Source organism: Symploca atlantica LB2515, assembly GCF_052546295.1.
In genome coordinates this window covers 4,010,410-4,068,080 of the sequence record NZ_JBQWMT010000001.1, presented here as the reverse complement: position 1 = coordinate 4,068,080, position 57,671 = coordinate 4,010,410, and the positions used below count along the sequence as shown (strand labels likewise).

Sequence of the window (57,671 nt, the reverse complement as noted above, 5' to 3'; positions counted from 1 at the left end):
TAAATATGCTAGAGATCAAAGTATTCCTGTTGGACCTGGTAGAGGTTCGGCGGCTGGTTCTCTGGTCGCTTACGCCTTGAAAATTACTAATATTGATCCAGTTCATCATGGGCTACTCTTTGAGCGATTCTTAAATCCAGAACGGAAATCGATGCCGGATATTGACACCGATTTCTGTATTGAAAGACGCGATGAAGTGATTGAGTATGTCACCGATAAATATGGCAAAGAACGGGTGGCACAGATTATTACTTTTAACCGTCTCACTTCTAAAGCTGTCTTAAAAGATGTTGCTAGGGTGTTAAATATTCCCTACGGTGAATCTGACAAAATGGCTAAGCTTATTCCTGTGGTACGGGGTAAGCCAACCAAACTCTCTGTGATGATTTCTGAGAAGACGCCATCCCCAGAATTTAAAGAAGCTTATGATAAAGACCCCAAAGTCCGCCATTGGTTAGATATGGCAATACGGATTGAGGGTACTAATAAAACTTTTGGAGTTCATGCTGCTGGTGTAGTAATTTCAGCAGAACCTTTGGACGAAATTGTGCCTTTGCAGGTAAATAATGATGGTTCTGTGATTACTCAGTATTTTATGGAAGATCTGGAGTCGCTGGGACTGTTGAAAATGGATTTTCTGGGGCTGAAAAATCTAACTACTATCCAAAAAACTGCGGAATTAATTAAGCAAAACCAAAACATTGAACTAGATTTAGATCAGCTCCCTATTGAGGAAAGAAAAGCTTTCCAGATTTTAGCAAAAGGAACAGTCAAGAAAATACCCGATGATATTAAAGGAACCTACGGACTGTTAGAACAAGGAGAGTTAGAAGGAGTTTTTCAGTTAGAATCTTCCGGGATGCGCCAGATTGTTAAGGAACTCAAGCCCTCTAGTATTGAAGATATTTCTTCAATTTTGGCGCTATATCGACCAGGCCCTTTAGATGCTGGTTTGATACCTAAGTTTATTGAACGTAAGCACGACCGTCAAAAAATACGGTACGAACACCAATTACTAGAACCAATTCTCCAAGAGACTTATGGCATCCTGGTATATCAAGAGCAAATCATGCGTATGGCGCAAGATTTAGCAGGTTATTCTTTAGGTCAAGCTGATTTATTAAGGCGGGCTATGGGTAAGAAAAAAGTTTCTGAGATGCAAAAACATCGAGAAACTTTTATCGATGGATCAGCAAAGAATGGTATACCCAAAAGATTAGCTGAAGAATTATTTGAGCAAATGGTACTATTTGCTGAATATTGCTTGAGTTATGACACAGAGATATTAACTGTTGAATACGGTTCTTTGCCTATTGGTAAAATTGTCGAGCAACAGATTAAATGTACTGTCTACAGCATCGATAGTAATGGATACGTTTATACACAACCAATTGCCCAATGGCATGAGCGTGGAGAACAAGAGGTATTTGAATATATCTTAGAAGATGGTTCAAGTATTCGAGCAACAAAAGACCATAAATTTATGACAATTGACGGTCAGATGCTCCCTGTAGATGAGATATTTGAGCGAGGTTTAGAACTAAAATATGTAGCAGAATGGCAATCTTTACCGGAATTTGAAAAGATTACTTAGAGTCATAGCGTTTCAGCTAAATTTAGCGACCGCGTTTTAGATATCAAAGGTTATCCTTAGATGTAATAAACTTGTGTCTACTAAAGAAACTTGAATTTTGCCTATAGGTTGAAATTTACTTAATTCTTTACGAAAGAAGAAAATGCTTGCCTGCAATAGTCTAGGTTCTATCGCAATTTTCGATTGAGTTGATTGCAATCATCTATTGATGGACTCCTGAAGCTAGTTGCATTACCTTTGCCTGAAAACGCTATAGTAGATAAGTTTGCGTCTGCCTGACTGTACTGCCCAAATACAGCTATTTTTGTAAGGATTTATACTGGAGTTTAGAGCTATTATTACCCACTAAGGGTAAACTCTTGACTTCCAGTTACGGGAGTCATCTCAACTTAAGGCTTAGCACATTTATGCAAGTGTAGTGCAATGCAACCTGATTTACAGGATCTCGAAATCACTAAGGGAGAAATAAAGCACTGTAGCGGCGTGAGTACTGATGCTGTTTATAAACCGCCGACTCTCCGCAAGTTTTCGGCTGAGATTACTAAAACATTTCTGATAATTCTGTTGATTGGTCTCAGTTGCTTTGTGTTTGTTCAAATATTTCCTCAACATTTGTTAGTATTCTTGGCTATTCATGCAGTTGCTGCTGTTAGCTTATTATTAGATGATTGTATTAAGATTTATTTAAGCAAAAAACGCCGCAATCTCATTAGATTATTCCAAGATGTCGAGCGTTACAATTCTGTAATCCGAGCAATCGACATTAACGATCAAATAGAAGCCGTAGGTAACCCTGAAGTAAGTTTGAACAACCGCACAAAGGTTATTCACGCTCTCCGGCTGACTAGAGAGGATATTATTCGTGCTTTAAAGACTGAGCGAATTCTCAGAGAGAATGAGAGTTTTATAAAGTTTAATTCTGACTTATTTGACAGTAATTTGATGGCTTTGACAGCATTGCAAGTAAATGACCAAGCAAGTGAACATGGACGGTTGCTTAATGAAGCTTTACAGATTGTTGTGGATGTGCAAGAGGAAATGAAGCGGTTACAAACTCAGCGTTTTTCGTAGCTATATAATTAATCAGTTACAACCCGGTTAAGACTTTATCTTCTTATAGATACAAAAGTTATTCTGATAACTTCTAAATAAGGCAAAGTGATCACTTAACAGCGTAACCAAGTTATTACTGTATCACTGACACTAGTGAAGCCAATAGTCCCCAAGAGCGATGTTCTCAAGAATCATCGCCAAAAACTCATTTGCATTGAATTATGGCTAATATTCTAAGAGCGATAAAGACAATTGTCGATAACCCTATATCTGATTTGGTTAGTTATTACAAAGGCAGTAATAGAATTAATCAGGTAGGAGATGTTTTAGAATGCTTTATTAAAGATGTTTTCGCTGATACAGTTACTGAAAGTGATCAGCAAAGAAAATTATTGAGATATTCCGAAGTTTTTTCCTATAGTGGCAATGCAAACAATCCCCCTGATTTAATGTTGAAAAATGGTGATGCTATAGAAGTTAAGAAAATAGAGTCATTTCGTGCTGGCATTGCTTTAAACAGTTCTTATCCCAAGTCTAAATTATTTTCCGATAGTCCCCTGATTACGAGCAGTTGTCGTAACTGTGAGAACTGGCAAGAGAAGGACATTGTTTATGCGATTGGAGTAGTACCGCTCAAAAGACTTAAACTGCTTTGGCTCATCTATGGTGATTGTTATGCTGCGGATAGAGAAATTTACGAAAGGATTAAAGACAACATAGGTAGCGGTATTAATGAAATACCAGGCGTAGAATTTTCTAAGACAAAAGAACTGGGTAGAGTAAATAAAGTAGACCCGTTAAGCCTAACTTATCTGAGAATTAGGGGAATGTGGGGAATAGCAAACCCTCTATCAGTTTTTGATTATTTAAATTTACAAGTTTGCGAAAATATTAATTTTCAATTAATAGTCATTATGAGTAAAAGCAAGTACTTGTCTTTTTCAGCACAAGAAAGGAATCAAGTTGAATCGATATCAGCTACTAATTTCAAAATCAACGAAGTTGAGATTAAACATCCTAACAATCCGGTGCAACTTCTTTCTGCTATAGTTATAAACTATAAGTTTTGAGGTAATTGATTTAGTAAACATGAATGTCCTATCTCTATTTTCTGGCTGTGGTGGTTTAGACTTGGGCTTTCGCCAAGCTGGCTTTAATATTGTCTGGGCAAATGAATACGATAAATCGATTTGGTCAACTTACGAATTCAACCATCCAGAGACAAAATTAGACAGAAGAGATTTAAGAACTATTCCATCTTCCGAAATGCCCGATTGTATTGGTATAATTGGGGGACCACCTTGCCAAAGTTGGAGTGAAGCAGGTGCGGGTCGAGGAATTAATGACAGCAGAGGTCAATTGTTCCATGAATATATCAGGATTCTTAAGGATAAACGACCTCGATTTTTTCTAGCAGAAAATGTCAGCGGTATCTTAGCAAAAAAACACAGACAAGCTTTTGCTAATATTCTCAAGCAATTTGAAGAAGCAGGATATAAAATTGCTTATCAATTACTAAATGCTCATCATTTCAGTGTTCCTCAAGACAGAAAAAGAGTAATTATTGTTGGTTATCAACAAGACTTGGGTGGTTGCTTCAATTTTCCTAAGCGCAGGCCTAAAACCCTCAATTTGCAAGATGCTATCTACGACTTAAGTTCGTTAGAACCTATGTCAGTAGAAAATTCTGTCAGTATAGAAGATAATATCTTGTCAGTTAAAAAAGAAAAGCAAGTATATAACCACGAATATTTAATGGGTGGTTTTTCCAGTATTTATCTGTCAAGAAATCGGGTAAGAAATTGGAGTGAGCCATCTTTTACAATTCAAGCTGGAGGTAGACACGCCCCACTGCACCCCCAAGCCAATAAAATGATTTTTGTCGAACCAGATAAATGGAAATTTGACCCTGATTCACCTCAGCCATACCGCAGATTGTCTGTGAGAGAGTGCGCCAGAATCCAGACTTTTCCCGATAATTTTATTTTCAAGTACCACAAGATAGCTAACGGCTACAAAATGGTTGGCAATGCTGTACCTGTGAAATTAGCAGAAATCTTAGCAAAAAAGATACTGGAAGACCTACAGCAGTATCAAAAATCTGGCTTTTGTAATAAGGTGTGTAAAAGCCCAGAAACTGAACAGCTAGCTCTCTCAATTTAGTTAAGACACGGTTTCCTTACTATTGACAAATAACTAAGGCAATACTAGATAAGATGCGAAAGCAACACTAGCCAAACTAAGTGAGATACGAAGACTCCTCCTAGTCCCCTAGTCCTAGTTTAGAACTCACATAAGACCGCAATAAATCATTACCGGGTGCAACCAGACCGACAGAGTTAAAATGACTACCAAACCCAAAATTATTGTCTTGGATGATGACCCCACAGGTTCTCAGACAGTTCACAGTTGCCTGCTGCTAATGCACTGGGATATTGAGACTTTAAAGTTAGGTCTCAAAGATGACTCACCAATTTTTTTCGTACTAACAAATACCAGAGCTCTCACACCAGAGCAAGCTGCAGCAGTTACCAGAGAAGCCTGCCACAATCTCAAAATCGCCATCGAAGCCGAGGGAATAGAAGATTTTCTGGTTGTTAGTCGTTCTGACTCTACTCTGCGGGGACATTACCCAGTAGAAACAGACGTAATTGCCGCAGAAGTTGGGCCTTTTGACGCCCATTTTCTAGTCCCCGCCTTTTTTGAAGGGGGAAGAGTAACCCGCGATAGCATACATTACCTGATGATTGACGGCACTCCGACACCAGTGCATGAAACCGAGTTTGCTCGTGACTCTGTTTTTGGCTATCATCACAGCTATTTACCAGATTATGTAGCAGAGAAAACTCAAGGTCGCATTCAGGCGAGTTCTGTAGAACGCTTTGTACTCTCTGACATCCGCCAAGGTAGTTTGGAACGTCTTCGGCAGCTTAGCGATAACCAGTGCGGCGTTGTCGATGGAGAAACCCAAGCAGACTTAGACAAATTCGCGGCAGATGTCCTGGCAACTGCGGCACAGGGCAAACGCTTTTTGTTTCGCTCTGCTGCCAGTATCTTAACCTCCTTTGCCAATCTTGGTCCCCAGCCAGTGGCAGCAGCAGAAATGGCTCAGTATGTACGGCAGGGAAAACCTGGGGTGGTAGTTGTCGGTTCCCATGTCAAAAAAACAACGCAACAGTTGGAGCAACTGCTGCAAGAGCCGGGAATTATTGGTATAGAAGTAGAAGTAGTTGATCTACTAGATGAGTCAGCAGCGCAACGAGGAGCCCTCTTGAGCAAAACTCTAGAACTCGTTCAGGAGGCTCACGCCGCTAATAAAACTCCAGTAATCTACACCAGCCGCCAGGAAATGGTATTTGATAACAGGCAAACGCGACTGGAGTTTGGCGCAGCAGTTTCAGCTTTACTAATGGATATGGTGCGGGGGTTGCCAGCTAATCTGGGGTTTTTGATTAGCAAGGGAGGGATTACCTCTAACGATGTTTTGAGTAGTGGTCTTGCCTTAAGATCAGCACGGCTACTAGGTCAAATTATCCCCGGATGCTCTGTGGTGCGGACTCCTGCTGACCATCCCCAGTTTCCCAATTTGCCCGTGGTACTCTTCCCCGGCAACGTAGGAGATGCCAAGGCGTTAGTAACTGTTTATCAGCGATTGAGCCAGATTCAAGCTAATTCGTAATCAGGAATTTAGGAGCTTACCAGATTCCATGACAAATTAGGAATTACTTATTACGAATTAGTTGAGGGAGTTCACCACGAGGAATGCTCTTAAGGTACGATTATGTCGTTTAGTTAGTCGGTTGGCCGACGATGAGCCTGTTTTTACATGAGTTCTGATTCTGACCAACAATCCGAAGTTTCCACTGTCTCCCCCAGTGAATTGGTAGTAGATTGCAATTTACAAGTACGCCTGAAAAGTGAAGGGGAACGGCTGCTGTTGATTTTGCCACCGGAATCGGAATTACCCGGTGCCGCCATTTGGTCTGACCTTTGGGAGCAGCTGAAGCAGCGCCTCAATGGTGGTGAGCGCTTTTGGCAACCAAAGGCGGCTGTGCATCTCCTGGCTCAAGACCAATTGTTGGACGTACAGAAGTTACAGGCAATAGCTGAGGCTTTGTCTGAGGTCGAGTTGCAGCTAGCACGAATCCATACTAGTCGCAGACAGACTGCTGTTGCGGCTGCTACTGGTGGTTACTCAGTAGAACAGCAATCTCCTGATTATCCTCTCCATCCCAAGCCTTCAGAACCTGCCGAGTCATTAGCAGAACCCCTTTACTTACAAATAACAGTTCGTAATGGTGTTGAAATCCGTCACCCCGGCACTATTGTTATACTAGGAGACTTAAATCCAGGAGGCAGTTTAATTGCCGCAGGAGATATCTTCGTCTGGGGTCGTCTACGAGGGGTTGCTCATGCTGGTGCTAATGGCAACCGAGAAGGTCGGATTATGGCGCTACAAATGGAACCAACACAGCTACGAATTGCTGATGCCGTAGCTAGGGCCCCAGGAAAGCCACTATCTGAGTACCATCCTGAAGTGGCTTATGTGACACCAGAAGGGATTCGCATTGCCAAAGCCACCGATTTTGCTAAGACCCACTTTTCCATGTTGAATCAATGAGTCGCATTATAGTTGTCACCTCCGGTAAAGGTGGGGTGGGTAAAACTACCGTTACCGCTAATTTAGGAATGGCCCTGGCTAAATTGGGTCGCAGAGTTGCCTTGGTAGATGCGGATTTTGGTCTAAGAAATTTAGACTTACTCTTGGGTCTAGAAAATCGGGTAGTCTACACAGCAATCGAGGTGATGGCTGGTCAGTGCCGTCTAGACCAAGCATTGGTAAAAGACAAGCGCCAAGAAGGATTAGTACTACTACCTGCTGCCCAAAGTCGCACTAAAGAAGCAGTTAGCCCCCTCCAGATGAAAAAGCTAGTCACCGTATTAGCTCAAAAATACCAATATATTTTGGTTGATAGCCCCGCCGGGATTGAAATGGGTTTCCGTAATGCAATTGTTGCTGCCTCGGAAGCCTTAATTGTAACGACACCAGAAATTGCTGCGGTGCGAGATGCTGACAGAGTTGTCGGGTTACTCGAAGCCCAAGGTATCAAGCGCCTCAGGTTAATTGTTAACCGCCTTAAACCAGCAATGGTGCAAGCAGACCAGATGATGTCTGTCCAAGATGTTCAAGAAATTCTTGCTATCCCTCTGATTGGCGTGATACCCGACGACGAGCGGATTCTTGTTTCTACTAACCGGGGTGAACCTCTGGTATTGGAAGAAAAACTCTCCATACCAGGAATCGCAGTCAATAATATCGCCAGACGTCTAGAAGGTGAGAAAGTACCCTTCCTAGATTTGATGGCAGAACACGATAATCTGCTAAACCGCATCCGTCGTTTGTTCAGAGGTTAAGTTTTACCCTCTCTATTTGGCCTCTTTAGGGGTGAGGCTTGTTATTTAAGAATTGCTAAATAATGCCAACCAAGACCCAACAATTGAAATTCGAGATTTCCTAACCTGATCGTGAAGATACCCCAACCCCCCAAGCCCTATGATTAGCGAACTTCTGGAACGACTTTTTCCCTGGACTAGTGCAACCAACACTCGTGAGCAAGTCAAAAACCGCCTGCAGCTAGTAATTGCCCACGACAGATCTGATTTAAGCCCGAAGATGGTTGAGTCAATGCGTCAAGAAATCCTGGAAGTCGTTTCTCGCTACGTGGAAATTGATGGCGAGGGGTTGGAGTTTTCCTTAGAGAGTAACCAAAGGGCAACAGCGTTGATTGCTAATTTACCAATCCGGCGCATCAAAGAAGAACCACCTTTGCCCTCCACAGAGTGAGTAAAGCCCTTAGCTGTTTAACAGGGGAAGTTTTTTCCTCAAACTTTGTGACAACTCAACACCTCTAAAACAGCAAGCTGAAAACTGTAAGCCTCCACTGTGATCCCTATGGGTGATAATCTAAAAGACGGTAATTTGAAGCTTTAATACAGAGTTTCCGTCCCACTGTATCTGTAAAGAGCACTGAATCACACTTATAAGCGCAAGCATGGTAGCCACCTCAGAAAAAACGAACATTGGCCTTATTACCCAAATCATCGGTCCTGTGATCGATGTTGAGTTTTCTCGCGGTAATATGCCGCAAATTTACAACGCCTTAAAAATTGAAGGCAAAAACCAAGCCGGTCAGGATGTCTCCGTCACCTGTGAAGTACAACAGTTGTTAGGCGACAATAAGGTACGGGCTGTATCGATGAGTGGTACAGACGGCTTGGTACGGGGCATGGAAGTTGTTAATACTGGTGCCCCCATTAGAGTTCCTGTTGGTAAGGTCACCTTGGGACGGATTTTCAATGTGTTGGGTGAACCGGTAGACAACCAAGGTCCAGTCAATGCCGAGGAAACCTTCCCCATTCACCGAGATGCTCCTAAAATGACAGAGCTGGAGACTAAACCCTCTGTCTTTGAAACCGGCATTAAAGTAATTGACTTGTTAACCCCCTATCGTCGGGGCGGCAAAATTGGTCTATTTGGCGGTGCAGGCGTCGGTAAGACCGTGATCATGATGGAACTGATCAACAACATTGCTACCAAGCATGGTGGCGTGTCTGTGTTCGGCGGTGTCGGCGAACGCACCCGTGAGGGCAATGACCTCTACAACGAAATGATAGAGTCGAGTGTCATTAACAAAGACAACCTCAACGAATCCAAGATCGCGCTAGTCTACGGTCAGATGAACGAGCCACCGGGAGCTAGAATGCGCGTTGGTCTTTCGGCACTGACCATGGCAGAATACTTTCGGGATGTCAGTAAGCAAGACGTTTTGCTGTTCATCGACAACATTTTCCGCTTTGTGCAGGCGGGTTCTGAAGTATCAGCACTTCTGGGCAGGATGCCTTCTGCTGTAGGATATCAGCCCACCCTAGGAACTGATATGGGGGCATTGCAAGAGCGCATTACCTCCACCACGGAAGGGTCAATTACCTCAATTCAAGCAGTCTACGTGCCAGCGGACGACTTGACTGACCCCGCACCAGCAACTACCTTCGCTCACTTGGATGGTACTACGGTGTTATCGCGTGCCCTGGCATCTAAAGGCATTTATCCGGCTGTAGACCCGCTCAATTCAGCCTCAACGATGTTGCAGCCAAATATCGTGGGTGAAGAGCACTACAACACAGCTCGTGCTGTACAGCAAACGCTACAGCGCTATAAGGAACTCCAAGACATCATCGCCATTCTTGGATTGGATGAATTGTCAGAAGAAGACCGAGTGATCGTAGCCCGTGCGCGGAAGATTGAGCGCTTTTTATCTCAGCCCTTCTTTGTGGCGGAAATTTTCACAGGTTCCCCCGGTCAATACGTCACCCTAGAGAATACCATCAAGGGCTTCCAGATGATTCTCAACGGGGAATTTGACGACTTGCCAGAGCAGGCTTTCTACCTAGTGGGCGATATTGACCAAGCGATCGCCAAAGCTCAGAAAATGAAGAGTTAAATCAGTTTTGCAGGTTGGAAGGTCGAAGGTCGAAAGAGAATACTAACCTGCTTCCCTTATAGCCCTCCAACCTGTAACCCTTAACCCACAACCTGCTAACCTGTAACCTATTCTTATGACCCTAACTGTTCGTGTAGTAGCTCCCGACAAAACTGTCTTGAATTCTGAGGCTGAAGAAGTAATTCTGCCAAGTACCACTGGTCAACTGGGCATTTTGAGCAATCATGCTCCTCTATTATCAGCTCTTGATATTGGGGTAATGCGAGTTCGTCCTGGTAAAGACTGGATTGCGATCGCTCTGATGGGTGGCTTTGCTGAAGTTGAAAACAACGAAGTGACAATTCTTGTTAACGGCGCTGAACGGGGAGATCAAATCGACAAGGAAAAAGCGCGGGAAGCCTTTGCCCAAGCCCAAGAGCGTTTTAATCAGCTCCAAGCTGGCGAAAATCGCCAAGAAACAATTCAGGCTACTCAAGCTCTCAAAAGAGCGCGTGCCCGCTTTCAAGCCGCTGGTGGTATGGTTTGAGCAAGGGAATGGGGGACTGCCTAAGGAGGAAAAATTTCTCGACTTAGCAGATATTTTTAACCACTTCTCTCATCTAATTAAAAAATAAAAAGGCAAAAGAAAGAACTAATTCTCTTCTTTTGCCTTTTGCTTATCTATAGTGAATCCCTTTTTCAAGGTAGTCTTCGAGATAGATGCCTCACTTTTTTGTCTGCTTAGGCACTGCCCGTAAAACCGACTTCCGGGAACTTTGTCTGGGCTTCAGACATCGGACGATTCCTGCCTTCCTCTTGCCAGTAGTTAATCACTTCTGTAGCTTTGTTGAGCAGTTCAATACGATCCATGTCGCTAATCCAGTGCTTAGCTTCTAACTCATCTTTGAGCTGTTCCCAGGCGTCGTTCCTGGGCCAAAAGAAGTAACACGTTAAGGGGCTAGTACCTTTGCCCACGACTTGATCTACTGCTAAGGCAACGTTTTCATCCAACCAGAGAACTTTGAGAATAAACTTCGACAAATACACCTCCAGGGAAATCCCAGGACTCCTGCAATTACTCTACAGCCCCCAATTTTACCCCACAGAAGCCGCGGCTGAACAGAACTAGTTTAACAATCTGTTGGTGTAGTCTAGTGCGTGACCTGTATGCGTTACGATTCAAGAGTCTTGTGATGTTAGCTTTTTTGTGACCAATCTCCAATCCCCAACACTCATTGCCCACAATCCTGCTTTAGTAGTATTCGATATTGACGGTGTCGTGCGTGATGTTGCTGGCTCTTACCGACGAGCGATTATCGATAGCGTGGAACATTTTACTGATGGTCTATATCGACCTTCCATGGTAGAAATTGACCAACTTAAGTCAGAAGGCATCTGGAACAATGATTGGGACGCATCACAGGAGCTAATTTACCGCTACTTTGAGACTCAGGGTAAGGTGCGAACACAAGTGCCCCTTGAATACGAGAGTCTGATCGCTTTTTTTAACTCTCGCTACCGAGGCTCAGATCCAGAAAATTGGACGGGATATATCTGTAACGAACCTCTACTCTTACAGCCTAGCTATCTAGAAACTCTGAGATCGGCAGGAATTCCCTGGGGCTTTTTCAGCGGTGCCACCAGAGACGAAGCTAAATATGCCTTAGAAAAACGCCTTGGTCTCCAAACACCAGTGATAATCGCCATGGAGGATGCCCCTGGTAAACCCGATCCTACTGGTTTATTGACAACAGTTGAGCAGCTAGAGCAAAGACATCAAGTTGGGGCAAAACTTCCCGTGATTTATGCCGGAGATACAGTAGCTGATATGTATACCGTCGAGAAAGCTAGGAACCTTCATCCTCAACGCCACTGGATTGGTGTAGGCATTTTGCCTCCTCATGTTCAACAGACACCAGAACGCAGTAAAGCTTACGCACAGACACTCAAAACCGCTGGTGCCACAGTAGTTTTGGCTAACATAGAGCAGTTGAATCTTCAACAGATTCAGCAACTGGTAAGTCAATGAACTCATCTAGATCACCAACCAAAGATTTAGTGCTGATTGGAGGGGGACACAGCCATGCGATCGCACTGAAGAAATTTGGTATGCAACCCCTGCCAGAGGTGAGGTTAACCCTAATTACCAATGTATCAGAAACTCCTTACTCAGGAATGCTGCCAGGGTATGTAGCCGGTTTGTATAACTTTGATCAATGTCATATTGACCTGCGTCCCCTGGCTAATTTTGCCCAAGCACGCATCTATGTTGACCGGGCAATCGGCCTTGACCTAGAAAATAATCGTGTCATCTGCGCTAATCGCCCACCAGTTCCCTTTGACCTACTCTCAATTGACATTGGCAGTACACCCGCAGCCTTAACCGTACCCGGTGCCGCAACCTACACAATCCCTGTTAAGCCAATATCTCAGTTTCTTACCTATTGGCGAGAAGTAACTCAAGAAGTTACTCAATTTCCCCATAAAAAAATCCGTCTGGCAGTTGTCGGCGGTGGAGCAGGCGGTGTAGAGTTAACTCTGGCGGTTCAAGCCCATCTGCACCGCATTTACCGCCAAGCCCAGCAACCAAGCCAAAACCTAGAAATACATCTCTTCCAGCGCGGTGCTTCTTTGTTGCCAGAACGCCATCCTTGGGTTGGTCAAAGTCTCCAGCAGATTCTCCAGCGTCGGGGAGTTAAATTGCATCTTCGGGAAAATGTTAGCGCTGTACAGGCACTTGCTGACGAACCAAAGGCCAATGCCTCTACACCGAAGATGGTTCAATGCCAGTCAGGCCTGATAGTTGAATGCGATCGCGTCTTTTGGGTAACTCAGGCATCCGCAGCACCCTGGCTAAGGCAATCAGGACTGGCAACTGATGCCAGAGGCTTTATTGAAGTGAGCGATACATTGCAATCTATCTCCCACCCTCAGCTATTCGCCGCTGGAGATGTTGCCACGATGGTCAACCACCCCCGCCCCAAGGCAGGAGTTTTTGCCGTGCGTCAGGGCCAGCCACTCTTCGACAATCTCCGACGCGCCCTACTAGGCAAATCTCTCAAGTCCTTTGTCCCTCAAAGAGAATTCCTCATCTTAATTGGCACTGGCAATCGCCAAGCACTAGCCTCTCGTAGTTGGTTCGGCTTGGGTCCTAATCCCTTACTCTGGCGCTGGAAAGATTACATAGACCGCAAGTTTATGGAGCAATTTAATAATCTAGCTTCGGAGATGGAGAGTCAGGGAGATAGGGGAGACAAGGTTTTATCCTCTCCGTCTTCTGACATCTCTGACACCGCAGAGACTCTCATGCGTTGTGGTGGTTGTGGCGCTAAAGTCGGTAGCTTTGTGCTGGAGAGGGTTTTACATCGAATTAGACAAGAAAATCCAGATGGGATAGAACGAGAAGACATTCTCATTGGACTAGATGCACCAGACGATGCGGCAGTTATCAGTGTGCCAGTAGGTCAAGTGATGGTACAGACCATAGATTATTTTCGGTCTCTGCTTGATGACCCATTTTTACTAGGGCAAATTACAGCCAATCATTGCCTCAGCGATATTTTTGCTATGGGAGCCCAGGCTCAGAGTGTACTAGCGATCGCTACTATTCCCTATGCTGCGCCAGCTAAACTGGAAGATACCCTTTATCAATTGCTTTCTGGAGCAACCAAAGTCCTCAATCAAGCTCAAGCTGTTCTAATTGGTGGACACACTACTGAGGGAGCAGAACTCGCTTTTGGTCTCTCCTGTAATGGTTTAGTGGTTCCCGAACAGCTTCTACGCAAAGGAGGAATCAAACCAGGTCACGTGCTGATTTTAACTAAAGCCTTGGGGACAGGGATACTCTTTGCGGCTGATATGCGCCTTAAGGCAAAAGGACGTTGGATTGAACCAGCAATTGAGTCAATGTTACTCTCCAACCAGGCAGCAGCAACCTGTCTACGGCAACACCAAGCCAGCGCCTGCACTGATGTTACGGGCTTTGGGCTACTCGGACACTTAAGGGAAATGGTTCTAGCCTCTCAAGTAGCAGTTGAACTCAATTTGGCAGCAATCCCAGTCTTAGAGGGAGTGATGGAAACTCTACAACAAGGCATTTTTAGCTCCCTCTATCCGGCAAACTTGCGTCTATCGGACTCGATTGTTAATAAGAGTCAGGTGAGTGTTCACCCTCTCTATCCCCTGCTATTCGATCCCCAAACTTCAGGCGGATTGCTAGCCTCCATCCCCGCTGACCAAGCTAATTCTTGTTTAATTGCCTTAAAGAACTTGGGATATACCCACAGCAGTATTATCGGTCAGGTTAACTCCCCGGTTAATCAGGTACAGCCCATTAAAATCAAGGAATAGAGGGAAATCTAAACCCCAACTCAGGTTCTACCCTATCCTATGTCCCAGCCTCTCGCGCCCGCCGAATTTCTCAACACACCAGGAGTAGTTCTAGATGTTCGTTCTCCTGCTGAGTATGCACAAGGTCACATTCCTGGGGCTATTAGTTTCCCCCTCTTCAATGATGATGAACGGGCAAAGGTGGGCATCTGCTACAAGCACCAGGGACATGAAACGGCTGTGGAACTGGGATTTGCGATCGCAGGGCCCAAATTTGCTGGCTTTATTGCTCAAGCTAAGGTGCTCGCTCCCCATCGTCAAGTCCGTCTCTATTGCTGGCGGGGTGGCATGCGTAGTGCTGCGGTAGCTTGGGTGCTAGAAACTGGTGGACTCGATGTTTCTTTACTAGTAGGAGGCTATAAAGCATTCCGTCGCTGGAGTCGTTCTCTGCTAGCTATCCCCCAAAAGATGATCATTCTGGGTGGTATGACTGGTACAGGTAAGACTAACCTGCTTACTGTCTTGGCTAACCAAGGTGAACAGGTTCTAGACTTAGAAGGCATCGCTAGCCATCGCGGCAGTAGTTACGGCGGTCTAGGATTACCACCTCAGCCAACCAATGAACAATTCTGGAACTTAATCACCCTACACTGGGCTAGTTTGAATCGCCACGTACCTGTGTGGATTGAAGCCGAAAGTAAGCGCATTGGCTGCTGTTGTATCCCAGAGGAAATTTTTCAGCAGATGGAATTGGCTCCCTTAATTCAGGTTAGTCGCCCTCGTCAAGAAAGACTAGCTTTATTGGTAGATATGTATGGAGATGCAGATATTAATCAGTTGGCAACAGCTACAGAACGTATTGGCAAGCGACTAGGCGGTTTGCGGACTAAACAGGCTATCAGCTTATTACGGGAGGGCAAACTGGCCCAGGCTTTCGATATTATTCTGGAGTACTACGACAAAACTTACTGCTATGACCTCCAGCAGAGGAATCTACCAATTCATAGTCTAGATATCTCTGGGCTTTCTTCTGAGGAAGGGGCAGTCAAACTACTTGAAACAGCAAGACAGGTTTTGAGTTCCACTGGTTTTCAATCAACTCCAGAGGTAACCACAGAGACATGAAGAAAGTCATCGTCGGCATCATGGGGCCAGGGAACAACGCCACACCTGCTGACCTAAAGCGTGCTTATCAACTGGGTCAGTACATTGCTCAAGCGGGATGGGTATTGTTGACAGGTGGTAGAAAAGCTGGGGTGATGGAGGCCGCTAACCAGGGGGCAAAAGCCGCAGGTGGTTTAACTATCGGTATCTTGCCAACCGAGGACTCCATGGGTATTTCTGAAGCTGTCGATATTGCGATTTGCACAGATTTGGGAAATGCACGCAACAATATCAACGTTCTCTCTAGTGATGTGGTAATTGCCTGTGGTATGGGAACTGGAACCGCCTCAGAAATTGCCCTCGCCTTGAAAGCGGGTAAGAAAGTAGTTCTGCTAAGTGATCATCAAGAAAGCCAATTGTTCTTTGCTAGCCTCTCACCAGACAACATTTTTCTGACAACTAATCCAGAAGCAGCAATCGAGTTTGTTCAAAAGGTCTTAACGAAACATTTTTGAAATTTTCTACTTAGAGATGACCTTGGAATTGCTCTATAGCTATTGCTAAATTTATTCAATAAATTAATACTTCTTTGCTAAAAAAGCTTACCCAGTCCTTTACTTCAGCAGATTGAAGTTGTGTCAGCAAGTATCAGTTATCCATAATCTATTAGGCGAAAAATAACTATATTTGACTATATTTGACTATTTAAGAAGTTAATTGACTGAAGAATAAGTAAGAAATAGAAGGATGAGCTACTGGCTTTTATGGCGATAAGTGAATATTTTAATGATAATTTTTTTCATTAAAATCCTATGCAAACTAGATTACTAATATATAACTCTCCTTAATAAAACCCCCCCCGTAAGCATTTCATCCGGGCTTCTATTTCATTAATATTTAAACAGAGATAGAGGACAAAACATTATGGGATACGAGCTTCCTGAATTACCCTACGACTACACGGCTTTAGAGCCTCACATCTCTAAAAGCACCCTAGAATTTCATCACGACAAGCACCACGCTAAGTACGTGAACAACTACAACCAAATGTCGCAAGACGCTGGCATGGGTGATAAGTCAATTGAGGAAGTTATCAAGGCAACCTACAATGACTCCTCAAAGTCCGGTCTTTTCAACAATGCAGCCCAGGCTTGGAATCATACTTTCTACTGGAATTGCCTGAAGCCTAATGGTGGTGGAGAACCTAAAGGCGCTGTAGCCGATAAAATCAAGGCTGACTTTGGCAGTTTTGATAACTTCAAAGAAGAGTTTAAAAAAGCGGCTACATCTCAGTTTGGTAGTGGTTGGGCTTGGCTAGTTCTAGACAACGGCAAGCTTGCAGTCGCTAAGACTCTGAACGCTGATAACCCAGTCGCTATGGGGAAAACTCCTTTGTTGACCTGCGATGTTTGGGAACATGCCTACTACCTGGATTACCAGAATAAGCGTCCTGACTACGTTGATACCTTCCTCAACAGCCTAGTTAATTGGGACTTCGTTGCTCAGCAAATGTCTGCTGCTCAAGGAGCTGCTGCTGTTTAATTAAGCCCAGATCATCAACTGGCGAATTAGTAATAAGAACAGCCACGGCTCGAGCCGTGGCCGTTTACTCTTTAAAGCTTAGGAATTTCCTGGAAAGCGGCTGGTGACTTGACCTAAGATTTGCTCTGGAGCCACTAAACCGAATGAACGGCTGTCGGTACTTTCAGCGGAATTATCACCCGTAAGGAAGCAACTTCCGTCTTCTTGTACCAAAGCTACCCGTTTTACCAATCGCAAGTCTGTTTGGTAGGGGTGCTGGGCAATAACTATCTCACCAGGCCGAGGCTGTTGATCACGATATGCCTTTAGATCAACTAAAATCTCGTCTTTTGGCTTGAGCAAAGGAGCCATAGATTCTCCTGTGACACAGAAGCGCCGCCGCTTTTTCAGAAGCCAGAGCAAAAGCTCCCTTAAGCTACTTTCTTTGAGTTCATCACCCACTCCAAATCACCCTTACGCAGCGCTTGAGACTAAGTCGGCAGAAAAAATAGATTTTTTGCCTAACTTTTCCCGTTGACTAGCTGGCTTTGTACCAGGCGACATCACGACTTTTAGTGGCCCAGAACATTTGGTGAATCTTTTGCACACTCTCCATCAGTTGGTTAGCGTGTTCGAGACTGACTTCCACCTTGCAGGCAGAGCAAAGCTTTGCTGCTTTCCAAAAGGTATCGTGTAAATCTGGGTACTTCTGGAGATGTTCTGGCTTAAAGTAATCCGTCCAGAGGATGAGTAGCTCCTCCTTCGTTAGCTGTGCTTGCTCTTCCTTAATTTGGATGTACCGAGTTATCGTGTTCTGGTAGGTTGCCATCGCATTCTGATCACCGGCAGCAGGTGGCTGTAGATCAAGAATTTTCTTGGTCATCGATAGCACAGCCTCAGCGTTGATGCGGGCAGCAGAGGGGTCATAGACGCCGCATGGACCATCACAGTGAGCATGAACTTCTGGGGCCGGAAACCACTCTTTGATCTTGGCAATGGCTTTGTTAAACATAGTAAGATTGCAGTTTGTTGATTTTAGAAGACGGTAGGATATCAGGATAGGTGACTCAAAATTGCTACTAGTAAAAGTAGACGCTGCCACCAGATATCTAATATCCCCCCACCCCCCATCTAACTTAGTGCTATTCGGGTTGGGGCGCAATACTAGTGAGCTAGACGATTAGAGAAATTTACTAAAAGGAGGAGTATTTTTGAAGATGCGCTCCACTAATACAGAAAACATACGCTATCAGGAATTAGTTTTTTAGTACACCAAACTCTCTAAGGGGAATTCTGCTCAAAACTGTTACATTTTTTAAATTACTAGGAATAATATAAGTAAGCCCTATAAGGTTTGTCAGTCAGATTCGCGCTTTATTAAGGGTAAATTCTGGCAGGGACAGTTGGTTGGGTACTTGTATCTACCTGACTTAGGAACTGTAGCCCGATAAGATAACCTAATTTTACGTTTTTCCCCAACGGGGAAAAACCAGAAAACGCATTCTCCTTTTCTGACGGAGCTGGGGGGATGCCTATTGTCTTTCTCAATCAATTTGAAGGCTTTGTCCAACTGCCGCAGACATAATTTTAGAAGCATCATGCCGAGAACTAAGAAGACCACTCCTCAAGTTAGTCTGAGCGATCCACAATACTTCTTCAATCGGGAACTCAGCTGGCTAGAGTTCAACAAAAGGGTATTGCATGAAGCCACAGATTCTCGAACACCTCTCCTCGAACGTCTGAAGTTCATGGCAATCTTTAGCGCCAATCTAGATGAATTTTTTATGGTTCGCATCGCGGGTTTAAAGAAACAAGTAGATGTGGGGGTAACTACACTAACGCCGGATGGCAGAACACCCAGTGAACAGCTCGATGCTATCCATCGAATATTGCTACCAGTTGTAATTGAACAGCATCAACATTTTCAGCAAGTACTGCGATCTCAGTTGGTGGAAGAAGGAATCAATATCCTGAATTACATGGACTTGAATCAGGAACAGCGGGCTCACCTGCAAAACTATTTTGAGCAAGAAATTTTTCCTGTACTAACGCCCTTAGCTGTTGACCACAGCCATCCTTTTCCCTATATTTCCAATCTCAGCCTTAATTTAGCCGTCTTGGTGAAAGATCCTGAAACTGGCAGAGAAGATTTTGCCCGGGTGAAAGTACCCAAAGTTTTACCTCGGTTTGTGCGCTTTCCCAAAAAGTTGCGTCAGCAGTACCAGGATAAACTAGCAGTCTGGACGGGTGTCCCCCTAGAGCAGGTAATAGGTCATAATTTAGAGTCTCTGTTTCCAGGGATGAATATTCAGGAGTATTATCCTTTCCGAATTACCAGGAATGCTGATTTGGCAGTAGAAGAAGATGAAGCCGATGATCTGCTCTTGGCAATTGAGCAGGAATTGCGTAAACGACGCATCGGCGGTTCGGCAGTTCGCATGGAAGTTCAATCCACAATGCCCCACGCGATGCGGCGGATGCTGAGGCAGGAGATGGGACTCAAGAAGAGCGATATTTATGAAGTAGAAGGTCTATTGGGACTAGGAGATTTGATGTCTTTTCTGGAGTTACCAGTTCCGGAACTCAAAGATCCTGTTTGGACACCAGCAACGCCATCGCGTCTACGGTCACCTGCCGTAGAAGAGGATCTCGAAGATATATTCAGCGTGATTCGCTCTTCAGATTTGCTGCTGCACCATCCCTATCACTCTTTTACTGGAACAGTACAGAAATTTATTACTCAAGCCGCGTCCGATCCAGATGTCCAGGCGATAAAAATGACCCTATATCGGACTTCGGGGGACTCGCCGATTGTCAATTCTCTGATTTGTGCTGCAGAAAACGGCAAGCAGGTAGTGGTTCTAGTAGAGCTCAAGGCTCGTTTTGACGAAGAAAATAATATTGTCTGGGCACGTAAACTAGAACAGGCTGGGGTACACGTAGTCTATGGGTTGGTGGGTCTAAAGACTCATACCAAAATATCGCTGGTGGTGCGTCGAGAGAATCATAAAATTGTTCGTTATGTCCATATTGGTACGGGCAACTATAACCCCAAAACCGCCAGAGTTTACACAGATTTAGGTCTGTTGAGCTGTCGTGAAGATTTGGGGGCAGATTTGACTGATTTGTTTAATTTTTTGACGGGTTACTCGCGGCAAAGGTCTTATCGTAAGTTATTGGTGGCACCAGTAAACTTGCGCGATCGCATGCTAGCAATGATCCGACGTGAGATCGAACATTGCCGTCAAGACTCCACTGGTCGTATTGTTGCCAAAATGAACTCTCTGGTAGACCCAGAAATTATCACCACACTCTATGAAGCATCACAAGCCGGAGTCCAAATTGACTTGATTGTGCGGGGTATTTGCTGTCTGCGTCCCGGCGTTGAAGGTGTTAGTGAAAATATTCGCGTCGTTAGTGTTGTGGGTCGCTATTTAGAACACTCGCGGATCTTTTATTTTCACAACGGGGGTCAAGAAGAAGTCTATATCGGCAGTGCTGACTGGATGCGTCGTAACTTAGATCGTCGGGTAGAGGCAGTAGTACCCATTGAAGATCCACAAATAGCTAAAGACTTGCAAGAAATTCTGGGAATTATGCTCTCAGATAACCGTCAAGCTTGGGATTTACAGCTAGATGGTAGTTATCTCCAAAGACATCCGGCTGAAGATACCCAGAAACAATGTTCCCAAAAAATCTTAATGGAATTAGCGCAGGAAAATACGGGAGTAGCTTAGCCTGCTAATTCTTTTTCCAACAGCAGATGCAGATCAGGTAGGGGAAGTAGAGGCAAAGAACTTCATTCTAGAGTGTCGAAATTTGTTCAAATTCATAATTCTTTCCCTACTTCCTCTTTTCTAGACCACCAAATTAGCTGTTCAGCTTTCTTTGTATGCTAGGTGTACTTAATATTTGAGACGGCGCTGACTTTTGCTAGTAAGATTCACTGACTTTCACAAATATTCTTAATGCACACTTAAGATTTGTCACATTTTCTGCAGTCAGCAGCGATCACCCCTATTGTGGAAAAAGCCAACCCTTATTTGGGATCTGGCGTTCAGTTCACCTGCAATACGGTTAGATCTATGAGCATTTTGCCCAGCTTTCTCCGTTCCCTCATGCTGACAATCTGTGTTAGTTTTGTTGCTCCCATTGCACTGGTGACATTTTTGTTAGGAACTCTCTGTGGCATGGGATATATTCCTGGATTAGAAACCATTGGTCAGGCTGGGGCAACACAGTTATTGGATATTCTTGCTGTCTTCGGCAGTGGATCCTCTTTAGAGGGAACTATGGTTATTGGTGTAACCTGTAGCCTAGTGGGAGCTTTATTTGATGCTTACGCTTCTACCATGATCAGAACTTGATGTGGAGTCAGATTAGGTCAGACAAATTTAGAGTTTCTCCAGGCTTAAGATAATTTAACCTAATTAGTCTTGTCGAACTCACTTACTCACTAGCTTTATTCTTAGGAAGCCTCTCTTAATTATTTTAGGCAGCCTCTTCATCCTCAAACAAGAGGCTTAGCGTTTGCGGAGGAAGAGTCGAGGGGTAACAAGCTGAAGCCGTTGAGCATAGGGCAAGTTTCTCTTAACAAATACTCCTCAGTTGGAAAAAAGGGGGAGTACGCAGGAAGTTATCTAGGCTGACAACTTTCCCCGTATAAGGCAGGGGTTTTTCATTCTGCTTCCCTACTCTGAAAAAGTTCGATGGCGCCGTTGATTCTAGAGGAATTAGACAGAAAACTAGCCAGAACAATCAAGAGAATCTCTACAAAGATTTGTATCCCCAAGGGTGCTAGAGTTAAACCCCAAATCGCCATAATCAGTCCGGTTAGGATTAGGGCGATACCATGAACTTGCTCACAGGATTTGATGCCGATCCAAATAGCCCAGATACCGGAGCCTAGCAGGATTATATTCGTTAAAAACATGATGATTCGCCTCCTATAAAGTTTTTCCAGAGTTGGTTTGATTAAAAGACACATAGATATATATCTATGTGTCTATATTGAAAAATCAATGGAACCCACAGCTAAAAGATGTCTTAGGAGCTTTCACCACAATAAAATTGAGTGAGCTACGTTTCTAGCTGTGGTTAATTAGGCTTGCTTGGGGATGGGTACGCCGCTGCAATTCTTCGATGTATTCTGCAAGTGCTTGGGGGCAGAACCGATAGTAGCAATGTTGACCTTCTCGACGCACTATGATCAAGTGAGCGTTAGCGAGTTCCTTGAGGTGATGGGAGATCGTCGCTTGGGAAACTGGAAACTGTTCCACGAGTGTCGTGCAAGCTGACTCATCAGTGGCTGCGATCGCCTCTAGTATTTCGAAGCGCCGTGGATCAGCCAAGGCCTTGGCAGTACGAGAAAACTCTGCGGATCTCATCTTCGTCTTTCCCCACTGTGTAGGGGCTAAACTTATCTAGACTTATTATGTTACATCAAGTTTTTATTTATTGAAGTACTTCTATACACTCATATTATAGATCAGACGCTTGCCTGTCAAGCAGTTATACCGGTAACTTTCAATACTTCGCTAGTTCGGTCGTCTTGCTGCCTAGTTTTGTCTCTAATAGCTAGCAACAGGTGCATCCCACTCGTTTGAGGAGTGGGATGAAGTGCCAACTAAAGAACAAGACCAGCAATCATGCCAGTAAGTAAAACAAAGCCAATCCAGACATTCTGGCGGAAAATCTCACCGTAGACGGGTTTAGCAAGATCTGGCTGGCGCAGGCGGGTATATTGCCAAATCCAGCCAAGGCTAGCGATACCCAGGGCAATCCAGAAGCCGAATTGTAACTGCATAACAATACCTAGCCTTGCGAGGAGAGCCACAGTCCCCAAAAAGAAGATACCAACAGCATCAGCAGCATAATTGCCGAAAAAGAGAGCGCTGGAGCGCACCCCAATCTTTTGGTCATCTTCACGGTCTGACATAGCGTAGACAGTATCAAAACCTAAAGTCCAAAGTAGTACCGCCCCCCACAAGAGCCAGGTTGTGGGTTCCAGGTTACCTGTGACAGCACTCCAACTGATCAGAACAGCAAAACCCCAAGCGATCGAGAGTACCAGTTGAGGGACAGGAAACACCCGCTTGGCCCAAGGATAGAAAACGATCACTGGCACAGCTGCAACGCAAAGCCAGAAGGTGAAAGGGTTGAGATAGAGGGCAAGTATCCCCGCACAACCCATTGCTACTAAGGCTACAATCACGCCAATTTGGACAGAGAGAGCACGAGAAGCGAGGGGGCGAGTGCGCGTTCTTTCGACTTGTGGGTCAATATCGCGATCCCACAAATCATTGAGTACACAACCAGCAGCACTGGTGGCTAAAGTTCCCAGAATAATTACGCCCACAAGGGGAATAGGTGGTGTCCCACTAGCAGCCAAAAAGACCGCCCACAGGGCAGGGATCATCAAAATTAACCTTCCGGCTGGTTTGTCCCATCGTAGGAGACGAATAATTGCCAGCCAGCTAGGTAGACGGTTCGGTTGTTGCTCACTCAGCATGGAAAGAGTTGTTAGTTCTTGGTTTAAGGAAGAGCAAATAGGATGTTTTGCCTATTTTTATTTCCTCCTCTTTAAAGATATTGTTTTCCAGTAATAGAGACTAAGATTATCAATCTAGAAACAGCTTAAATTAATGGTTAATTCAGCTAGCCAAGAGAATTCTGTAAGCTTTGCCAGCACTGCTGCCGATACTGACCGTATTCTGGCCGCCATTGACATTGGTACTAATTCCATTCACATGGTGATCGTGCGTATTGACCCGGTATTACCAGCTTTTACGATTATTGCCAAAGAAAAAGACACGGTAAGGTTGGGCGAAAGGGAGCCAGACACTGGTGATTTGACACCAGAAGCAATGGCACGAGCGCTGGCAACTTTGCGACGCTGTCAGGACTTAGCAACCAGCTTCAGAGCCGAACAAATTGTTGCCGTAGCAACTAGCGCCGTCAGAGAAGCCCGGAATGGGCGAGAGTTTTTGCGGCAAGTACATTTAGAATTGGGTTTATTTGTTAACTTAATTTCTGGCCCAGAAGAAGCGCGGCGGATTTATCTGGGTGTTTTGTCGGGTATGGAATTCAACCACCAACCCCACATCATCATCGATATTGGCGGCGGCTCAACAGAATTAATTTTGGGGGATAGTCAAGAATCCCTTAGCCTGAGCAGCACGAAAGTGGGTGCGGTGCGACTTACTGCCGAATTCGTTACTACCGATCCGATTAGTCAAAAGGAGTTTCAATACTTACAAAATTATATACGGGGAATGCTCGAAAGACCTGTTGAAGAGTTACAGGCTCACTTAAAACCAGGTGAAAAGCCCCGCTTACTGGGGACATCCGGCACTATTGAAACCTTAGCAGCAATTAATGCTAGAGAAAAGCTGGGTATAGTTCCGAGTCCCCTCAGAGGTTACGAAATCTCGCGCCAAGAACTGCAAGAAATAGTTGATTACTTAGCCTCACTTAGTTGCGCCGAAAGGGCAGAAGTTCCTGGATTATCAGATCGGCGTTCAGAAATTATTGTGGCTGGGGCATTAATTTTGTTAGAAGCGATGAAGCTACTGGAGGTAGAGCATTTGGTGATTGCGGAAAGAGCGCTCCGGGAAGGAGTAATTGTTGACTGGATGCTCTCCCACGGCTTGATTGAAAATCGACTACGTTATCAAAGTGAGGTACGTCACCGCAGCGTGTTTAAAGTGGCCCAAAAATATCAGGTAAACTTGAAATATAGTGAAAGAGTTGCTCAGTTTGCCCTCAATTTATTTGACCAAACCCTAGGACATCTCCATCACTGGGGTACTCAAGAACGGGAGTTACTTTGGGCGGGAGCAATTTTACATAATTGCGGCGTTTATGTAAGTCATTCAGCTCACCACAAGCATTCTTACTACCTAATTCGCCATGGTGAACTTTTGGGTTTTACAGAAGCCGAAATTGAAGTGATTGCTAATTTAGCTCGCTATCACCGCAAGAGCACTCCGAAGAAAAAGCACGAGAATTACAGCAATTTACCTAGTAAAGAACACCGACAGATAGTTAATCAACTCAGTGCTATTTTACGCTTGGCAGTCGCCCTTGATCGGCGGCAGATTGGTGCAATTAGGCAAGTGCAATGTGAGTACTCCCCGGAGGAACAGGAACTATATTTACGGCTGGTTCCTGATGTTGCTGATGACGATTGTGTTTTAGAAATTTGGAATTTAGATTATAAAAAAGGTGTTTTTGAAACAGAGTACGGTGTCAAGGTAGTGGCAACACTAGAACCAGAGTTATCGGCATTGAATTAGCTGCTGCTGAGAAGATGCCAGAATTTTTGGGTTTAACCCAGACTAGAGATCTGGGTTTTTTGTCACTCAACTTTATCTTAGGGCAATCTCATTTGCTATTTTAATGATAAAAACTCTCCACTCTCCAACTTGCAAATAGCGCCAATGTTGATCAAAGGAAAAATTTAATCGAGAAATGCTATCTTAACTTCAAATTAGATCTAACCGCATCTCATTGCTATCTACAAAACCGAGGCGTTCATATACTGGTCTACCGAAGGGTGAGGCGTGTAAGATAACCTGCGTACAACACAGTGACTTGAGATAGTTGCATGCTGTACGAGTCAGTTTTTTAGCAAGTCCTTGACCTCGGTAAGGTGACTCAACATAAACATTCCATATGTAGCCATATTTGCGGTATTTTGCTGTCAGAGCAAGTGGATAAAGACCAGCAAAGAGCTGACAGCTAACAGAACCAACTATAAAAGAGTCAACCTCTGCAACAAAAGCCTGATAGTATAATTCTCGACGAGCGTCAGCTATAAATTGGAGCATCACTTCAAGCCAGTCAGACCGGATTGAGTGAGCAGGAACCTGATTATCTCGCCACAGTTGATAGGAGTGTTGAGCAACTAGGGAATCTTCCTGAGGAGTTGATTCCCTGAAGTTGACATTACTTGCAGTCAGCATCTTTGGGAGAATCTACCATCTACTATATTTAAGGGCATAGGTCGGGGTGGTGATATCTGAGAACACGCGAGAGTCACTAATGGGTGTACTCGCAGCTAGATTTAGGGGAATAACACCAGCCCATACTGGTAGCTGTGAGTACACGCTTGCTGATCGATCCCGGTGAGGGCATAGCCTTAGAGGAACAACCTTACCAAAATGGCAAAGTTATGCTCCCAGCCAGAGAATTGGACAACCCTAAAGCTTTAGAAAAAAGCTGGTGACAGGATTTGAACCTGCGACAGGCTGATTACAAATCAGCTACTCTACCAACTGAGTTACACCAGCGACCAGGAATAATATAGCAAATTTTGAAGCACTATCACTACCCAGGCTCTGAATTTGACAATTTATTGACAAATTACGCTTTTAAACCAACATAATTCACAGCAAGTGCAAGCCACTGGTAGCAATAAGGGTCAAATAGAGATTATAAGACAAAAAAACCCTCAGTAATGGGAAACTGAGGGATTTGATCAGGGTGCATCTACTGCTTCTCCATACAGAATTACTCTAGTTGCATCCGGAAAAAGGATCATAATTCTTCTGCTTGCCAATCTCATCTGCGAAATATCTCCGGGCAGATTTGGCTTGTACTTCAGACTGCTGAGGCACCTCAAGAAACTCAACTCCTAATTTCCTAAATGCATGTCACCAAAATTCCTTTAACTGCTGTAGAATCTTCTATCATAAAGTTTTTACAGTATCTCGACCGATAAACCGTAGTTTAACTAAGGGAATGTGATGGGTCTGCCACAAACTATCAATCAGCTCAAAGTTACTCAGCAGCACAAACAGCACTCCAACGGGCTGCAATCAAGTTACTTCAAAAGGTCATTGTGCTTCTTCTTGGTAGGAGTGGGCTTGAGTGCGGTAATCTCTTCCTGCTCTACCAATAACTCCAAAACTACGACTGGTAGTGAGGATATTGAGTTAACTCTTGTCTCCTACGCTGTGACTAAGGCTGCTTACGAAAAAATTATTCCCCAGTTCACTCAAAAGTGGCAACAAGAACATAATCAAAACGTTACCTTTAACCAAAGTTACGGTGGCTCCGGTTCTCAAACTCGTGCTGTGATTGATGGTCTTGAAGCTGATGTCGTCGCTTTAGCCTTGGCACTAGATACAGAAAGAATTGAAGAAGCAGGACTAATTGAACCTGGTTGGGAAACTGAAGCACCGAATGAGTCAATTGTTCATAAATCAGTAGGGGCAATTGTGACACGGGAGGGTAATCCTAAAGGCATCAAAACCTGGTCAGACTTAGCAAGAGATGATGTAAAAGTAATTACTGCTAACCCCAAAACCTCGGGCGGCGCACGCTGGAATTTCTTGGCATTGTGGGGTTCAGCAACAAAAAACGGTGGTAATGAGCAAAAAGCGTTTGATTTCACTAACAAAGTTTATAAAAACGTGCCTGTACTACCTAGAGATGCTCGTGAAGCCAGCGACGTTTTCTTTAAGCAAGGTCAAGGTGATGCCCTGATCAACTACGAAAATGAGGTGTTACTAGCAGCACAGAATGGGCAAAAACTTCCTTATGTTGTGCCTGAGGTTAATATTTCCATCGATAATCCTATTGCTGTGGTAGACAAAAATGTGGATCAACACAGAACAAGAGAAGTGGCAGAAGCCTTTGTTGAGTACCTCTTTACGCCAGAAGCTCAACGAGAATTTGCTAAAGTTGGCTTTCGTCCTGTAGATGAGACAGTGACCAAGGAGTTTGCCAAACAGTATCCTACCGTCAAAAGCTTATTTACCGTCAAAGATTTGGGAGGCTGGGATACAGTTCAGAAGCAATTTTTTGCCGATGGAGCTGCTTTCGACAAAATTCGCTCTAACTTGAAATAGCACTAAGAAAAATTTGTTATGGCCAAGGTGGGAAGTCTAGATTTGGCTAAACAAAAAACTAGGTGATAGCAACAATTACCTCTAGAAATAACTCCCCAGATTGCCACTAACTATTGATGTCTCTGTTTTATGGCTATATCTTCTTCTCGTCAGCCAGATCGTAGTTGGCAGAGTTCCTTTCTGCAAATAACCAAGCTCTCTTGGCCTTGGCGAATCACGTTAGGATATCTCACTATAATGCTGCTACTGCCCGTATCAGCGTTACTTTTAAAAGCTAGCACTGTAACACCCAGCGAATTTTGGAGAATTGCCACCGAACCTGTTGCTTTTGCTACCTACAATGTCACTTTTGTTACGGCCCTAATCGCGGCCTTAATTAATGCAGTTTTTGGTGTTTTAATTGCCTGGGTGTTAGTTCGCTACGATTTCCCTCTCAAGCGACTCATTGATGCTGCCATTGATTTACCCTTTGCCCTACCAACTGCTGTTGCTGGTTTGACCCTAGCAACTGTCTACAGCGATAACGGCTCGATTGGTTCTTTACTAGCTCCTTTAGGAATTAAGATTGCTTTTACTCGGCTTGGGGTAGGCTTGGCGATGCTGTTTATTTCCTTGCCTTTCGTCGTGCGCACATTACAACCCGTCTTGCAAGAAATGGAGCAGGAAATAGAAGAAGCGGCTTGGTGCTTGGGAGCTTCTCAATTGCAGACATTTTGGCAGGTGATTCTACCTCCTCTTGTCCCAGCAATTTTGACGGGTGTAGCTTTAGGGTTTTCTCGTGCGGTTGGTGAATACGGTTCAATTGTCATTATCGCTGCCAATATTCCCTTTCAAGACTTGATTTCATCAGTGCTGATTTTCCAGCGACTGGAGCAGTATGACTATGCAGGAGCAACGGTGATTGGCACAGTATTGTTGGCAATATCTCTGTTAGTTCTGTTATTAATTAACCTCTTACAAAACTGGGGACGACGTTATGAACTCTAATTCAGAACAGTTTTTTCCTCCTACAAATCCGGCTTCTCCCTCGTTTTCTCCTCAACAAAAGCGAGGTTGGGTAAAGCCAGTTTTAATTGGCGTGGCGATCGCTTATTTGGCACTAATTTTGTACATTCCTGCTTTCAACGTCTTTGCGCAGGCTTTCAAGGGGGGAGTCGGTGCCTTCTTTAGCAACTTGACAGAACCAGAGTTTATCCATGCGGTCAAACTGAGCATGATCATTGCTCTAATTGTCGTACCGATGAATACAGTCTTTGGACTCTGTGCAGCTTGGGCGATTACTCGACATCATTTTCCAGGCAGAGTCTTTATTATGAGCCTTTTAGATGTACCCTTTGCTGTATCACCAGTCGTCGCAGGTCTGATGCTGGTACTGCTTTACGGACGTAATGGTTGGTTCGGGCCGATACTCGAAGCAGTAGACATCAACGTTATTTTTGCTCTCCCCGCCATGGTACTGGCAAGTGCCTTTGTCAGTATGCCCTTTGTTGCTCGCGAAGTCATCCCCGTTTTAGAAGAAGCAGGTACAGAGCAAGAAGAAGCAGCTAAAACCCTGGGAGCTAAAGATTGGCAAATTTTTTGGCGGGTTACTCTTCCTAATATTCGTTGGGGTTTGCTCTACGGGGTACTCTTAACCAACGCTAGGGTAATGGGCGAGTTTGGTGCTGTATCAGTTGTTTCTGGCAACATTGCCCGCAAAACTCAAACTTTACCGCTTTTTGTTGAAGAGGCTTATAAGCAGTATCAAACAGCAGCTGCTTTCTCCGCTGCTGTTTTACTAGCAGGCTTAGCTTTAATTACTCTAGTCCTCAAAGAAATCCTTGAGCGTAAAACCAGGATTAAGGATGTTGAATAGGAGGCAACTATGACAAAATCTCTGCCGCTTTGTTAGGGGCGAGTGCTAGAGATGATGGCTGGTTCGACTTAGAACTATGAGGAAAAAGCGACCAGATTCAGAGTGCCTTAACCTATCTTGACGAGATGGATTGAGAAATCTGGGGTGAATCAAACTCAGAAGAGGATGGCTGGTAAATAGAGACGAGAATTTTGGCTCAGTCCTCTAAAAATCTAACTTCGTTCAGTCAGTTAGGCCATACTACTCTCAATCGCCCAACGGGCTAACTCGGTGCGGTTATGCAGACCAGTTTTACCTAGCATATTGGAAACGTGACTCTCAATTGTCCGCTGGCTCACATTTAGCTGTTCGGCAATTTCCCGATTAGCCATGCCTCGTGCTACAAACTGAACAACTTTTTGCTCAGTTGGAGTTAATTCAACATCAAAAGGAACCTGAATTTTAGGTTTTGCTTCGGCTTCTGTACCTGAGTGATGAATTAAACGGTTAGCCTGCTTAAGAGAAGATTCCACCTGTGCTACTAATTCTTCCGGCTCAAAGGGCTTCACCATGTAAACATCAGCCCCCTTGGTGAGACCTTTGACACGGTCTTGGCTTTGACCTTTTGCTGAAAGAAAAAGTACTGGAATCCAACTGGTTCGAGGGTCGAGCCTAACTTGCTCGACAAAAGTATACCCATCCATTTCCGGCATCATTACATCACAAATGATCATGTCGGGCATTTCCTCTGCTAAAACAGAGAGTGCTTTTCTACCGTTTTCAGCCGTGACTACCTCATACCCCCGAAACTCCAAGTAGTCTTTGACTAGTAAGATCAGGTTAGGATCGTCATCAATCAGCAGCAATTGCTTGCTATCTTTAACAGCGTTTTCTTTCATAAATGTGAAACTCGTCATGCCTAGCTGGCTGAAATTGGTTAATAATTTCCCCTGTATCATCCGCAAGACTATCTCAACATGTCAACCTGCTACTAATTAACTGTTTGAAGTATAAAAATACCCTAAGAGTTTCTAGGATAAATAAATTCAAACTACTGTCTTTTCAGGTTACTCTGTACGGAAGTGATAAGTCCTGCCCTGAATGTCTATATTCTGATGTCTCTCTTGATTCTATTGACTCCTTAAATCTGCAAGTTGTCTCAGAATATATTAAGCAAGTCCCAGGATACTGATTAATATCTTACAGTGGTTGAGCAATAAAGCCTATCTTTGCAACCTATTGTCTGAACACAACTAATGATGGCAAACTCCAACACGGTCAGCTTCAGTTTTTTGCGGGTTAATCAGGCAGTATCTAACAAGTGAGTGTAATCTACTAGTTTTTAAACCGTTGCTTTGCTAGAGTTGTCTTCAGCTTGTTTTTTTTGTTGAACACCTAGGGGAGACGATGGAATATCTTCTGGCAAAGGATGGACAGCTATAGCATATTCTTCTACAATTTTCTTGCCAATGAGATGTTCTTGAATAATCCTTTCAATTACTTCTGGTGTCGCCTTGCAGTACCAAACGCCATCTGGATAGATTATCATAATTGGACCGGCAGAGCAGACTTGCAAGCAGTTAGCTTTGGTACGGAAAATTCGACCAATTTGAGTGTCTATTGTTGTGTCTAATTTTAGCTCTTCAAGACGTTTTTTTAGGTAGTTCCAAGCTTCTAGACTGATTTTCTTTGGGCAGCATTTAGGTTTAGTCTGATCAGCACATAAAAAAATATGTTGCTGAATTTGACTGATTTCTAAGTTTTGCACATTGGTTTTCGCTTTTGACGCTGTTTGCTGAGCAGGTGACTGTTTAAGCAAACAACCTGGCTTAGGTGTAGTTTTCTCAGTATTTAAAGTTTCAGAATCAGATGATTCAACCAAGTTTTTCTCTATTTGGTTTGCCTGCATTGCTGCCGATTATTTAAATTGAAATAATGAATCAAAGATGCTTAACTGTCTCAATTGAGACTAGACTTACTTGGTATTTTACTCCTTCATCTAACAGACTCAAGATAGAAGTGAACAACTAGGCAATTAACTGAGTGTTTTTACTTAGGACATCAGCTAAGCTCACAAGGCTTAATCCTCGTGCCGAAAAAAGAAGAGAAGCAAACAGGTGTGTTCCTTCTTTTTCCCTTAATTGTGGAGATTAATTACAAAGTTAACTTATTTGACTATGGCTTAAGGTTTTTTTTGAAAACAAAAATTAATCTCAAACCCTTGACCAACAATGGTTGTAGCTTTTGCGAACTATTGAGTTCGGGAACCCGTACAGAAGAATTTGTTGCGCTCACCTACTGAGTATGGGTAAATTAGCACTCAGGAGCTGAGAGTGCTAATTCAGCCCACTACCACCAAAAGTAGACAGGAGAAATTTATATGGCAGCCGTAACTCTGAGTGTTTCTACTGTTAAACCTTTAGGTGACCGCGTATTTGTCAAGGTGAGCGCCGCTGAAGAACAAACTGCTGGTGGTATCCTCCTACCTGACAACGCTAAAGAAAAGCCTCAGGTTGGAGAAATTGTCAGCGTTGGTCCTGGAAAGCGTAACGACGATGGCTCTCGTTCTGAACCAGAAGTCAAAGTTGGTGACAAAGTTCTCTATTCCAAGTACGCCGGTACCGACATCAAACTAGGCGGTGATGAGTTCATCCTGCTCTCGGAAAAGGACATCCTTGCAGTCGTTGGCTAACAAGTTGCAAGAGGTGAGCAAGTGACAGTTTTAACCTTCAACTTTCAACTCCATTAAAGCCGATGCGCGTTGCGCCCTAGGCACACTAACACTAAAGGTGCAACGCTTGCTAGAAAAACAACCTTCAATTCTTAAAACTTTTACTGATTAGACTCAAAATCTATGGCTAAGCGCATCATTTACAACGAAAATGCTCGTCGGGCTTTGGAAAAAGGAATGGATATCCTAGCCGAAGCTGTAGCTGTTACCCTAGGCCCAAAGGGTCGCAACGTAGTTCTCGAGAAGAAGTTCGGGGCACCTCAAATCGTCAATGACGGTGTTACTATTGCCAAAGAGATTGAACTCGAAGATCACGTCGAGAACACAGGAGTCGCTCTGATTCGGCAAGCTGCTTCCAAAACCAACGACGCAGCAGGTGATGGTACTACGACAGCAACTGTGCTGGCTCATGCCATGGTTAAAGAAGGCTTACGCAACGTTGCCGCTGGTGCTAATGCGATCGCTCTCAAGCGAGGCATTGACAAAGCGATTACCTTCTTGGTAGAAAGAATCGCTGAACACGCCCGTCAGATAGAAGATTCTAAAGCAATTGCCCAAGTCGGTGCTATCTCCGCAGGCAACGACGATGAAGTCGGTCAAATGATTGCCCAAGCCATGGATAAAGTGGGCAAGGAAGGAGTCATTTCCCTAGAAGAAGGGAAGTCGATGACTACCGAACTGGAAATCACCGAAGGGATGCGTTTTGACAAAGGCTACATCTCTCCCTACTTCGCCACCGATACAGAGAGAATGGAAGCGGTTCTAGACGAACCCTACATCCTGATGACCGACAAAAAAATCACCTTGGTTCAAGACTTGGTGCCCGTACTGGAGCAAGTCGCTCGTGCTGGCAAACCCTTGGTGATTGTTGCCGAAGATATCGAGAAAGAAGCTTTGGCAACTCTAGTGGTCAACCGACTCCGGGGTGTACTGAATGTGGCTGCCATTAAGGCTCCTGGCTTTGGCGATCGTCGTAAAGCGATGCTCGAAGATATTGCCGTTCTTACTGGCGGTCAACTGATCACTGAAGACGCTGGCTTGAAGCTGGAGAACACCAAGCTAGAAATGCTCGGCCAAGCTCGTCGCATCACAATCACCAAAGACAACACCACTATCGTTGCTGAAGGTAACGAAGCTGCTGTTAAGAGCCGTTGCGAGCTACTGCGCCGTCAAGTCGAAGAAACTGAGTCTTCCTACGACAAGGAAAAACTCCAAGAGCGTCTGGCGAAGCTTGCCGGTGGCGTAGCCGTGATTAAGGTCGGTGCTGCCACTGAAACCGAAATGAAAGACCGTAAGCTGCGTCTAGAAGATGCCATCAACGCTACTAAGGCAGCTGTTGAAGAGGGCATTGTTCCTGGCGGTGGCACTACTTTAGCTCACCTATCTCCTGAGCTAGAGAAATGGGCTAACGACAACCTTACGGGTGAAGGACTCACTGGTGCTCTGATTGTTGCTCGCGCCTTGGCTGCACCTCTGAAGAGGATTGCTGAAAACGCTGGTCAAAATGGCGCTGTTATTGCTGAGCGGGTCAAAGAGAAGGAATTCAACGTTGGTTTCAACGCGGCGAATAATGAATTCGTTGATATGTTCGATGCCGGTATTGTTGACCCTGCTAAGGTAACTCGTTCTGCTCTGCAAAACGCGGCTTCTATTGCCGGTATGGTACTGACCACTGAGTGCATTGTGGTTGACAAACCCGAGCCGAAGGAAGGCGCTGGTGCTGGTGCTGGTGGTGGTATGGGCGGCGACTTCGATTACTAATCGCTCATCAGTAGAGGCAATTGAGCAATTGCCTCTGCTACTAATAATTTATCTTGGTAGAATCAAGAACTTGCTAAGCCGCCTCTTTTGTTTACAGGGGCGGCTTTTTTCAATTACTAAGGATGACCTATACTAAGGATGACCTAAGACTTAGTTGCGATTTTCTTAGGCGGCAACCTTTTCTTCAAACAGCATAAAAGTCTTTTTGCTGGCACCGCAGATCGGGCATTGCCAATCCTCTGGAATCTCTTCAAAAGGTGTACCGGGAGCAATGCCGGAATCAGGGTCACCAGCCACTGGATCATAAATCATGCTGCACTGCCTACAGATCCATTTGCGGGTTGCAGGGTCGCTACCAGTGACCCTGGGTGCAGGTTCCTCTCCCTTGATGGTCTGGAGAGCTTCGGTGTAGCGATCGGCATGGAAATGCTCTACATTGACCAGTAAACCAAAGCGATGGGCAGCTTCGCGAAATATTGAGGCGTGTTCAGCCGACTCTTCAGCTTGAGACTGAAATTCTGCTGCTGCTACCTCGTCCCGGTCGTGCCTTGCCGCAGTGGCAAAATCTGGGTACATGGTTGTGTATTCGTAGGTTTCGCCTTCAATAGCTAGGGCTAAACAGCGAGATACTATGTCTTTCTTTTCTGCGTCGGTTAATGCCCCTGGATCTTTGACAACAAGCTCAGGATGCAGTAGTGAGAAGTGGGCGAATGCATGTTCTGTTTCCTGATTCGCCGTTTCTTTGAAAAGTTTAGACAAATCTGAATAGCCTAGCCGACGAGCTACCTCAGCGAAAAATAGATACTTCCGATTTGCCATGGATTCACCTGCGAAGGCAGAGTCCAAATTTCTTAAAGTATCGGGGTTTGACAAATTCATTGAATCGGATGCAGGTTCACTCATCGTGTCTCCTTGATAATCTCTCTAAATCATAGAGTTTTTATCGGTATATATTTGTAGGATTTATGGCGATTTTCCTGCTGGGAAAGTACAACTATTTTAGTCATGGGTCAATCAAGGTTGTAGGTTGTAAGTTGTAGGTTTTAGAAAAACCTACAACTTACAACCTCGCATCTAAGACTAGTGCAACGGCATCTCACTGACTGGAAATTTTTTGTAAGCCCCGATGGTAGGCTTGGGTCTTAGTTAAGTATATAAGTATAGGTGCTTCTGGGGTCGGCGAAGATTGTGATTTTTAGGATAGGCTTGTAGCAGAGCTCCCAGAAAGCTGGGGTGCAATCTTTACGGCAGCTTTTCCCATAAAACTTAAGAGGAATTGGGCTAGCTTATTGTTTTCCCATTATTAGCTTAATATCACTTCTTACTGTCAACGGTTCCCTTAACTGGGAACTTTGGTAGCTAGGTGTTGTCAGTTGAGCAAGGGTGACAAATACCAAATACTCAGAGAATTTAGCAAGTCATGGGCTGAGTAAACGGTCATGAACAAGTTAATCGCTTCAGTTGTCACCAATATGTACAAACTTTTCCATCACCTCTTCTCAGAACTAACTCACACTAGATTAATAACTATGCTGAAGTTTATCGCTCGTTGGGGAAAATTCCCACTACACCACAGCGATCGCTATCGGGCTACAACAGTAAAGGAGCAAGAGCAACGCTCTGCGAAATCAAGCCCTAATCAAGCTAGTCATCAATACTCTTCTAGGTGGAAAAAGAGCAAGTTTAGACCCTTTTCAAGAATAATCTGTTTTGGACTAGCCTTGGCGTTTTCTTCTCTGATGGGAATTGTTTTGTCTTCTCAAAATCCTGTAGGTGCAGCCAAATCTCCAGTAACTATCCAATTACCGCTTTCCACCCAAGGCTCGAAAATCGTTGATGCTCAAGGTCAAACTGTATTACTCAGAGGAGTGAACTGGTTTGGTCTAGAAACAGACAAACATGTCCCCCATGGCTTGTGGAAAAGAGATTACAAAGACATGTTGGCTCAAATTAAGAGTTTGGGATACAACCTGATTCGACTACCTTACTCAGTGCAATCTTTAAGATCCTCAGAGGTGAGCGGTATTGACTTTAGTATCGGTTCTAATCAAGAACTTTACGATAAATCGCCCTTGGCAGTCCTGGATGCGATTATTCAGGAAGCAGAGCAGCAAGGATTGCTAATTCTGCTAGATTCTCACCGACTTAACAATCAGAATATGTCTGAATTGTGGTACGGCGATGGTTTTAGTGAGGCTGATTGGCTCGAAACTTGGGAGATGTTGGCAAAGCGTTACAAAAATCAAGCCAACGTTATTGGGGCAGACCTTAAAAACGAGCCTCATGGTCGAGCTAGCTGGGGTACAGGTAACTTAAGCACGGACTGGCGACTGGCAGCGGAGCGAGCTGGTAATGCTATTCTCGCGATTAACCCCAATTGGTTGATTGTCGTAGAAGGTGTCGAGAATCATGTTCCTAGTCAGAAGCTATCTACTCATTGGCAAGGAGGTAATTTGGAGGGGGTCAAGCGCTACCCCGTACGTTTATCGACACCCCATAAGTTGGTATATTCCCCCCATGAGTATGGTCCTGGAGTATTTAATCACCCTTGGTTTAATGAAGCTAGTTTTCCCGAAAACCTACGCCGTCGCTGGGAAATCGCCTGGAATTATATTGCAGAGGAAGAAATTGCACCTGTCTTGATTGGAGAGTTTGGGGGTAAGCAAGCAGATTCAAACTCCAAGGAAGGAATTTGGAAACGTCAATTAGTCGGTTATATCGCTCAAAATAATCTTAGTTTTGCTTACTGGAGCTGGAATCCCAATAGTGATGATACGGGCGGTATCTTGCAAGACGATTGGCTAAGTGTCGAGGCTCCTAAGCAAGAAATCCTTCAGGTACTACTCCAGCCCATCAGTTTTTCCCGTAACTTGGCAACTACTTCTACTATCGATGAAACGGCAGTTCCCAAACCGAGTTCTCGTCCTATAGTAGTTAATCCCACTAGCAAGCCACAACAGAGTTCTCGTCCTGTAGTAGTTAATCCCGCTAGCAAGCCACAACAGAGTTCTCGTCCTGTAGTAGTTAATTCTACTAGCAAGCCACAACAGAGTTCTCGTCCTGTAGTAGTTAATTCCACTAGCAAGCCGCAACAGAGTTCTACTGTAGCCAGGGCAAGGGCAACACAATCTCAGCTAAAGGTGACATCTGACATGCATTCAGATTGGGATAGTGGATTTTGTGTAAGCATGCAGGTGAATAATCAGAGCAGTTCTAGCGTTAGCGACTGGCAATTAACATTCCAGATGAATCAAGCTGCTATTAATAATACTTGGAATGCTAATTTCCGACCCCAAGGTTCCCAGTATGTTGTCACTCCTATGGATTGGGGAAAAGTGATCGAGCCAGGGCAAAGTCGGGAGTTGGGATTCTGTGCCAACAAGCTGGGGTCTGATTACCAACCTCGTTCCGTGTCGGTAATTAGTGGTTATTTTGAATAGATTTTTTAGCAAAATACGCTAAAAAACCGCAGGTAAACTTGGATTAATCTCATGCTATCTGCGTTTACCAGCGGTTTTGTTGAGAGTTATCAAGGAAGTAGCTTCCGGCGAAGAAGCTAATACCAATTTCAAAAAATATTTGTAGTAACTCTCAATGAAATAGGTATTAAAACTCTTCCTTGATAAAATGTAAGACCGGTGGATACAATAAAGTAACTCAGCGGTCTTGACATTAGGGATTGGAAATACTACTAACTAGTTTATCGGTAACCTGTGGCGGTTATTTAGAGTTTTCTTTTTTGAGTTATCGACCAATGCCTATACATTGGAAACCAGCACGCTCTAAAATTTCGCGGTCTAGGAAATTGCGACCATCAATCATCACAGGATTGTTCATCAACCTCGCCATTTGAGAATAGTCTAGCTTCTTGAATTGTGCCCAGTCTGTGATCAGGACTAAAGCATCGCAGCCATCAGCAAGGCGTTCTGGATCGGTTTCTACAATTACGCCTGATAGACCATGACGCATACCAGTTTGGGAAATAATTGGGTCGTAGGCTTTGACTTTGGCTCCAAGTCGGTTGAGTTGCTCAATCATATCCAGTGCTGGAGCATCACGCAGATCATCTGTATCTGGCTTGAATGTCAGACCAAGTAATCCAACAGTTTTACCTTTGAGGATTTTCAGTTCTTGCTGAAGTTTTTCTACAGCAAGCAACCGTTGGCGTTTGTTGACGCTGACAGCTGATTTGAGCAATTGGGCTTCGTAACCATAGTCATCAGCAGTGTGAATCAAAGCTGAGACATCTTTGGGGAAGCAAGAACCACCCCAGCCAATTCCCGCCTGCAAAAACTTGTTGCCAATTCGGGAATCTAGGCCAATGCCTTTGGCTACTTGAGTAACATCAGCACCAACGCGATCGCAAATATTGGCAACTTCGTTAATGAAGCTGATTTTGGTTGCCAAAAAAGCATTTGCTGCATATTTAATCATCTCAGCAGAACTGAGATCCGTCACCACCACTGGCACTGGGGGCAGTGATTCGTCTGCGGCATGCTGACGCTCAACTAGGGGAGAATAGAGTTCCTGCATCATCGTGATTGCCTTGGAACTGTTACTACCGAGTACAATCCGGTCTGGATTAAAGGTATCGTAAACTGCTGAACCTTCTCGTAGAAACTCCGGATTACTAACTACATCAAAATCAGTAGTAATTTCTTCTGACGGTTCTTCGGGGATGACGCCGCCAGCACCTACTAAAGATTTTTGGCGCTCAGCAACGCCCTCTAGGACAATCATCCGTACCCAGTCACCAGAACCAATGGGTACTGTCGATTTATTGACAATTACTTTGTAACCGCCATTGAGATGGTTGCCAATGCCACGGGCAACAGCTTCGACGTAGCGGGTGTCGCTTTCACCAGTAGGCAAAGAAGGTGTTCCTACCGCAATAAACAAAATTTCCCCATGAGCTACACCTGCAGCTAAATCTGAGGTAAACTCAAGACGCCCTGCTTTGGTGCAAGAGTGCATCAGTTCCGAGAGTCCTGGCTCATAAATAGGCGTCTGCCCAGATTTCATTAACTTGACTTTCTCTTCGTTGTTATCTATGCAGATGACGTGGTGTCCGATATGAGACAGACACACACCAGTAACTAGACCAACATATCCAGTACCAATTACACAAACACGCATAGGGTTAGTCCTCGCTAGATAAGATTTTATGGTTCAGCAGAATCTTGCTTATTGAGCATCTTGTTTTGGGCACCCTGAATTGAGCTTGACTGCTTTTTCTTAAATCGAGGCTAGATGCTGTGCCTCCGGAGAGGATATACGGTTACGAAAATCCTCTATTGTGAGTTTTAGCCCCTCTTGTAAGGGCAACGTTGGTTGCCAATTCAGCAAGGCGTTGGCTTTTGTAATATCTGGTCGGCGACGTTTTGGGTCGTCTTGAGGTAGAGTTTTAAAGATAATCTCAGCATCAGGATTGACCATGTTCTGAATAGTTTGAGCCAATTGAAGGATGGTGTACTCGTCAGGATTACCTAAATTAATTGGCCCAGTATGTTGACTATTCATCAGTCGGATCAGACCTTCTACCAAGTCAGAAACGTAGCAAAAACTCCTAGTTTGCGAACCATCTCCATACACCGTTAGAGGTTGACCTTTTAGGCTCTGTACTACAAAATTACTGACAACTCTACCATCATTTTCCAGCATTCTTGAGCCGTAAGTGTTAAAAATTCGTGCGACGCGAATTTCTACACCGTTCTGTCGGTGGTAATCAAATGCAAGAGTTTCTGCTACCCTTTTACCCTCGTCATAACAACTACGAGGACCAATGGTATTAACATTTCCCCTATAATCCTCTGACTGGGGATGTACATCAGGATCCCCGTAAATTTCAGATGTAGATGCTAATAATAATCTTGCTTTTACCCGTTTAGCCAACCCCAACATATAGAGAGTTCCCAAGACATTAGTTTTAATTGTCTTGACGGGATTGTACTGATAATGAACTGGTGAAGCCGGACAAGCGAGGTGATATATTTGATCTACCTCTAGCCTAATTGGCTCCGTAATATCATGGCGGATCAATTCAAAGTAAGGGTGATCTAGCCATTTGAGGATGTTCCGTTTATGGCCTGTATAAAAGTTATCTAAGCAGATAACTTCATGACTGTCTGCCATCAACCGATCAATCAGGTGAGAACCAATAAAACCAGCGCCACCTGTAACCAGAATTCTCATGTATAACTTACCTCTTTGTAGTTGAGGTCTAAATATTATCTTTTCTAAACTAACCTCAGAAAATAGCTCTGTCTATAGCTACAGCTAATCTGTTCTCTTAAATTACGCCACATTTTCAACAGTACACAGCTTTCTTTTTTCTCTTTTGCAGAGAAAATTAATAGTATGCTAGCTGAGTTTCTGGGAAGGCGCTACTAATCAAAATAAGGGAGAGAAACTGAGTCTAGCTATACCTAAAGATAAGCTTTTCCGGTTTATATCAAACTCATGAAAATCAATATCCTCTGCATTGTTAATGACGATAGAAGCCAGAATGACCCTAGTTAAACGTGCCTTGAAGATTGTCTGAGTAAAAATAGCACATTTCACTCATTAGGTATTTTTTAATTGATTATCCTTGTTCAAGACGCAGCGCTGCCATAAATGCTTCTTGGGGTACATCTACAGTGCCAACTGCCTTCATCCGTTTTTTGCCCTTAGCCTGTTTCTGAAGTAGTTTTTTCTTGCGAGAAATGTCACCTCCATAACATTTTGCTAACACATCTTTTCGGAGAGCAGGAATCTGTTCGCTGGCAATTACTCGACTACCAATAGAGGCTTGAATGGGAATTTTAAATTGATGCCGGGGAATAAGTTCTTTAAGTTTTTCTACCAAGGCTCGACCAACGTTGTAAGCTTTATCTCGGTGAACAATCATCGCCAGAGAATCAACAGGATCGCCGTTAATCAGAACATCTAGCTTGACAAGGTGATTGTCTCGGTAGCCAATGACATGGTACTCCATGCTGGCATAGCCACGCGATCGCGACTTCATCTGATCAAAAAAGTCTGTCACCACTTCGGCTAGAGGCAATTCATAAACCAAGGTTGTCCGCCCTTGAGTAAGATACTTCATGTCCTTAAATTCACCGCGTCGAGCTTGACATAATTCCATCAGAGTACCGACATAGGTTTCTGGAGTAATCAGTTCCACTTTTACATAAGGTTCTGCGATTTTTTCCCTTTCCTGTGCCGCAGGTAGATTACTAGGATTATCGACCTCAAAAACTTCCCCGTCGTTAGTAGTCACCTGGTAGACTACCGAGGGTGCTGTTGTGATTAAGTCCAGATTGTATTCCCTTTCGAGTCGCTCCTGAACAATTTCCATATGCAGCAAGCCCAAAAAGCCACAACGAAAGCCAAATCCCATCGCGCTAGAGCTTTCTGGCTCGTAGCTGAGTGCAGCATCACTAAGTTTGAGCTTATTCAAAGCCTCTCGCAAATCTTCATATTGGTCGGCATCCGTGGGGAACAAACCACAAAATACCATGGGCTTGGCTTCGGCATAACCAGGCAATGCTTCTTTAGCCGGTGCTGCGGCTGAGGTGATAGTATCGCCAACACGAGCATCCTCTACAGCCTTAATTGCTGCTGCAAAATACCCCACTTCCCCTGCATGTAGCTCATCTACTTGGACTTGCGTGGGGGAAAGAACACCAAGCTCATCAATTTCGTACTCTTTTCCTGAGATCATTAAGCGGACGCGATCGCCCTTTTTGACGGTGCCATCCATCACGCGAAAATAGACAATCACACCCCGGTAAGAATCATAGTAACTGTCAAAAATTAAGGCTCGCAGAGGCTGTTTTACGGTATCCTGGGGAGGGGGTACTAGATGGACAATTGATTCTAGGATCTCATCAATGCCGATGCCTTCCTTTGCCGATGCAAGGATTGCTCCGCTACAATCGAGACCAATGACTTCCTCAATTTCGGAAATCACTCGTTCTGGCTCTGCTCCCGGTAAGTCAATTTTATTGAGAACGGGAATAATTTCTAGATTGTGTTCCAGTGCTAAGTAAACATTAGCCAGAGTCTGTGCCTCTACACCTTGAGAAGCATCTACAACCAACAGTGCACCTTCACAGGCAACGAGCGATCTTGACACTTCGTAGGAGAAGTCTACGTGACCGGGAGTATCAATTAAGTTGAGAACATATTGTTCGCCGTCCTTAGCCTGATAGTTCATCCGAGCTGCTTGCAGCTTAATGGTAATGCCCCTTTCTCGTTCCAACTCCATGTTATCTAGAAACTGTTCTTTCATCTGGCGTTCACCTACAGTGCCAGTTGTCTGCAAGAGCCGATCTGCTAAGGTGGATTTTCCGTGGTCAATGTGGGCAATGATCGAAAAATTACGAATGCGAGAAACAGGAGCATCAGTCATAGCTAGTGATAATGATAATTAAGGAACCGAGCTTAGAGTTGAGTAGCAATTAATGTATTTAGCACTTAATGTATTTTAATGTTTCTTTTAGGTAGTGCGATGGCACTCTCGGAAGACTATGACTGGAAAGCCTGACATGGGAGAGTAGCAGTCGGCTGCTAGAAGCGCCCCTTGGCTAGGCTCTTTGCTAATTATCGTAAGATCCATGTTAGGGAAAGGAATACTGCTTATGAATGATCAGGCTTTACATCGAGAAAGTTCGGCTGACAAGGAAGAAATTTCCATCCATCTAGATGCGGAACTCCTAGAACAAATTAAACACCTGACAAACGACCCAAGCAAGATAATTGAAACGGCAATTCGTCAATGGCTTAGAGGCGAACGTGACCGCGATGATGAACTTACTCGTACCTTAGAACGGAATCCACCCGTGCCGCCACGAGGTGAATGGAATGATTGAGCTAAAACAAGAAAAAGCCTCGGGGCCTAAGTAAGATACGTCTCTTGAGGCTTTGAGTCGTTACTAGGTTGTCTTGACACCGGAAACGCAACTACTCATCCTCTTGTTACTAAAGTTTCCAGGTTTCTGCTAATGAACGCTCCTGCTAACTTTCAAAATCTTCAATCTGGGTATAACAATATGGAATCTCCTACTGCACCAAGCAAGTTTAGCTTTTTGCAGGGGTTAGAGTCTGAACTTGCCTTTACTCAGGATGCATCTGGTCAGTACCTTTCTTTTTACTGGCAAGAAGCTGAGCGCTACGGTTTGGCAAATGAGCAAGTGGTGGGGCTTCCCCTGTGTGATACACTTTGTCCGATCGCCCTCGAAGCCTATCGGGAGCAAATCCAAAGGGTTCTAGAGCAAAGGACTCCGGAACGTTGTATTCATTTATTTTCTTACCAAGACTATTGTTTACCTTTTGAGCTGGTAATCAGCCCAATGTTGCAAACAGATGGCAAGGCAACAACTGTTTTGGTGATAGGTCGCCACCTAGCGGAAGCATCGGTACAGACAGTAATCGACTCTCTGGTGCCCTTAAGTTTAGACCCTAATCAAAAACTGCTTACCCAAATTTCCCGAAAAATTCGTCGCACTCTTGATCTGGAGACCATTTGGCAGCAAACTGCCAATAGCCTAGGGAAGGCACTCCAGGTTACTCGTTGTGTTGTCTGCTCCTATCGACCCGGCAGGCAAGCCCTTAAGGTAGAGGCAGAGTATTGCCAGAAGGGTTTCAAATCCATGCTCGGCAGGATTTTGGAATTAGAGTCTGAACCTTACCTGTCTCAAGTACTCTTTACCCATGAGCCGGTAGTAGTAGAGCAAATCACCAAAACTCAATTCAACGAACTCTCAGTACTAGCGGTTTCTACCTCTGATAAAGACGAACCTAACGGTTTGATTATCTTACAACAGTGCAATCGTCGCCGTCAGTGGAGTGATTCAGAAATCGAGCTAGTGCGAGAACTAGCTGAGCAAGTTGGTACAGCAGTCGCTCATGCCACCCTTTACAAAGAACTAGAAGTGGCACGTGAGCAAGCTGAGGCTGCTTCCCGACTAAAAAGTGAGTTTCTTGCTAATACCACCCATGAACTACGCACTCCCCTCAACGGGATTATTGGTAGCCTCAAGTTAGTTATCGATGGCATGGTGGATGATCCAGAGGAGCAGACTGAATTCATTAACACTGCCCATAATTCAGCTCTGCATTTACTCAATATTATTAATGACATTCTCGATATTGCCAAAATTGAAGCTGGTAAACTAGAGCTTGAGCTTAATCCGGTCAAACTAGATGACCTACTGGACGCTGTTTATAATTTCACCCACAATCAAGCACAGCAAAAGAACCTCAGCTTGAATATAGAGCGTACCGCAACCTATGACGAAGTGCTTCTCTATGGTAACTATCAGCGGCTGCTGCAGGTAATGCTAAATCTAGTTAGCAACGCCGTCAAATTTACCCACGAAGGCGGAGTAACTATTAGTGCCGAGGTTCTTAAGAAAAAGGTGCCCTTCCAGAATCAAGAACTACCTGGGATGGTTAGAGTGAGGGTGGCAGATACAGGGATTGGCGTTTCTCTTGACAAGCAAGACAAACTCTTTCAAACCTTTTCTCAAGTAGATGGTGAGCGGACTCGCCAGTACGGTGGTACTGGTTTAGGACTGACTATTTCCCAAAGATTGGTAGAAACCATGGGAGGCGTAGTCAATTTTTATAGTATGGGTGAATGGCTTGGTTCCACCGTCACCTTCACCGTGCCGCTCTACCAAGAACCTGTGATGAAAACTACTCAGCCAAATGATTCCCTGATAGATTTAAACGACACGAAAAAGCAGTACCCCGTTAAAGGTGCAGGTGAAAGTATCGCTAAAGTAGAGTCTGGCATCTCTTGAGCTTGGGATGAGTCACACTCGTCTTCATCGCCAACTGTGAGCCGCCGCTTCTGATTGTGCCAGACTCAGATTAATACTGGGCAACATGATAGAATTCACATCAGATAGCTGGCTGAAAAAGGCTAGCCCAATTCCAGCCTAGAGAGAGGAATCCTCTAGGTAATTAGGTGTTAGTTAAACAATCTGAGTCAGCCAAACTCAGGATTATTTAGAAGTAACTCTTCCTCTAACCGTAAGACGAAAATTTTCCTGAAATTGATCTTATCAGCAAATCACAAGAGGTGAACTATGTCCCAATCATTGGCATTAACTCCTGAAAACGTCGAGACAGTGTTGGATGACATGCGTCCTTACTTGATGGCGGACGGCGGTAACGTCGAACTAGTTGAGTTAGATGGTCCTGTAGTCAAACTTCGGCTTCAGGGAGCCTGTGGTTCTTGTCCGAGTTCAGCCATGACCCTAAGAATGGGTATTGAGCGGCGTTTGCGGGAAATGATACCTGAAATCGCTGAAGTCGAGCAAGTTATCTAGAGTTTTTGAGTTTTGAGCAGTGCAACACTGTGCCTTGAAAGACTACATCCGGCTGGGTGTAGTCTTAGGGTATTTTGTAATATGACCAAGCGGCGCTATTTTTAGACTTGGCACCATAGCGACTGTTCATTTTAGAAAAAGCTGATGGTAAGCAAGCACTGGGCGGATGCTGTAGGTAAAAATCGCATCTTACAATTATGTCTCATCCCTTATACGTCGCTTTCATCTGGCATCAGCACCAGCCACTGTATAAAAAATGCCGCGATCGCTTTTCCTTGACCTCTGGACAATATCGTCTACCTTGGGTAAGGCTACACGGCACAAAAGATTACCTAGATTTAGTGCTGATGCTGGAGCGCTATCCTAAGCTGCATCAGACAGTAAACTTAGTTCCATCGCTAATTTTGCAACTGGAAGATTACATTGCTGGTACTGCCTTCGATCCCTATCTGGAAGTTGCTCTGACACCCACCGAACAGCTTAGTCCTGGGCAACAGCAATTCATCATCGAGCATTTTTTCGATGCCCATCACCGCACGATGATTGACCCTCACCCCCGCTATCGGCAACTTTACCAACAAAAACAGGAAAAGGGGAGGACGTGGTGCCAGGAAAATTGGACGCCCCAGGATTATAGTGACTTATTAGCATGGCACAACCTGGTCTGGATCGATCCTTTGTTTTGGGGTGACCCAGACCTTGAACAATGGTTGAAGCAAGGGCAGAACTTCAGTTTAGGTGACCGACAGCGCATTTTCTCCAAGCAGAAAGAAATCCTCAGTCGTATTATCCCCCAGCACCGGAAAATGCAAGAAGCCGGTCAACTGGAAGTAACCACAACACCTTACACTCACCCAATCTTACCCTTGCTGGCAGATACTAATGCTGGTCGCGTGGCAGTTCCTGGGATGACTTTACCCCAGCAGCGATTTCAGTGGGCAGAGGATATACCCCGGCATTTAAAGAAAGCTTGGGATCTCTATCAAGACCGATTTGGTCGAACACCCCGTGGATTGTGGCCTTCGGAACAGTCAGTGAGTCCTCAGATTTTACCTTACATTACCCAACAGGGATTCCAATGGACTTGCTCAGACGAGGCAGTGCTGGGTTGGAGTCTCAAGCACTTTTTCCATCGGGATGAGGTAGGAAACATCTCGGAACCGGAGTTACTCTACCGTCCTTATCGCCTGGAGACTCCCTATGGTGATTTGGCAATGGTATTTCGCGACCACCGTTTATCAGATTTGATTGGCTTTACCTACGGTTCAATGAAACCGAAGCAAGCCTCAGCCGACTTAGTAGGACATTTAGACGCAATTGCTCGCTCTTTGAAACATCGACAGCCCGATTCCGGCACCTCCTTAGAACAACCTTGGTTAGTGACAATTGCTCTGGATGGAGAAAACTGCTGGGAGTATTATCAACAAGACGGTCTGCCTTTTCTCGAATCTCTCTATCAGACTCTGAGCAACCATCCAGAAATTAAGTTGGTCACGGTTTCTGAGTTTATCGAACAATTTCCGCCTACCGCAACTATGCCCGCAAATCAGTTGCATAGTGGTTCCTGGGTAGATGGCAGCTTCACCACTTGGATCGGTGACCCCGCCAAAAATCGGGCCTGGGATTTGCTGACCCAAGCAAGGCAGACTTTAGCCAAACACCCAGAAGCAACAGAAGAAAATAACCCAGAAGTCTGGGAAGCCTTGTATGCAGCAGAAGGTTCCGACTGGTTTTGGTGGTTTGGTGAGGGTCACTCTTCCCACCAAGATGCTATCTTCGATCAGCTGTTCCGCGAACACCTGAGTGCGATTTACCAAGCATTAAACGAGCCGATTCCGGCTAACCTCAAGCAACCAGTAGAAAGCCACAAAGCCAAAGACCAACATCGACCAGAGAGTTTTATCCATCCGGTGATTGACGGTATCGGTGACGAACAAGATTGGGAAAAAGCTGGCCGCATTGAGGTTGGAGGTGCCAGGGGTACGATGCACCGCAACAGCACCATCCAGCGCATTTGGTATGGTGTGGATCACCTCAACTTCTACTTGCGACTAGATTTCCAGAAAGCTTGGCAACCAGGTAAGGACATTCCCGCAGAATTACATCTGCTATGGTTCTATCCCGGCATAACCTGGCACAATAGCCCTGCGCCCTTAATAGAACTACCCGATCAAGCACCACTAAACTATTTATTCCGTCATCAGTTGGGAATTAATCTGCTTACTCAATCTTTTTGGTTCCAGGAGGCTGGTCAACATTGTCAGTGGCATCCTCGTCCCAGTCGCGCTCAAATGGCTCTTGACCAGTGTCTGGAGGTCGCCGTACCCTGGGCAGATTTGCATATTCAGCCCGACTATCCACTGCAGTTAGTGGTAGTTTTGGCAGATCAGGGAATTTTTCAGAGCTATTTTCCTGAGAGTACCTTGGTTTCTTTTCAGGCGCCGTAGAATTTTCAAGAAGTTGGCGTTGCACCATCTCTGAATACTCAGGAGACAATGGGGACAAGGAATCACCGAAAACCCCAATTCATTTCCTAACTAGGCAATGCTTCCGAGTTTCCCCCTTGGAATAGGTGAGGCAGGAAAATACTTTACCATAAACCGTAGAAGTTGAAAGCCTTGTTTCTGTAGAGCAGGGGTGATGATCTGTGTTTAGAAATAAACCGCTAGGTAAATCATAGCGGTTTATTTTTTTAAAATTTAGGCATTACATTATAGGACTACCGTGGTGATGAATCAGATACCATGAAGATGCCATTTTTTCAAAAATATTTGTTGCCATTGATTGCGCTTGGACACTTCTACCACCGCTGATTTGTAGCAAATTTTCAATCAGAATGACATAGGCTAGATTGTCGCAAATCTCTGTTACCAGAATATCTGTTTCGATCTCGATGTATTTGGTGTTTCTAAATATCTGTTGCCAGGATAAACTAATCTCTTTCCAACCACGCAATACGTTACGACCGGGATGGATACAGAGGCTGCCAGTACCCTGGGACCAAACAAGACTCATCGCTTCAATGTCTTTTTTCTCAAAGGCTTGGTAAAAAGCCTGATTAACTGCTAATACTTCTGTACGTTCGTTGCTCATAGATACACTTTATGTCGGCTGATTAAGGGGGAATTCTTGAAAGTTTTTCTATTGAACACCAAGTCCAGTTAGTTGGAACTAACTGGGCAAATACTTGGTAAAATTATCAAGAATTGTACCCCGATCTAAAATAGCAAATGAGTCTTGAACACCATCCAAAATAAAAGGTGGCAGACCAATCTGCCACTTATCTATAGTAAATCTAGACCTAAGCTTAGTAAGTACCTCCTCTAGGGTTTTTAGTCAACATTTGACTACCATTGACTATCAACTCTTGTTACCTAATAATCAAAATAGAGGAACTAAAGTCAAAATCAAACCTAGGATTTTGACATACCACAAATTAATTATAAAACGACCCAAGAGAAAGAAAAATAAATATTGACCTATAAGTGAGTGGCATGGAAACTATCTGGGAACTAGATTTTTACTCGCGTCCAATTTTGGACGAAAATCAAAAGAAGATTTGGGAAGTATTACTGTGCGAAAGTCCTTTAGATACACGCCAGCCCACTGATAATCTGTTTCGATACTCTCAGTTTTGTCCCAATCAGCAGGTTAATTCTATCTGGTTACGAGAGGCATTGGAAAAAGCAATTGCTCAGGCAAAACAGACTCCCAAAAAAATTCGCTTCTTTCGTCGCCAGATGAGCAACATGATTACCAAGGCCTGCCAAGAACTTGAGATTCCTGCTCAGGCAACACGCCGTACCTATACTTTAGAGCTATGGCTACAACAAAGGATCCAGGAATTTTATCCTCATCAGCCCGGATATGAACCCTCAGCAGCAGCATCCTCTTTTGTCCGTTATCAGCCCCAAACACCCCAAGCAATGCCCGACGCCTTGCAGGGAGAACAGTGGACATTTGTCAGTTTAGAAGCCTCAGCCTTCGAGGAAATGAACGAGTGGGGAATTGACTTTGGTGAAGCTTTCCCCTTATCGATGAGAGGCATTGCTCCCGACACCTCGATTCCTGGAATTATTGTATTTTCTTCCAGAGCCAAACCTTTGGCTGCTTGGATGTCAGGTTTAGAACTAGTGTACTTCAGATTTGAAGACAGTTCACCAGCCAGATTATTACTAGAAACTGGTGCCAGTGATTGCTGGATTATGGATAACATCAAAGACCCGAAAATTTTGGCTCAAGCCAAAGATTTTGAGTCAGCAAAGCAGAACGCCTCTGAGGTACATTTTCTCGCTGTGCAGTCGTCTCCTACCTCAGAAACCTTCGCTGGATTTTGGCTGTTGCAAGAGTTGAAGTAGCTTGTCATTGCTAATTGTTCATTGATTTGATTGTTGATAGTTAGCAATTGCTTCTGAGCAATTGACCAATTTTTAACAACAACAAACAACACAAGAAAAACGATAAACGACAAACAACAAAAGTTATGGGTTCTCATGATTTGCCACAAGCGCTGCACGGCGAGCAGCTCTTAGAGCTAGCAGCTGCGTCAGGAGCGACAAGCGCAGAGGTCTATCAATCGCGATCGCTCTCAAGACCAGTTTTTTTCGAGGCAAACCGACTTAAGCAGATCGAGAGCAGCCAATCAGAGGGAATCGCGCTGCGGCTATGGCGAGATGGGCGTCCCGGACTCGCCGTAGCCTATGGCTCAGTAGAACCTCAAGATTTGGTAGACAGGGCGATTGCGGTGACGCACCTCAATGAACCAGAACTAGTGGAACTTGCCGAGACAGAGAAAGCTCACTACCCCGACATGGGCAAAGACGTGCCAGCGGAAGAACTCATCGCCATGGGTAAGGAGGCAATTGCCCTAGTTCGTGATGTTTACCCCGAAGTCCTCTGTACATCTCAATGGGAATGTGAAGAAGAAACAACACGTTTAGTCAACTCCCGAGGGCTAGATTGCTACTGCACCGACACCACACTCAGTTGTTTTTTATCGGCAGAATGGGTGCGAGGTGATGACTTTTTGAGTGTTGCTGATGGTCAAACCGAGCGAGGTACGCTCAACCCCCACAAGTTAGTTCAGCAAATTTTACAACGTTTGAACTGGGCGCAAGACAACATCTCTCCTGCAACTGGTCGTGTGCCAATTTTGTTGACGTCTAAGGCGGCTGATTTGCTTTGGGATACAGTTGAGGCAGCTTTAAATGGTAAACGAGTAATTGAAAAAGCGACACCCTGGAGTGATCGCCTTGGTCAGGTAGTCATGTCAACCAAGGTGAATCTTTCTCAACAACCAGAAGCCGGCCCGTATAGTTGCCCCTTTGACGATGAAGGAACTATTACCCAGCCCCTGCTCTTAATTCAACAAGGACGCTTGCAGCAATTTTATAGCGATCGCACTATTGGCAGATTACTAGGTACAGGCAGCACAGGATGTGGATTTCGCCCCGGTATGGGTAGCTATCCTACTCCAGGTTTAGTCAACTTGCTGATTCAACCAGGAAAAGGTTCTCTCTTAGAACTGATCAAGCAGCTAGACAAAGGACTAGTAGTAGATCAAATCCTGGGTAGTGGCGCTGGAATATCCGGTGACTTTTCCATTAATGTTGAGCTGGGCTACCGGGTATCTCAAGGACAAATTATTGGTCGCGTTAAAGACACAATGGTTAGTGGTAATGTTTACAGCGCTTTAGAGGAGTTGGTAGCAATAGGTGAGGATGCCGACTGGAACGGGCCTTGCTACACGCCCTCTCTAATTGTCGAAGGCCTGTCTGTAACTGCTGGGGAGTAGGAGTCAGAGCCTGTTCATCAGGTTATGGCAGGGATGAAGGAAGACCTCATCCCTGAGCCCTCATTCCCGATCAATATGGATAAATTTCCTTTTTTTTCCCAGAAGACTGCGCCAAAACAAGATACCTTCAACAAATCAAAAACTCGCGATTACTTTCGCCCCTGGCTAGTACCAAGGCGAAGCTTAGCGATTGCCGAAGCCTGTCTCATTGGTATAGTCTCAGGGCTCTCGGCTGTCTTACTCAAACAATGTGTGGGCTGGTTAGGATCATGGCGCATTCTAGCTTCTAATCAGCTACCCCCGATTATTGTCTTGCCAGTCTTTGGACTCTCGTTAGGACTACTTTGTGGTTTTCTTGTTGAGTCTCTAGGATCGGAAGCTACTGGTAGTGGTGTTCCTCAAATTAAAGGCGCACTTGCTCAGTTTCCCATTGTCCTTAATTTACGAGTAGCCCTGGTTAAGTTGCTCGGTACTATTCTGTCTCTATCAGCTGGACTGACCTTAGGTAGGCAAGGGCCAACGGTACATATCGGAGCTGCTTTGGCGTCTCAATTAACACGTTGGGTGCCTACTTCCCCAGAACATCGACGTCAGATGATTGCCGCTGGTGCTGGCGCTGGCTTAGCCTCCGGTTTCAATGCCCCCCTTGCCAGTGTAATTTTTATTGTCGAGGAACTGCTTCATGATGTCTCAAACCTAACGCTGGGTACTGCAATTCTTGCCTCCTTTATTGGTGCCGTGATCTCGCGGGTATTGGGTGGAGGTAGCCTGGATCTCAACTTGGAATTGACAGAATTTTCTCGTAGATTATGGGCACCAGAGATTCCTTTTTATTTGTTGCTGGGTGTCTTGGCTGGCTTACTGGGTGCTTTGTTTAATCGGGGAATTCTCGCTAGTCTTACTCTCTACCAGCGTCTCAATTGGAGTTTGCCCGTACGTATTGGTGTGGCGGGGATGGTTTGCGGGTGTATAGTCTCCCAGCTACCAGATGAGTTTCGCAATAACAGTGGTTTAAGAGAGTTGCTCATTACGGGTGATGCTAGCTGGCAATTTACCAGCTTTGCCTTTGTTGCCTACTTTTTTCTGACTCTAGTTTCCTATGGTTCTGGAGCACCTGGAGGTTTATTTCACCCATCTCTGGTTTTAGGTTCTGCTCTCGGTTACTTAGTTGGGGTTGGCGAGGTTAATTTCCTAGGATACGGTTCACCTACTAACTATGCTCTAGCAGGCATGGGAGCCTTTTTTAGCGCTGTTTCTAAGGTGCCAGTCACGGCAATTGTCATTGTCTTTGAGATGAAATTGGACTTTAATCTGGTACTGCCCTTAATGATCACCAGTGTAGTTTCTTACCTAGTTGCTGATCGCTTGGCCCAAGGATCGCTCTATCAGCGTCTTTTGGAATGGAAAGGTTACACCCTACCCACAGAAATAGTTGAGAAAGGTTCTTTGGCTGGGTTGAAGGCGTCTGACCTAATGCAGCGACGTGTGGAAACCCTAGCTAGTCAGATGACGATAGAGGAAGCAATTCAAGCTTTTTCCCGTTCCCATCATCGCGGTTTTCCTGTGGTTGATGACTCTCAGTTAGTAGGTATTATTACCATTAGAGACATTGGTCATGCTACCCAACGCCAGCCAGATAGGAATACAACCTTGGCGCAAATCATGACCCCAAAACCAGTAACAGTTTTACCAACGGACTCTTTAAGCCATGTCCTTTATTTGCTTGACCGCTACCAGCTGAGTCGGTTGCCTGTTACAGAGGGTCGTAAACTAATAGGAATCATTACTCGTGCCGATATTATTCGCGCTGAAGCCGACCAACTTAGCAGTAAAACTGACACACTAGGGCCTAGTCCTGAACCGTCCTATGTAGTTTATCAAACTCGCTCTCCCGCTCTAGGGCGAGGGCGTATTCTCGTTCCTTTAGTTAATCCTAAAACTGCGCCAGTACTGTTACGAGTGGCGGCCTCTATTGCCCGCGATCGCGACTTTGAAATAGAGTGCCTCCAGGTTATCTGTGTCCCCCGCAGCCAAAATCCTGCCCATACAACCCTCAATACTGCTCAAAACCGTAAATTGCTGAGTATGGCGGAAGATTTAGGGAAGGACTGGGAGATTGCTGTTCACACCCAGATTCGTGCTGCTCACGACGTAGCCCAAGCTATTCTAGAGACGATTAAGGAGCGACATATTAATCTGATCTTTATGGGATGGCAAGCTGAGCCAACTACAGCTAGGGGTCGCATTTTTGGCAATATTGTTGATACTCTGATCAGGCAAGCTCCCTGTGAACTGGTGTTAGTAAAGCTGGGGTATCGACAAAGGGCGCTTAGCGATGGGACAACCTCATCCTATTGTCCGTTGCCTTTGGGTTGGCATCGTTGGTTAGTTACAATTGCTGGTGGTCCCAACTCCAGACGGGCGCTGGAACTAATACCAGCTTTAACAACTTTGGCTGTAGAACCAACAATTACACTCACCCAAGTTTTTGCTCCCTCTAAAATCAAACCTGACACAGCTAGCTTGGAAAAGGCTGTCAATTTTCTTAGCAACCGCATCAGTAACCGAATCGAGGTAGTTCCTTTACGCGGTGCTGCTGTTGCCGAAACCGTGATTAAGCTGGCTAACACAGGCGGTTACGATGTCGTTATCGTCGGAGCTAGTCGCGAAAGACTCTTACAGCAGATGATTCATCAGAATATTCCCAAAGCGATCGCGCGGGGTGTACAAAGTACCGTAATTCTCGTACGAGGCGCGCTTGACTGAATGAGAAACCGCTACAGCGACGGTCACTGTAGCGATTTTAAGAGGGTGAGACGCAGCAATCTTAGATCAACAAACAGAACTTTTAGAGACAAAGGTCTATAGCTACTAATGGAGAACTACTAATTAAGGGTTATTAGGAATGTGCCTGATTTGAGCGTAGCCACTGAAAACGAGCTTTTTACCCTGGGTTTCCAGGCGATTGATGCGCATAGTAATGCCGTCTAGATTGAAACGATCAAGGTCAACCATGTTATTTAAAATCTCATCAAGGGCAACGGCTAAAGCTTGAGAAATTTCGCGCATAGACTCCGGCACTGTATCCGCTTCAAACTGGGAATTTGTAAAGAGAATACGACGGCGTCGTTCCACTTCTAGCGTAGATGTCATGCCAATGGGTACTAAGCCATGATTGGCTAGATGCGCCTTAGCCGAAATTCGCAGACGGTTTCTAGGTTGCAGTTGCACTTGTACGTCGGTGAAGGAAATCGGCTCACCACCAGAAAGTTCTAGTAAAGATGGATTGGCAAGATTTTCCAAGCGTTTTTTCACCAGTTCGGCTGTAAAGGCTTGGTTAATATCAGGTTCGGTTAAAATGACCTGAGCGATCGCCTGGGTGGGTTGCTTTAGGGAAATTCTACCTTTGAGAACTGAGCTAAAGTCAAGGGAGACAGCGTCGGTTTCAAAGGACATCTCCTCAGTTCGGAAATCCCGACGGATTACCAAACCACGACCACTCATTTTGAAGCTATCGATGCTGCCCTGCAACAGTTTACTGGAAGGATGACAGCGAACAGAGACATCCACTGACTCGCTCCTAGTAAAAAGGTGGCGAATCGTTTTGCTGGCGACGGTATTGAGCATTTGCTCTCCCCAATCAGTGCCAGAATTATTGGTTGTACCGGTAAAGCCACCAAACATACCGTTCTCAATCCACGAGAGTTCCTTCTATCTTTGTAACAAAATGTGAATAAGTCAGCAATTAATCCTTTCACCTCCTGAGGATTTTTAGGAATTTCTATCGCCTACAACAAACCCTATGTCTGAATCTGAATCCAAATCTAAAAAAACTATAGGAATGGCAGATTACGAATCACTCAAGCTAGAGTTAGCCACCCTACGAGCGCAAGTTACCCAAAGTTCTGCTGCTGCACCCCCTAAATTAACTCAAGTTGCCCAACAAAAGGCTTTGTTAGCAGTCGTCACCAAAATTCGAGAATCATTGGACTTAAACACTATTTTTAAGTCTACCGCGACAGAAGTCCGTCAACTGCTCAATGCTGACCGAGTGGCGATGTACCGCTTCGATCCAGATTCGGCTTGGAATGAGGGCGAAGTTGTTTCCGAAGATGTGCTACCGCCTTTTCCCTCGGCCTTGGCGACAAAAATTAACGACCACTGTTTTGGAGAAAAGCATGCCACTTATTATCTTAAGGGTCGGATTTGGGCTGCTCCTGATATCTACCAACATGGTTTGCCTGATTGCCATATTGCGATTCTGGCAAGATTCCAAGTAAGGGCAAATCTGGTTGTGCCTTTGTTAAAAGGAGATCAACTTTGGGGGTTGCTCTGCATCCATCAATGTTCTGGCCCCCGCCAATGGCAAGCCTCAGAAATTGATTTTGTTACTCAAATTGCCCTTCATTTAGGAGTAGCTTTGCAGCAGGCGGAGTCTCTCGCCCAACTACAGATGCAGTCAGAGCATCTCGCCCAGGCAGTAGCCCAAGCCGTAGGACGAGAAAAGGCGGTCGCCGCCATCATCGACAAAATTCGACGCTCTTTAGAGCTAGATACTATTTTCCAAACTACCACACAAGAAGTACGGCAACTAGTTAAAGCTGACCGGGTAGTCATCTATCGTTTCCATCCAGATTGGAGTGGTGAATTTATCGTAGAATCGGTAGCACCTGGCTGGAAGTCCCTGATGCTGGAACAGCCAGAAAACCCAGAATCCCTTACCAACATCAGCGAATGTAGCGTCAAGTCCTTAGCTGACCCTCAAGTGATTGATACCTACCTACAAGAAACTGGAGGAGGTCAATTTGCCCAAGGACAGGTGTTTCAGGTTTGTGATGATATTTACAGTGCTGGATTTTCCCTCTGTTACATTGAAACGCTAGAAAGTTATCAGGTCAAAGCTTATGCTATTATCGCCATCTACAAAGGCAAGAGTTTATGGGGATTACTAGCAGCTTTTCAAAATTCTGGAACACGGCATTGGGATGATACCGAAGTAAACTTCCTGGTTCAGATTGGAAGTCAATTAGGAGTAGCCATCCAACAGGCAGAATTATTAGGAAAGGCTCAAAAGCGCTCAGCAGAACTCCAGACTACTCTGACAGCTCAATTGCAAAAACGGGCTCAGGAGTTAGACAAAGAGGCAAATCGAGAGCGAGCTTTAGCCCATGTAATTGAAAGAATTCGCCAGACCTTAGATATTGATACTATTTTCCGGGCTACAACTCAAGAAGTACGGCAAATCCTCAACTGCGATCGGGTATCAGTCTATCGTTTCCATGCTGATTGGAGTGGGGATCTGGTCTCGGAGTCAGTGGAACAAGGCTGGTCTGTGTTAACGGAATCCCGGAGTAAGGCGGTGTGGCACGACACCTACATACAAGAGACTCAAGGGGCTAGGTTTCGTAACCACGAAAATATCGCAGTTGATGACATCTATACCGCTGACCACTCTAAGTGTCACCTGGAAATTTTGGAGCATTTTCAAATCAAAGCCTACATGGTGGTGCCAGTTTTTGTAGGCGAAAATTTGTGGGGATTACTGGGTGCCTACCAAAATTCCGGTTCCCGCCACTGGCAAGAAAGGGAACTTAGCCTGTTGGCTCAGGTGGGTAACCAGTTAGGAGTTGCCTTGCAGCAAGCCCAATTGCTAGCGCAACTCCAGGAAGCTAAGGAAAATGCTGATGCTGCCAACCAAGCCAAAAGCGAATTTCTTGCCAATATGAGCCATGAACTGCGTACTCCCCTGAATGCCATCCTCGGCTTTACGCAACTTTTAACCCGTAATTCATCTCTAAATCAGCAGCAACAGGAACATTTAGGAATTATTACTCGCAGCGGCGAGCATTTGCTGACCTTGCTTAATGACGTACTGGAAATGTCTAAAATCGAGGCGGGTCGGATTATGCTCAATGAAAATAACTTTGACTTATACCGTTTACTCAAAAGTCTCGAAGAAATGCTACAGCTTAAAGCCAGATCTAAGGGCTTAAAGTTGGTTTTTGAATGTGACCCCAGTATTCCTCAATATGTTTACTCAGATGAGAGTAAGCTGCGTCAGGTTTTGATTAATCTCCTGGGAAATGCCATTAAATTTACACAAGAGGGTAGTGTTGTGTTGCGAGTTAAAGTACAGCACAAGACTGAGCAACAGAGAGTAGGGGGTGGTGAAATAGTTGCTTTTCAGGAAGCTGGAAATGAGGCTAGGGCAAAAGATGCTTGCTCTCTACTTTTTGAAGTAGAAGATACTGGCCCTGGCATTGACCCAACAGAACTAGACACTTTATTTGAA

48 protein-coding genes and 1 tRNA gene (2 of these 49 only partly in view) are annotated in these 57,671 nt (G+C 44.7%); 33 read left to right on the top strand and 16 right to left on the bottom strand.

Translation table 11 applies throughout. The features are described from left to right. The 10 genes from ACT7WV_RS16975 to atpC form a co-directional block, all read left to right on the top strand. Positions 1 to 1,594: the 3' portion of a DNA polymerase III subunit alpha gene (locus ACT7WV_RS16975; RefSeq protein ID WP_445104008.1), read on the top strand. It extends 1,061 nt beyond the left edge of the window; 1,594 of the gene's 2,655 nt are visible here — the last part of the coding sequence; its start codon lies beyond the left edge, outside the window; its stop codon occupies positions 1,592 to 1,594. Between the two features lie 423 nt (positions 1,595 to 2,017). Beyond that, positions 2,018 to 2,665, top strand: coding sequence for a hypothetical protein (locus ACT7WV_RS16970; RefSeq protein ID WP_445104007.1), 648 nt, complete (start codon positions 2,018 to 2,020; stop codon positions 2,663 to 2,665). Between the two features lie 203 nt (positions 2,666 to 2,868). Next, the gene (locus tag ACT7WV_RS16965; RefSeq protein WP_445104006.1) at positions 2,869 to 3,717 is read left to right on the top strand and encodes an NgoPII family restriction endonuclease; all 849 of its coding nucleotides are present in this window, start codon (positions 2,869 to 2,871) and stop codon (positions 3,715 to 3,717) included. A gap of 19 nt (positions 3,718 to 3,736) precedes the next feature. Continuing rightward, the gene (locus ACT7WV_RS16960; protein ID WP_445104005.1) at positions 3,737 to 4,810 is read left to right on the top strand and encodes a DNA cytosine methyltransferase; all 1,074 of its coding nucleotides are present in this window, start codon (positions 3,737 to 3,739) and stop codon (positions 4,808 to 4,810) included. 181 nt (positions 4,811 to 4,991) lie between these two features. Beyond that, entirely contained in the window at positions 4,992 to 6,326 is a 1,335-nt protein-coding gene (locus ACT7WV_RS16955; RefSeq protein ID WP_445104004.1) for a four-carbon acid sugar kinase family protein, read from the top strand. A 147-nt stretch (positions 6,327 to 6,473) separates the two neighbouring features. Continuing rightward, complete coding sequence (minC, locus tag ACT7WV_RS16950) at positions 6,474 to 7,268, top strand: septum site-determining protein MinC (protein ID WP_445104003.1); 795 nt, start codon at positions 6,474 to 6,476, stop codon at positions 7,266 to 7,268. Then, positions 7,265 to 8,062, top strand: coding sequence for a septum site-determining protein MinD (gene minD, locus ACT7WV_RS16945; protein ID WP_445104002.1), 798 nt, complete (start codon positions 7,265 to 7,267; stop codon positions 8,060 to 8,062). Before minC ends, minD begins: the two co-directional genes overlap by 4 nt. Positions 8,063 to 8,201: 139 nt before the next feature. After that, positions 8,202 to 8,492: a cell division topological specificity factor MinE gene (gene minE / locus ACT7WV_RS16940; RefSeq protein WP_445104001.1), complete on the top strand. Its 291-nt coding sequence runs from the start codon at positions 8,202 to 8,204 to the stop codon at positions 8,490 to 8,492. 208 nt (positions 8,493 to 8,700) lie between these two features. Next, positions 8,701 to 10,149 (top strand): F0F1 ATP synthase subunit beta, encoded by a 1,449-nt coding sequence (gene atpD / locus ACT7WV_RS16935; RefSeq protein WP_445104000.1) that lies wholly within the window; start codon positions 8,701 to 8,703, stop codon positions 10,147 to 10,149. 115 nt (positions 10,150 to 10,264) lie between these two features. Next, positions 10,265 to 10,675: an ATP synthase F1 subunit epsilon gene (gene atpC / locus ACT7WV_RS16930; RefSeq protein WP_445103999.1), complete on the top strand. Its 411-nt coding sequence runs from the start codon at positions 10,265 to 10,267 to the stop codon at positions 10,673 to 10,675. 194 nt (positions 10,676 to 10,869) lie between these two features. On the opposite strand, the gene ACT7WV_RS16925 is transcribed toward atpC, so the two are convergent. After that, the gene (locus ACT7WV_RS16925) at positions 10,870 to 11,169 is read right to left on the bottom strand and encodes a 30S ribosomal protein PSRP-3 (protein ID WP_445103998.1); all 300 of its coding nucleotides are present in this window, start codon (positions 11,167 to 11,169) and stop codon (positions 10,870 to 10,872) included. A 166-nt stretch (positions 11,170 to 11,335) separates the two neighbouring features. Here ACT7WV_RS16925 and ACT7WV_RS16920 point away from each other — a divergent pair, with 166 nt between their 5' ends. The 5 genes from ACT7WV_RS16920 (at position 11,336) to ACT7WV_RS16900 (ending at position 17,103) form a co-directional block, all read left to right on the top strand. Continuing rightward, positions 11,336 to 12,157 (top strand): TIGR01548 family HAD-type hydrolase, encoded by an 822-nt coding sequence (locus ACT7WV_RS16920; protein WP_445103997.1) that lies wholly within the window; start codon positions 11,336 to 11,338, stop codon positions 12,155 to 12,157. Next, complete coding sequence (gene selD / locus ACT7WV_RS16915) at positions 12,154 to 14,478, top strand: selenide, water dikinase SelD (RefSeq protein ID WP_445103996.1); 2,325 nt, start codon at positions 12,154 to 12,156, stop codon at positions 14,476 to 14,478. Before ACT7WV_RS16920 ends, selD begins: the two co-directional genes overlap by 4 nt. A gap of 39 nt (positions 14,479 to 14,517) precedes the next feature. Further along, positions 14,518 to 15,582, top strand: coding sequence for a tRNA 2-selenouridine(34) synthase MnmH (gene mnmH, locus ACT7WV_RS16910; protein WP_445103995.1), 1,065 nt, complete (start codon positions 14,518 to 14,520; stop codon positions 15,580 to 15,582). After that, positions 15,579 to 16,076: a TIGR00725 family protein gene (locus ACT7WV_RS16905; RefSeq protein ID WP_445103994.1), complete on the top strand. Its 498-nt coding sequence runs from the start codon at positions 15,579 to 15,581 to the stop codon at positions 16,074 to 16,076. The genes mnmH and ACT7WV_RS16905 overlap by 4 nt, the downstream gene beginning before the upstream one ends. 409 nt (positions 16,077 to 16,485) lie before the next feature. Further along, on the top strand, positions 16,486 to 17,103 hold the full coding sequence (locus ACT7WV_RS16900) for a superoxide dismutase (RefSeq protein ID WP_445103993.1): 618 nt from the start codon (positions 16,486 to 16,488) through the stop codon (positions 17,101 to 17,103). Positions 17,104 to 17,181: 78 nt separating this feature from the next. Here ACT7WV_RS16900 and sodX read toward each other — a convergent pair whose 3' ends face one another. After that, a complete protein-coding gene (sodX, locus tag ACT7WV_RS16895) occupies positions 17,182 to 17,544 on the bottom strand; it encodes a nickel-type superoxide dismutase maturation protease (RefSeq protein WP_445103992.1) in 363 nt (120 codons plus the stop codon). A gap of 76 nt (positions 17,545 to 17,620) precedes the next feature. Beyond that, positions 17,621 to 18,094: a superoxide dismutase, Ni gene (gene sodN, locus ACT7WV_RS16890; protein WP_445103991.1), complete on the bottom strand. Its 474-nt coding sequence runs from the start codon at positions 18,092 to 18,094 to the stop codon at positions 17,621 to 17,623. 586 nt (positions 18,095 to 18,680) lie between these two features. Here sodN and ppk1 point away from each other — a divergent pair. Beyond that, on the top strand, positions 18,681 to 20,819 hold the full coding sequence (gene ppk1, locus ACT7WV_RS16885; protein ID WP_445103990.1) for a polyphosphate kinase 1: 2,139 nt from the start codon (positions 18,681 to 18,683) through the stop codon (positions 20,817 to 20,819). Positions 20,820 to 21,167: 348 nt separating this feature from the next. Next, positions 21,168 to 21,449, top strand: coding sequence for a hypothetical protein (locus ACT7WV_RS16880; RefSeq protein ID WP_445103989.1), 282 nt, complete (start codon positions 21,168 to 21,170; stop codon positions 21,447 to 21,449). Positions 21,450 to 21,760: 311 nt separating this feature from the next. On the opposite strand, the gene ACT7WV_RS16875 is transcribed toward ACT7WV_RS16880, so the two are convergent. From ACT7WV_RS16875 to ACT7WV_RS16865, 3 genes are all read right to left on the bottom strand, one after another. Then, the gene (locus ACT7WV_RS16875) at positions 21,761 to 22,015 is read right to left on the bottom strand and encodes a hypothetical protein (protein WP_445103988.1); all 255 of its coding nucleotides are present in this window, start codon (positions 22,013 to 22,015) and stop codon (positions 21,761 to 21,763) included. A 154-nt stretch (positions 22,016 to 22,169) separates the two neighbouring features. Next, the gene (locus ACT7WV_RS16870; protein WP_445103987.1) at positions 22,170 to 22,469 is read right to left on the bottom strand and encodes an ArsR/SmtB family transcription factor; all 300 of its coding nucleotides are present in this window, start codon (positions 22,467 to 22,469) and stop codon (positions 22,170 to 22,172) included. A gap of 239 nt (positions 22,470 to 22,708) precedes the next feature. Then, complete coding sequence (locus ACT7WV_RS16865; RefSeq protein WP_445103986.1) at positions 22,709 to 23,593, bottom strand: 4-hydroxybenzoate solanesyltransferase; 885 nt, start codon at positions 23,591 to 23,593, stop codon at positions 22,709 to 22,711. A 133-nt stretch (positions 23,594 to 23,726) separates the two neighbouring features. Between ACT7WV_RS16865 and ACT7WV_RS16860 the strand changes: the two genes are divergently transcribed. Further along, entirely contained in the window at positions 23,727 to 25,379 is a 1,653-nt protein-coding gene (locus ACT7WV_RS16860) for a Ppx/GppA phosphatase family protein (protein ID WP_445103985.1), read from the top strand. A gap of 189 nt (positions 25,380 to 25,568) precedes the next feature. Here the strand turns inward: ACT7WV_RS16860 and ACT7WV_RS16855 are convergent, their stop codons facing one another. Continuing rightward, positions 25,569 to 26,048 carry a GNAT family N-acetyltransferase gene (locus tag ACT7WV_RS16855; protein WP_445103984.1) on the bottom strand — a complete coding sequence of 160 codons (480 nt, stop codon included), beginning with the start codon at positions 26,046 to 26,048 and terminating at the stop codon, positions 25,569 to 25,571. Between the two features lie 134 nt (positions 26,049 to 26,182). Between ACT7WV_RS16855 and ACT7WV_RS16850 the strand changes: the two genes are divergently transcribed. Then, a complete protein-coding gene (locus ACT7WV_RS16850; RefSeq protein WP_445103983.1) occupies positions 26,183 to 26,311 on the top strand; it encodes a hypothetical protein in 129 nt (42 codons plus the stop codon). Here the strand turns inward: ACT7WV_RS16850 and ACT7WV_RS16845 are convergent. Beyond that, positions 26,303 to 26,375 (bottom strand) — tRNA-Thr (locus ACT7WV_RS16845). The genes ACT7WV_RS16850 and ACT7WV_RS16845 overlap by 9 nt on opposite strands. 456 nt (positions 26,376 to 26,831) lie before the next feature. On the opposite strand from ACT7WV_RS16845, the gene ACT7WV_RS16840 reads away from it, so the two are divergent. The 3 genes from ACT7WV_RS16840 (at position 26,832) to cysW (ending at position 29,793) form a co-directional block, all read left to right on the top strand. Then, positions 26,832 to 27,938, top strand: a complete 1,107-nt coding sequence (locus tag ACT7WV_RS16840; protein ID WP_445103982.1) for a sulfate ABC transporter substrate-binding protein — start codon at positions 26,832 to 26,834, stop codon at positions 27,936 to 27,938. Between the two features lie 129 nt (positions 27,939 to 28,067). Next, the gene (gene cysT, locus ACT7WV_RS16835; protein ID WP_445103981.1) at positions 28,068 to 28,925 is read left to right on the top strand and encodes a sulfate ABC transporter permease subunit CysT; all 858 of its coding nucleotides are present in this window, start codon (positions 28,068 to 28,070) and stop codon (positions 28,923 to 28,925) included. Then, entirely contained in the window at positions 28,915 to 29,793 is an 879-nt protein-coding gene (gene cysW, locus ACT7WV_RS16830; protein WP_445103980.1) for a sulfate ABC transporter permease subunit CysW, read from the top strand. Before cysT ends, cysW begins: the two co-directional genes overlap by 11 nt. Before the next feature lie 230 nt (positions 29,794 to 30,023). Here the strand turns inward: cysW and ACT7WV_RS16825 are convergent, their stop codons facing one another. Next, positions 30,024 to 30,671: a response regulator transcription factor gene (locus ACT7WV_RS16825; RefSeq protein ID WP_445103979.1), complete on the bottom strand. Its 648-nt coding sequence runs from the start codon at positions 30,669 to 30,671 to the stop codon at positions 30,024 to 30,026. A 443-nt stretch (positions 30,672 to 31,114) separates the two neighbouring features. Then, the gene (locus ACT7WV_RS16820; RefSeq protein ID WP_463424180.1) at positions 31,115 to 31,681 is read right to left on the bottom strand and encodes a (2Fe-2S) ferredoxin domain-containing protein; all 567 of its coding nucleotides are present in this window, start codon (positions 31,679 to 31,681) and stop codon (positions 31,115 to 31,117) included. Between the two features lie 471 nt (positions 31,682 to 32,152). On the opposite strand from ACT7WV_RS16820, the gene groES reads away from it, so the two are divergent. Beyond that, positions 32,153 to 32,464 (top strand): co-chaperone GroES, encoded by a 312-nt coding sequence (gene groES, locus ACT7WV_RS16815; RefSeq protein ID WP_445103977.1) that lies wholly within the window; start codon positions 32,153 to 32,155, stop codon positions 32,462 to 32,464. Between the two features lie 162 nt (positions 32,465 to 32,626). Beyond that, positions 32,627 to 34,264 (top strand): chaperonin GroEL, encoded by a 1,638-nt coding sequence (gene groL, locus ACT7WV_RS16810; protein WP_445103976.1) that lies wholly within the window; start codon positions 32,627 to 32,629, stop codon positions 34,262 to 34,264. A 165-nt stretch (positions 34,265 to 34,429) separates the two neighbouring features. Here the strand turns inward: groL and ACT7WV_RS16805 are convergent, their stop codons facing one another. Further along, complete coding sequence (locus ACT7WV_RS16805) at positions 34,430 to 35,143, bottom strand: rubrerythrin family protein (RefSeq protein ID WP_463424266.1); 714 nt, start codon at positions 35,141 to 35,143, stop codon at positions 34,430 to 34,432. Between the two features lie 560 nt (positions 35,144 to 35,703). On the opposite strand from ACT7WV_RS16805, the gene ACT7WV_RS16800 reads away from it, so the two are divergent. Then, complete coding sequence (locus ACT7WV_RS16800; protein WP_445103974.1) at positions 35,704 to 37,704, top strand: cellulase family glycosylhydrolase; 2,001 nt, start codon at positions 35,704 to 35,706, stop codon at positions 37,702 to 37,704. A gap of 304 nt (positions 37,705 to 38,008) precedes the next feature. On the opposite strand, the gene ACT7WV_RS16795 is transcribed toward ACT7WV_RS16800, so the two are convergent. The 3 genes from ACT7WV_RS16795 to lepA form a co-directional block, all read right to left on the bottom strand. Continuing rightward, entirely contained in the window at positions 38,009 to 39,400 is a 1,392-nt protein-coding gene (locus ACT7WV_RS16795; protein WP_445103973.1) for a UDP-glucose dehydrogenase family protein, read from the bottom strand. Positions 39,401 to 39,499: 99 nt separating this feature from the next. Then, positions 39,500 to 40,456: a UDP-glucuronic acid decarboxylase family protein gene (locus ACT7WV_RS16790; RefSeq protein ID WP_445103972.1), complete on the bottom strand. Its 957-nt coding sequence runs from the start codon at positions 40,454 to 40,456 to the stop codon at positions 39,500 to 39,502. A gap of 391 nt (positions 40,457 to 40,847) precedes the next feature. Continuing rightward, complete coding sequence (gene lepA / locus ACT7WV_RS16785; RefSeq protein ID WP_445103971.1) at positions 40,848 to 42,659, bottom strand: translation elongation factor 4; 1,812 nt, start codon at positions 42,657 to 42,659, stop codon at positions 40,848 to 40,850. A 229-nt stretch (positions 42,660 to 42,888) separates the two neighbouring features. On the opposite strand from lepA, the gene ACT7WV_RS16780 reads away from it, so the two are divergent. From ACT7WV_RS16780 to ACT7WV_RS16765, 4 genes are all read left to right on the top strand, one after another. Continuing rightward, positions 42,889 to 43,119 (top strand): hypothetical protein, encoded by a 231-nt coding sequence (locus ACT7WV_RS16780; protein WP_445103970.1) that lies wholly within the window; start codon positions 42,889 to 42,891, stop codon positions 43,117 to 43,119. Between the two features lie 132 nt (positions 43,120 to 43,251). Continuing rightward, the gene (locus ACT7WV_RS16775; protein ID WP_463424179.1) at positions 43,252 to 45,054 is read left to right on the top strand and encodes an ATP-binding protein; all 1,803 of its coding nucleotides are present in this window, start codon (positions 43,252 to 43,254) and stop codon (positions 45,052 to 45,054) included. Between the two features lie 288 nt (positions 45,055 to 45,342). Then, the gene (locus ACT7WV_RS16770; protein WP_445103968.1) at positions 45,343 to 45,585 is read left to right on the top strand and encodes a NifU family protein; all 243 of its coding nucleotides are present in this window, start codon (positions 45,343 to 45,345) and stop codon (positions 45,583 to 45,585) included. 197 nt (positions 45,586 to 45,782) lie between these two features. Beyond that, a complete protein-coding gene (locus ACT7WV_RS16765; protein WP_445103967.1) occupies positions 45,783 to 48,032 on the top strand; it encodes a glycoside hydrolase family 57 protein in 2,250 nt (749 codons plus the stop codon). A gap of 259 nt (positions 48,033 to 48,291) precedes the next feature. Here the strand turns inward: ACT7WV_RS16765 and ACT7WV_RS16760 are convergent, their stop codons facing one another. Further along, the gene (locus tag ACT7WV_RS16760) at positions 48,292 to 48,678 is read right to left on the bottom strand and encodes a nuclear transport factor 2 family protein (RefSeq protein WP_445103966.1); all 387 of its coding nucleotides are present in this window, start codon (positions 48,676 to 48,678) and stop codon (positions 48,292 to 48,294) included. Between the two features lie 401 nt (positions 48,679 to 49,079). Here ACT7WV_RS16760 and ACT7WV_RS16755 point away from each other — a divergent pair, with 401 nt between their 5' ends. The 3 genes from ACT7WV_RS16755 (at position 49,080) to ACT7WV_RS16745 (ending at position 54,145) form a co-directional block, all read left to right on the top strand. Beyond that, on the top strand, positions 49,080 to 49,943 hold the full coding sequence (locus ACT7WV_RS16755) for a Tab2/Atab2 family RNA-binding protein (RefSeq protein WP_445103965.1): 864 nt from the start codon (positions 49,080 to 49,082) through the stop codon (positions 49,941 to 49,943). A gap of 125 nt (positions 49,944 to 50,068) precedes the next feature. Next, positions 50,069 to 51,379: a TldD/PmbA family protein gene (locus tag ACT7WV_RS16750; protein WP_445103964.1), complete on the top strand. Its 1,311-nt coding sequence runs from the start codon at positions 50,069 to 50,071 to the stop codon at positions 51,377 to 51,379. A 75-nt stretch (positions 51,380 to 51,454) separates the two neighbouring features. After that, entirely contained in the window at positions 51,455 to 54,145 is a 2,691-nt protein-coding gene (locus ACT7WV_RS16745; protein ID WP_445103963.1) for a chloride channel protein, read from the top strand. A gap of 123 nt (positions 54,146 to 54,268) precedes the next feature. On the opposite strand, the gene ACT7WV_RS16740 is transcribed toward ACT7WV_RS16745, so the two are convergent. Next, a complete protein-coding gene (locus ACT7WV_RS16740) occupies positions 54,269 to 55,063 on the bottom strand; it encodes an LmeA family phospholipid-binding protein (RefSeq protein ID WP_445103962.1) in 795 nt (264 codons plus the stop codon). A gap of 118 nt (positions 55,064 to 55,181) precedes the next feature. On the opposite strand from ACT7WV_RS16740, the gene ACT7WV_RS16735 reads away from it, so the two are divergent. Next, a protein-coding gene (locus ACT7WV_RS16735; protein ID WP_445103961.1) for a GAF domain-containing protein crosses the window boundary here: on the top strand, positions 55,182 to 57,671 show its 5' portion. 858 nt of this gene lie beyond the right edge of the window; only the first 2,490 of its 3,348 coding nucleotides appear in the window; the start codon lies at positions 55,182 to 55,184; its stop codon lies off the right edge, out of view.

Bases quoted from the DNA above. Each gene is read 5' to 3' on its own strand.
- ACT7WV_RS16970 (WP_445104007.1), top strand. From the start codon at position 2,018: ATGCAACCTGATTTACAGGATCTCGAAATCACTAAGGGAGAAATAAAG.
- ACT7WV_RS16965 (WP_445104006.1), top strand. From the start codon at position 2,869: ATGGCTAATATTCTAAGAGCGATAAAGACAATTGTCGATAACCCTATA.
- ACT7WV_RS16960 (WP_445104005.1), top strand. From the start codon at position 3,737: ATGAATGTCCTATCTCTATTTTCTGGCTGTGGTGGTTTAGACTTGGGC.
- ACT7WV_RS16955 (WP_445104004.1), top strand. From the start codon at position 4,992: ATGACTACCAAACCCAAAATTATTGTCTTGGATGATGACCCCACAGGT.
- minC (WP_445104003.1), top strand. From the start codon at position 6,474: ATGAGTTCTGATTCTGACCAACAATCCGAAGTTTCCACTGTCTCCCCC.
- minD (WP_445104002.1), top strand. From the start codon at position 7,265: ATGAGTCGCATTATAGTTGTCACCTCCGGTAAAGGTGGGGTGGGTAAA.
- minE (WP_445104001.1), top strand. From the start codon at position 8,202: ATGATTAGCGAACTTCTGGAACGACTTTTTCCCTGGACTAGTGCAACC.
- atpD (WP_445104000.1), top strand. From the start codon at position 8,701: ATGGTAGCCACCTCAGAAAAAACGAACATTGGCCTTATTACCCAAATC.
- atpC (WP_445103999.1), top strand. From the start codon at position 10,265: ATGACCCTAACTGTTCGTGTAGTAGCTCCCGACAAAACTGTCTTGAAT.
- selD (WP_445103996.1), top strand. From the start codon at position 12,154: ATGAACTCATCTAGATCACCAACCAAAGATTTAGTGCTGATTGGAGGG.
- mnmH (WP_445103995.1), top strand. From the start codon at position 14,518: ATGTCCCAGCCTCTCGCGCCCGCCGAATTTCTCAACACACCAGGAGTA.
- ACT7WV_RS16905 (WP_445103994.1), top strand. From the start codon at position 15,579: ATGAAGAAAGTCATCGTCGGCATCATGGGGCCAGGGAACAACGCCACA.
- ACT7WV_RS16900 (WP_445103993.1), top strand. From the start codon at position 16,486: ATGGGATACGAGCTTCCTGAATTACCCTACGACTACACGGCTTTAGAG.
- sodN (WP_445103991.1), bottom strand. From the start codon at position 18,094: ATGTTTAACAAAGCCATTGCCAAGATCAAAGAGTGGTTTCCGGCCCCA.
- ppk1 (WP_445103990.1), top strand. From the start codon at position 18,681: ATGCCGAGAACTAAGAAGACCACTCCTCAAGTTAGTCTGAGCGATCCA.
- ACT7WV_RS16880 (WP_445103989.1), top strand. From the start codon at position 21,168: ATGAGCATTTTGCCCAGCTTTCTCCGTTCCCTCATGCTGACAATCTGT.
- ACT7WV_RS16875 (WP_445103988.1), bottom strand. From the start codon at position 22,015: ATGTTTTTAACGAATATAATCCTGCTAGGCTCCGGTATCTGGGCTATT.
- ACT7WV_RS16870 (WP_445103987.1), bottom strand. From the start codon at position 22,469: ATGAGATCCGCAGAGTTTTCTCGTACTGCCAAGGCCTTGGCTGATCCA.
- ACT7WV_RS16865 (WP_445103986.1), bottom strand. From the start codon at position 23,593: ATGCTGAGTGAGCAACAACCGAACCGTCTACCTAGCTGGCTGGCAATT.
- ACT7WV_RS16860 (WP_445103985.1), top strand. From the start codon at position 23,727: ATGGTTAATTCAGCTAGCCAAGAGAATTCTGTAAGCTTTGCCAGCACT.
- ACT7WV_RS16855 (WP_445103984.1), bottom strand. From the start codon at position 26,048: ATGCTGACTGCAAGTAATGTCAACTTCAGGGAATCAACTCCTCAGGAA.
- ACT7WV_RS16840 (WP_445103982.1), top strand. From the start codon at position 26,832: ATGGGTCTGCCACAAACTATCAATCAGCTCAAAGTTACTCAGCAGCAC.
- cysT (WP_445103981.1), top strand. From the start codon at position 28,068: ATGGCTATATCTTCTTCTCGTCAGCCAGATCGTAGTTGGCAGAGTTCC.
- cysW (WP_445103980.1), top strand. From the start codon at position 28,915: ATGAACTCTAATTCAGAACAGTTTTTTCCTCCTACAAATCCGGCTTCT.
- ACT7WV_RS16825 (WP_445103979.1), bottom strand. From the start codon at position 30,671: ATGAAAGAAAACGCTGTTAAAGATAGCAAGCAATTGCTGCTGATTGAT.
- ACT7WV_RS16820 (WP_463424180.1), bottom strand. From the start codon at position 31,681: ATGCAGGCAAACCAAATAGAGAAAAACTTGGTTGAATCATCTGATTCT.
- groES (WP_445103977.1), top strand. From the start codon at position 32,153: ATGGCAGCCGTAACTCTGAGTGTTTCTACTGTTAAACCTTTAGGTGAC.
- groL (WP_445103976.1), top strand. From the start codon at position 32,627: ATGGCTAAGCGCATCATTTACAACGAAAATGCTCGTCGGGCTTTGGAA.
- ACT7WV_RS16805 (WP_463424266.1), bottom strand. From the start codon at position 35,143: ATGAATTTGTCAAACCCCGATACTTTAAGAAATTTGGACTCTGCCTTC.
- ACT7WV_RS16800 (WP_445103974.1), top strand. From the start codon at position 35,704: ATGAACAAGTTAATCGCTTCAGTTGTCACCAATATGTACAAACTTTTC.
- ACT7WV_RS16795 (WP_445103973.1), bottom strand. From the start codon at position 39,400: ATGCGTGTTTGTGTAATTGGTACTGGATATGTTGGTCTAGTTACTGGT.
- ACT7WV_RS16790 (WP_445103972.1), bottom strand. From the start codon at position 40,456: ATGAGAATTCTGGTTACAGGTGGCGCTGGTTTTATTGGTTCTCACCTG.
- lepA (WP_445103971.1), bottom strand. From the start codon at position 42,659: ATGACTGATGCTCCTGTTTCTCGCATTCGTAATTTTTCGATCATTGCC.
- ACT7WV_RS16780 (WP_445103970.1), top strand. From the start codon at position 42,889: ATGAATGATCAGGCTTTACATCGAGAAAGTTCGGCTGACAAGGAAGAA.
- ACT7WV_RS16775 (WP_463424179.1), top strand. From the start codon at position 43,252: ATGAACGCTCCTGCTAACTTTCAAAATCTTCAATCTGGGTATAACAAT.
- ACT7WV_RS16770 (WP_445103968.1), top strand. From the start codon at position 45,343: ATGTCCCAATCATTGGCATTAACTCCTGAAAACGTCGAGACAGTGTTG.
- ACT7WV_RS16765 (WP_445103967.1), top strand. From the start codon at position 45,783: ATGTCTCATCCCTTATACGTCGCTTTCATCTGGCATCAGCACCAGCCA.
- ACT7WV_RS16760 (WP_445103966.1), bottom strand. From the start codon at position 48,678: ATGAGCAACGAACGTACAGAAGTATTAGCAGTTAATCAGGCTTTTTAC.
- ACT7WV_RS16755 (WP_445103965.1), top strand. From the start codon at position 49,080: ATGGAAACTATCTGGGAACTAGATTTTTACTCGCGTCCAATTTTGGAC.
- ACT7WV_RS16750 (WP_445103964.1), top strand. From the start codon at position 50,069: ATGGGTTCTCATGATTTGCCACAAGCGCTGCACGGCGAGCAGCTCTTA.
- ACT7WV_RS16745 (WP_445103963.1), top strand. From the start codon at position 51,455: ATGGATAAATTTCCTTTTTTTTCCCAGAAGACTGCGCCAAAACAAGAT.
- ACT7WV_RS16740 (WP_445103962.1), bottom strand. From the start codon at position 55,063: ATGTTTGGTGGCTTTACCGGTACAACCAATAATTCTGGCACTGATTGG.